Source organism: Chloroflexota bacterium, assembly GCA_016197225.1.
Classification (GTDB): Bacteria; Chloroflexota; Anaerolineae; order Anaerolineales; family VGOW01; genus VGOW01.
The window spans coordinates 1-56,765 of the sequence record JACPWC010000009.1; the positions used below are offsets into that span (position 1 = coordinate 1).

A 56,765-nucleotide genomic window follows, 5' to 3' on the forward strand; every position below is an offset into this window, starting at 1 on the left:
ACGGACTCATAGTTGGATGAATCGCTTTCGGCGCATTTTGATTCGCTGGGACAAGTCTGCTGAGAATTACATCGCTTTTCTGCATTTCGCCTGCGCGCTCGTCGCTTTCAGGGCCGCTGGGTTATTAGGATAGGCACTTAGCCCAAGCCCTTTTTGTGTCTTGACAAAGGGGGCCACTATAATCTGGAGTCGTTGGAGTCCATCTGAAAAACGATTGTTGTTTTTGTTAGCAGACAAGAGCACAGTTGTCATATTCAACACCAGCACTTATCAGTCCCGACAGTTCCTCTTACCAACACCTATAGAACCTATTAATGTTTTCTGGTCTGTAGAAGACCAAAATGTGTTTCTACAAACAGTTGAGGGGGAAATATGGTGGCTATCCGAGTTTACCGATGTTTCTCCTCATGAACCTATCACTCCTTTGGATCTTGCTGTTCGCACCGCTTTCTGGAATCCACAGCATGACACTTTAGTCATGTTAACAAAGGACAATAGCCTGTGGGCAATTCATAACATGTCCACGCCAACCATTACACAACTTACAGCATCATTACCTGATATTCACACAGTGCGCTGGTCGCCAGACGGGCATCATGTTGCATTTGTGAATGGTTCTGACATTTACATTATTTCCCCGCCATGACATTTGCAAGTGAGAAGCAAATGTTTACCTATCACCACTGACCCTGCTATATATCCAAATTCCTCACATCCTTCGCATGCGTCTGAATGAACTTCCGCCGGGGCGGCACGGCACTACCCATCAGCATGTCGAAGGTGCGGTCGGCGGCGGCGGCGTCTTCGATGTGCACTTGCAGGATGGTGCGCTTGGTGGGATCCATCGTCGTCTCCCACAACTGCTCCGGGTTCATCTCGCCCAAACCTTTGTAACGCTGAATGGCGGCCTTGTCCGCGCCCGCGCCGAGCGCCTTGAGGGCTTTGTCCTTCTCGGCGTCGGTGTAAACGTACTGCGCCTGCTTCTTGTGTTCGATGCGGTACAGCGGCGGCTGGGCGATGTAGAGATGACTATTCTCGATGATGGGAATCATGTAGCGGAAGAAGAAGGTGAGCAGGAGCGTGCGGATGTGGCTTCCATCCACGTCGGCGTCGGTCATGAGCAGGATACGGTGATAGCGCAAGCCGGTCAGGTCAAAGCCTTCGCCGATTCCCGTTCCCAGGGCCGAGATGAGAGCCTTCACTTCGTTGTTGCCCAGAATCTTGTCGAGGCGCGTGCGCTCGGTGTTCAAGATTTTGCCACGCAGAGGCAGGATGGCCTGGAAGTGGCGGTCGCGGCCCTGCTTGGCGCTGTTGTGAACAAATATACCGCTGGCCAGAGCGAAGTTGTGGTATCCGTCAACGGTTAGATCATAAACATCAGCGGTTTCAGCCACGACTCGGACGGTCACCACTTTGCAATTGGCGTTGGCCGCCACTTCAAGCATTTGTCGTTCATCTCCGGCAAAATAATCGTTGACGAGACGGTCGTAGCGCGGCGCAGTTCGAGCTGATTGAAGACGCAATGCTTCGTAAGCTTCCCGCACGTTGTTGGCATCCAAAACGCGATTGAGAAGCAACAATGCCTTGAGCCGATGGCCTTCCCGAATAAGCTCGCCTTTATCTTGCGAGGAAGTGGTTTGCCGCCAATTGGCTAACGCTGAAAGAATGCGCTCGCGTTGTTCTATATCGGCCCAGCCGCGTTGCCGGGCGGCGACAATTTTTTTGCGGTGTTCGGGGTGTTCTCGCCACCATTGACCGACTTGCTCACTATGCCGCCGGCGATAAGATTCGTCCTTCCATTGTTCGCGCGTCTTCTCTGCACGCCAGGTGCGCAATTCAGCATTTTCCCATTGCTTCAACGCCGCCTCCCGCAACTGTTCCCGCGCTTCAGGGTGCTCTTCAAAAAAGCGCGCGGTGCGTCCGGCTTGTTCGCGACGATGTTCAGGGCTTGACCAGTAGGCCGCCTGCATTTCCCGCATTCGCGCGCAGTAAGCCTCGTAGTCTTCAGGAGACAGCGACGCAAACCACTCCTGAAAGCCCTGCAAAAGCTTCGCATTAAGCGCTTCGTCTTGCCTCTGCAATTTCACTCGTTCGCTCATATACTGGCGATAGGCCGGGTCTTGCCACTGCAAAATAGCTTGCTCGCTCAACTGCCGAATTTTGCGTTCGCGGTAGGCCGGGTCTCGCCAGAGTTTCTTTGCCATTTCCCCGGCCAGTTCGGCGTGCAGGCGTTGATGATCCCGCCAGAACATCCGCTCAATGTTGCGCGGATCGTTGTTGAGTTTATTGAAGTCTTTGTGATGGCGGGTGTTGCCCGCTTTTCTGGTGTAAACGCCGGTCAGCAAGTTATACAGATCAGCCAGATGATGGGTGTGATTCCACTCACCCTGCCCGTTCATCCACACCATCTCATAGCCGGGGCCGGGCAACTCATCTTCACTTGTCAGGCGAGTTTTGAATGGCATCAGGCTTTCGTCCGGTTGAAGTTTGCTGGCCGCTTGGTAAGACCCGTCGCGCAAACGGAAAGGATGGTCAGGAGTGCATCGGATCCGTTCGCCGTTGTCGAGAACCACTTCCACCAAAGCCGTTTGCTTTTTGGTCAGGCGCGGCTCAACCAATGGCACAATGCGAATATCGCCCTCCGCATTTGTGGCATAACCAAAATGCTGAACGCCGCGTTGCCAATCTTCGGACAGCTCTTTCATCGTTTTGGCAATGCCGGAGGCCAGAGGCACACGTGTCTCTGCCGCCAAACACCCGCCGGCGCTGTCGCCTTCCACGATGTAAAGCTCACACTTGGCCGGGTCGCGCTCCGAGCAGTCGGCCAGCTTGCCGGGCAGGGTCAGGCTTTCGAGCGCCGATTTGCGAATGACTAGGTCGCGCGCCTTGCGGGCCGCGTCGCGGGCGCGGGCCGAGGTCAGGCACTTTTCGACAATGGCCCTGGCCTCGCGCGGATTCTCTTCCAGAAAGGCTCCGAAGGCATCGCCCAGCACGCGCTGGACAATCGTGCTCACTTCCGGGTTCATCAGCTTCACTTTGGTCTGGCTCTCGAACTGCGGCTCGCGGTGCTTGACGCTCACGATGCCGGTCACACCTTCTGCCGTGTCGTTGCCGGTAAAGTTGGGATCGGACTCTTTGAGCAGGCCGGCCTTGCGGGCGTAGTCGTTGAGAGTGCGAGTGAGGGCCGTGCGCAGGCCGGTGAGGTGGGTGCCGCCGTCCACGGTGTTGATAGTGTTGGCGAACGAATAAACGGACTCGGCGTAAGCGTCGGTATATTGCACCGCCACTTCCACCCCTACCCCGTCCACTTCTTTTTCCACGTGAATGACGGGATGGATGGCCTCTTTGTTGCGATTGAGATAGCGGACGAACGACTTGATGCCGCCTTCAAAGTGGAACGTCATCTGGCGCTCACTGCGCTCGTCCAAAAATTCCAACGTCACACCTTTGGTCACAAAGGCCATCTCGCGGAAGCGCTGAACCAGCGTCTCGTATTTATATTCGTTCTCGTCTTTGAAGATGCTGGTGTCGCGCAGGAACTTGATGGTTGTGCCTGTGCCTTCCGCCTTGCCGGTGGACTTGACCGACGCTTGCGGCGCGCCGCGCTTGAACTGCTGATACCACAACTTGCCGTCGCGCTTCACCCAGGCTTCGCACACGTCGGACAGGGCGTTGACGGCACTCACGCCCACCCCGTGCAGGCCGCCGGACACTTTGTAGCCGCCGCCGCCAAACTTGCCGCCGGCGTGCAATTTGGTCATCACCACCTGCAGGGCCGACACTTTCTCGGTCGGGTGAATATCCACCGGGATGCCGCGCCCGTTGTCCTCCACGCTCACGGCGTTGTCGGCGTGGATGGTGACGCGGATGTGATCGCACGCCCCGGCCAGGGCTTCGTCAATGGAGTTGTCAACGACTTCGTAGATCAGGTGATGCAGGGCGCGGATGTCGGTGCCGCCGACGTACATGCCGGGGCGGCGGCGCACGGCCTCCAACCCTTCCAGCACTTGAATCTGACTTGCGCTATATTCAGTCTCGTTTGCCATTCAATTCGCTCCAAACCGACGACAGACGATGGACGATAGACGAAAGCACTTTTCCGTCGTCTATCGTCTATCGTCTGTCGTCATCTTTTCAATTTCGCGTTTACTACCAGCCATTGCCGCATTTCCGTCCACCAGCGATAGCGATCTTTATAGAACACGAACGTGGCCGCCACCAGCCCGGTGGACACAAAGGCATGGCCGCCGATCCCGGCCAGCGTCAGCCACGAGTCGGGGGCGGGCAATGACCACACGTAACCCAGCCCCCAGTTGAGGACGGCGATGACGGCGAACAGGCCCATCACCGGCCAGATGTTCCACTGCACCAGGCGGACGCTGTCCAGGATGGAACCGAACACGCCGCGATCTTTCAGCACCATGCCATGCATGCTGAAAGCCAGGTAAAGAAACAGCCATAACATCAACGCCCCCCAGACCGAAATGCCCAACCCGGCCAGAGCCGGGCTGATGATCTGCAGAATGCCAATGAACACCAACACCGGCAAACTGATGAAGACCATAGAGAATCCGACCACCACACAAAAGGCGGCCAGCCTGGCCCAGTTGATGAGGACTCGCCGGAGAGTCTGAATCAACGTCGGCCTATCGCCATCCTGCAACAACGACCCGATGGTGCTGAAGTAAATTGCGCCCAGCAGAAGCCCGGTGATTGAGAAGGCCAGGGCCAGGGTGAGAAAGAACAACTCGTTATCCACCAGCCAGAGGACGGGTTGGCCGCCGGGGAGGAGGATGGGCAGTTGGCTCGTCATCAGGCTGGGCACGCCGAGCGGCGCAGTGCTGAGCAGGGTGAAGATGTTCGTGCGCCGCCCCAACTCCTGAAGAATATCCACCCATATCTGGCGGCCCTGCAAACTGGCCGGGTCGGTGAACTCGATGCTTCTCAGAAAATCAATGGATCTCTGGGCAATGGGGTTGACGGAGAGATGCGGCCCCAGCCAGAGAAACAGATCCAAAATGATCGGGAGCAGAAGCAGGCTCAAGTGGGAAGCGACGGCCTCGAAGCCGGTGGTGAGCGATTCGATAATGCCGACCGGCGGTTTTGGCTCGTCGAGGACGGCGCGAGCTTGGGGTATCACGATTGGTGATTCTACCATGATAAAAGTTGGCGGGTTTGGCGTAGGTTTAACGGCGATTGACCATCGCTTCCGCTTGCAGGTAAAATCACGCCGAAATTTGGAGGTACATCTTGGAACAATTCATCATCGAAGGTGGCCGCCCGTTGAATGGCGTGGTGCGGCCCTCCGGCAACAAGAACTCGGCCCTGCCTCTGCTGGCCGCCTGCCTGCTCACCGATCAGCCCGTCACCCTGCACAACGTGCCGGACATCCGCGACGTGCAGACCATGCGCCAACTTATCGCCGATCTGGGCGCAAGCGTTGAAGAACTCGCGCCGCATACCTGGAAGATCGAAGCCGCGGACGTTCGCAAAGCCGAACTCGACCCGGCCCTGTGCAAAGCCATTCGCGCCTCAATTTTGCTGGCCGGCCCCATGCTGGGCCGCCTGGGCCACATCGAACTGCCCCCGCCCGGCGGCGACGTGATCGGGCGGCGGCGGGTGGACAGCCACCTGCTGGCGCTGGAGGCGATGGGGGCTGAAATTACCCACAATGGCCGTTTCTCTCTTCACGTTGATCAGTTGCGTGGCGCAAACATCCTGCTCGACGAGTGCAGTGTGACCGCCACCGAGAACGCAGTGATGGCCGCCACGCGGGCGAAGGGCGTGACTCAACTCCGAAACGCCGCCTCCGAGCCGCACGTGCAGGAGCTATGTCATTTCCTGAATTCGCTGGGCGCTTGCATTTCCGGCATTGGCTCGAACACGCTGACGATTGAGGGCGTAGAGAGCCTGCGCGGCGGCGAGTTCACCATCGGCCCCGACTATCTCGAAGTAGTGAGCTTCATCGGCGCGGCGGCGGTGACGGGCGGCGCGGTGCGGATCGAAAACGCCGGGCCGCAATATCTTGACATGATCTCGCTCGTGTTCCGGCGGTTGGGCGTGCGCTGGCAGACCGAGGGCGACGACATCATCGTCAACGACGATCAATCCCTCACCATCGTCCCCGACCTGGGCGGCGCCATCCCGGAGATCAAAACCAACGTCTGGCCGGCCTGGCCCACCGACTTGAACAGCATCGCCATCACCGTCGCCACCCAGGCCGCCGGGTCGGTGCTCTTTCACGACTGGATGTATCCGAGCCGGATGTACTTCATTGACAAGCTGGTGGGCATGGGGGCGCGCATCATCCTGTGCGACCCGCATCGTTGTCTGGTGCAGGGGCCGGATCGCCTGCAGGCCGAGAAGCTCGAAAGCCCCGACATCCGCGCCGGGGTGAGCCTGCTCATTGCCGCCCTGTGCGCCGACGGCACGTCCGTTATTCGCAACATCGGCCAGATCGAGCGCGGTTACGAACGCATTGACGAGAAGCTGAGGGCGCTGGGGGCGAACATCCAGCGTGAGGCGGTCTGATCTATGGATTTTGTGCGAAGCAACATTTGGGCGTTTCAAATTATCTCAGGCGTCTTGTGGACGCTGGCTTACATTCTTATCATCAAACGCGGGTTTCAGGATCGAACCTTTGGCATGCCCCTGCCGGCCCTGGCCGCCAACATCTCCTGGGAGTTTCTCTTTTCTTTTATCCGTCCGCACCCCACGCCGCAACTCTACGTCAACATCGTCTGGTTTTTGTTTGATGTCGTCATCCTGTTCCAGGCTTTTCGTTTCGGCAAGGCAGTTTTCGAGGGGGGATTGCCGAAGCGCCTGTTTTACCCCGCTCTGGCTCTCACGCTCGTGATCGGCTTTGGCCTGGTTGCCGCTATTTCTAGCGAATTTAATGATTGGGAGGGCAAGTATGCGGCCTTCGGGCAAAACCTGATGATGTCAGTGTTGTTCGTGTCAATGCTTTTCCAGCGCAACAACGTCGGCGGACAATCGTTGTACATCGCCGTTTTCAAAATGGCCGGAACCCTCGTGCCGTCCGTTCTCTTTTTTGCGTTTGTGCCGTCTTCCCCTCTCTTGAACTTTCTCTACGTTAGCATCTTCATTTTCGATCTCATCTACGTCCTCGCCTTGTACCAAAAACTCGCCGGGTCGGGCATCAATCCCTGGGCCAGATTTTAGCGGCTACACCATCAAACTCTTTCGGTAAGCTTCAGGGGTGAAGGCTAAAGACAGTTCCCACGCGGAGCCGGGTGAGGGGCGAGTCGCCTTCCACGCGCCCGCCGGTGGCAGTGGGTTGTGGCGGTCAAACAGTTTCCGGTAATGCTCCAGCACGATCTCATCCAAACCTAAATCTTTCAGCAGAACCGCAATCGGGCCGCCGTGCGTGACAAAGGCGGCCGGCCCCGTTCCAGGACTGGCCGAGGCAACCCGTTCCCACGTCGGCCACAATCTTTCACGCACGTCAATTTCTTTCTCTTCGGGCCGCCACTCGGCCAGTGAAGCGTCTTCGTGAAATGAGGCCTCGGCCTCACCTGCGGCGATTTGGGCCGTGCGCTGGCAACGCTCGAGCGGGCTGGCGAGAATGCGCCGCACACCTGCATCGCGCAGAAACGCGCCCAACTGCGTCGCCTCATCTTCGCCCTGTGGCGTGAGCGGCGGGCCGGGCGGCAGATGATAGACGAGGTCAGTCCGGCTCCAGTCGGGCGTGGCGTGGCGGATGAGGTAGAGGGTGGAAGATGAGAGAGTCAAAAACGCGGTCCGGTAAAGTTGGGCGATTTGGCAAATCGCCCTACAAAAGTCAGGCGGCACTTTAGCAGAGTTTGGAGAGGGGTCAAGGTGGATGAATGGCTAGCAAGATGTGTTCAAGTGAGCCTGTAAGCCGCTTTCTGTGCCTCTTGCGAGGCGGCGATCATCTCTCTGGGCCGGACATTACTGCCCGGCTCGTGCGGTCTACCCGAGGCTCAAACGCTGCGAGCAACAGCTCGCCTCTGCTCGATCTTGCTCCCGGCGGGGGTTGCCTGGCCGCTCGCGTTGCCGCGAGCGCCGGTGGTCTCTTACACCACCGTTTCACCCTCACCTGGATTGCTGATTTTTGATTGTTGATTTCTGATTGCCGCTTTAGGCGAACAATCATCATTCAGAAATCATCAATCAGCAATCCAGGCACTACGCTTCTCTGTGGCCCTCTTCCAGCAGGTTGCCCCGCTCCGGGCGTTACCCGGCGCCGTGCTCTGTGGAGAGCGGACTTTCCTCGACGCGCCCGAAGACGCGCCGCGATCACCCGGCTCACTTGAACGTCCCTATCATAACACGCGACTCTGCTACAATTGCCGCAAAGGAGATGAAGAGATGACACGCCAACTTCGCTCGCGCCTCAACATCGCCATAGCCGCCCTGGCTCTGGGGGTGATGGCCTGCACTTGCTCGAACATTACCAACCTCATCGCCACCCCCACTCCCGGCGAGCCGCCCACCCCCACCTCCGCCCCGACCGCCCCCGTCGAGACGGCCATCCCCATTCCCACCAAGCCGGTCACCGGCGGCGGCGGCATCGTCGCCGGAGACTTGCAAGTGGTCAACACCAACGTCGTCCAACGCAGTGACGGCGGCTGGCGGCTCCTGGGCGAAGTCTTCAACAACACCGAGGCCACCGCCGCCAACGTCAGCCTGGCCGTCGAATGGCTTGACGCCTCGGGCGCTTCGCTCGGCACAGACGTGACCTACATCCTCACCACCAACATTGCGCCCGGCGAAACCGCGCCCTTCGTTTACAACATTTATGATGCCGGCGTGCCGCTGGCCTCCTTCACTGCCGATGTCACCGACTTTACCCCCTCTCAGGAAATCGTCCGCGCGGCACTCGATCTCGAAAACCCGGCATTCACGATAGACGAGTCCGGCGACTTTCACTGCACCGGCGAACTGGTGAACAACACCAACAGCCCGGCCCTGATTGACGGTTTGGCCGCCTCGATTTTGGACAGCAACCGTGCCTTGTTCTCGGCCGACATTTTTGGGGCCGTCACCCGTTATTTGGCTCCCGGTGAACGAACGCCCTATCGCGTCTCGCCGCTCGGCGTGGAAGGCGCTTCGGTCGCCGACTACTTCTGCTATGTTTACACTGACGCCGTCGTAACCGAGCCTCTGCCCAAAACCGCCGCCGTTTTCAAAGACACCAACGAAGACGGCGATAACAGCAACGACGTGTTGTACTTCGTCGATTCGCTGGGCTACAGCCACCTGGTGGGCGAAGTGGTCAACAACGGAGAAGAAACCTTAAACGTCGGACTCACCGGCGGGTTGTACGACGAGGCCGGCAACGTCATAGACGCAGCCTTCAACTCGATCCCGGTGCCGCTCGCCCCTGGCGAGGCCCTGCCCTTCGATTTCACCTACTTTTCGGCCACCAACTACAATGCCACCCTCCAGGAAAACATCGCCAGCTTCACCGTGCAAGTTGATCTTTACTGGACTTACGCTTCGACGGCGGATTACGCGCCGCTTGAAACCCGCAACGGCTCGGCCACCGAAGACGGTAGCGTCATCACCGAAACAGTGGACGTGATGAACACTCAGAACTTCAACGTGGACTACGCTTACGTCGTCGCCAGCGTCACCGACGCCACCGGTCAGGTGGTGGGCTACAGTTACGCCACCACCGACCCCATCGCCGCCGGGGCCACCGTCAAAACCCAGATCACCATTTACATTGATCCCTCCCTCGATCCGTCCACCCTGCAAGTCAACTTGATCGCCAAAGCGCCCAAACCCTAGAACCGACCTCCGATCGGAGGGGTTTATGCTAAGCCGCTCCGGTCTTCTCTTATGCGCCGCTTCCTTCCAATTTTAGTTGTCTCGCTGTTCGCGCTCTTCACCGCCCAGCCGCTCTTCGTCCGCCAGCTCACCTGTTCCGACGACAACCCATTTGCGCTCGCCAGAGCCGTGAACCTGGAACAGCTCATCCGCGACGGGCACATTTTTAGCCGCTGGTCGCCGCACATGGCGCACGGTTACGGCTTCCCGTTCTACAACTACTACGGCGCGCTTAGTTCCTTTGCCCTAGTTGCCATACACAGTCTCGGCTTCATCTATCCAACGGCGCTACACATCCTCTTTGGCTTGTGCATCTGGGGGGCCGGTTTAGGCGCCTACGCTTTTGCCCGCGAGTGGTGGGGCGAGGCGGGCGGCGTGGTTGCCGCCGTGCTTTACCTCACCGCGCCCTACTTAGCCTTCGACATCCTCTTTCGCGGCGCGCTGGCCGAAACCCTGGCCCTCGTCTGGCTTCCCCTCATCCTCTTCACCCTCCATCGCGCCCTCAACTCACCGACGCATGCTTCACATTCGTCGTTTGGGGTTTGGAATTGGGGGTTTGGGACTTGGGGTTTTTTAGCCAGCCTGTCCTTCGCCGCATTGATGTTCACCCACAACACCTCCTCGCTCGCCGCCCTCCCGCTCGTCACCGGTTACGTGGCCCTGATGGCGTTCCTTCATCGCGACTGGCGCAAACTTTTTCAGGGCGGCCTCATCGTCGTCATCGGCCTCGCTCTCTCAGCCCGCTTCTGGCTTCCGGCCCTGGCCGAAATCAACCTGGTGCAAACGGATCGCCTTCTCGTCCCGCCCATTTTCACCTACTACACCAACTACCTCAGCCTGCGCGAACTCTTTGCCCCGCCTGCAGCCATCGATCCTCTACTCATCAATCCCTCACCGGCCAAAGCCCTCGGCCTCGTGGCAATTGTGTTGGCCCTCGTTGGCCTCGTCGCCGTCGTCTGGCAAGCAGCGCGCAATCGCCAACAAAGGACAGCCTTGTCGTTTGTCGTTTGGACTTTGCTCTGTCTCGCTGTTTATATCTTCCTCACCCTGCCCCTCTCACAACCAATTTGGGATCATGTTCCCCTCGTTCCCTTCATTCAGTTTCCCTGGCGCTTTCTTGGCCCGGCGGCGTTGTGCGCCGCCCTGCTCGCCGGCGGCGGCGGCCGCTGGCTCACCAGGCATCAATGGACTGCCGCCGCCGCCATCGCCCTCATCGCGGCGCTCGGCCACCTCTCGTGGTGGTATCCGCGCTATTGTGAGCCGTTCAAAGAGATCAGTCTGGGAAGCACGTTGCAGTACGAATACGACACGTTCACCATTGGCACGACCGCCAAAGGCGAATATCTTCCTCGAACTGTCACACTCTTGCCCGACGACGACTCAATCGCCGAAGCCCTCATGCGCGGTGAACAGCCGCAATACCTCACCGGGCTACCCGCCGCCTCGACCCTCACCCTCCTCGATCCCGACCCGCTCAACTACGAAGCAACGGTCACTGTCGCCAGGTTGACTCAAGTGACGTTCAACCAGTTCTACTTCCCCGGCTGGCGAGCCACGCTCGACGGCCAGCAGACTGACATCATCCTCACGCCCGGCACCGGCCTGATCACTGTGCTTATTCCGGCTGGCACGCACACCTTGCGCTTTCATTTCGGCACTACGCCGGTTCGCGCGGCGGGTGACACGATTTCCATCATCGCCATCGTGGCTGTTATCGCATATTTCGTATTGCGTATTCCATTGAAGCAACTTCCTCAACGCTCTCCTGCTCCTCCGCTCCTCAGCGCCCCTGCCGATTTCGGGGTTTGGATTTTGGGGCTTGGGATTTTGCTTTTGCTGATCATCCGCCCGCTCGTCATTGACCGAACTTCAAACCCGCTCCGCCGTTCGGTCTTCGACGGCCAAACACTCAGCCTCGGCCAGCCCTTGAACCTCAACCTGGCGGGCGGCCTCAACGTCCTTTCGACCGAATTTCCTTCTTCGGTTGCCTCGGGTTCGCAGTTCGACGCAATGCTTTATCTCACCACTCGCGTTCCAACGCCGCCCGACTTTCGCCCGCGTTTCGATCTCATCTCTGGCGATGGCTCGCTGATCTGGAACAGCGGCAAGGATGCCTTGCCGCCGCGCTGGCACCGCGAGCCGCCAGACACGCAATACTGGCCGGTCGGGCAATACGCGCAGTGGGCGCGGCGCGAAACGGTTCTGCCCGGCACGCCGCCCGGCGAGTATCAACTCACGGCTACCATCTTTGATCGCCAGACTCTTGCGCCCGACAGCGTGATTGATACTGACGGCAACCCCGTCTCGCCGATCATTTCGCTGGGCGTCGTTCAGGTCACGCGCCCGCCGACGCCCAGCGAAGTGAGCGACCTCAACATTCAATATCTGGCGGATTACGATTTCGGCCCGATCACGTTGCTGGGTTATAACCAGGATCGAAGTGAGGCGCGACCGGGCGAGGCCGTCCTCATCACGCTTTTCCTGCGCGCCGACGAAACGATGCCTGACCTCAAGTTCAACCTGCTCGATCCATCTTATCCAACCTCACAATGGCAGGTCGGCGATGTATGGCGCTTTCAGACGCTGGCCCGCATTCCGGCCTCTGCCGAGTCCGGGTCGTTTCAATTTTCGTTGTCTCTGCTCGACACCGCCGAGTCGATCAGTTTACAGGCCATTCAACTGACTGCGCCCGAGCGCGCCTTTGTTGCGCCGGAAGTTGCTCAACCGGCCAAAATTCAGTTTGGGGATGTCATTGAGTTTGCTGGTTACACTCTGCGGGCTTCTTCGGAAGCGACGACGATTGATTTGCTGTGGCATGCCCTGGCCACGCCCGGTTTGGATTTGATTGCTTTTGTGCATTTTGAAGATGCGGCGGGGCGCGTCCTGGCTCAGTCGGACGCGGTGCCCGTCAACTGGAGCCGCCCCACGACCGGCTGGCTCCCCGGCGAGTACCTGCTGGACGGCAGAACCCTGCCGCCCCTGCAAACCGGCGATTACACCGTGTTCATCGGCCTGGCCGATCGAGTTACCGGAGTCCGTTTAGGTGAACGAGTCAAGGTTGGGGTTTACAAAGCGCCGTGAGTCGGGTAAAATCCCGCCACCAAGAAAACTCTGACACCAAGTGTTTTCGCAAAGCGGACACTTGGTGTCTTTGTGTCAGAAGCAAGGAGAACTCTCGTGGCAAATACTGCATCCGCTCAAAAACGCATCCGTTCAAATGCTCGTAAGGCCAAACACAATCAGGTTCGCAAGTCGCGCGTTCGCACCTCGGTGCGCGCCGCTCGCGAGGGCCTGAGCGACTCTGCCGAGGCCAAGAAGGCCGTGATGGCCGCTGTGAGTGAACTGGATCGCGCCGCGGCGAAGGGCGTTATTCACAAGAACAATGCCGCCCGCCGCAAAGGCCGCTTGATGAAGAAGCTGGCGGCCCTCGAAGCAAAGAAGTAATTCCAACCGTTTCGGCCCCAAAAGCCATCGCTTGCAAAAGGCGGTGGCTTTTTTGTTTTTAGCGTTAAATTGAGCTATTGACTAGAACATAAGTTCTATGATAAATTACTCACGTCTTCCCTGCTCTTATCAACTGCCCCGGAGCGTGTGACCCGTTTTTTGTGTCCGCTCTGCTCGCGCCCGGAATCCATTTCACACCCAACGGATTTCGGCTATGGCAACCAGGCTCTCTCACGAAATGATGGAATTTCAATCTGACCGGATCGAGTCGGTGCTGGCCTCGCATCGCATTCCGGTTCGAGTGCATGGCGGCGTCATCGCCCCGCGCTGGATTCGATTTCATTTCAGCGCCGCGCCCTCGGCCCGCGTCAGCAAAATTCGCAACCTGTCGGAGGAGATCGCGCTGGCGCTGGGCGCGGCCTCGGCCCGCATCGCCCGCGACGGCGACATGCTGGCCGTCGAGATTCCCCGCCCGGACGCCGAGGCGGTGCGGCTGTTGCCGCTGCTGCGAGACTTGCTTCGCACTTCCATGCTTCCGCCCGTCTCGGCCTGCATCGGCCTGACCGACACCGGCCAACCGCTCCTGCTCCGCCTACCTTCGCCCGACGTGACTCACATTCTGGTGGCGGGCGCAACCGGCTCGGGCAAAACCGAGTTGATGCGGGCCATGATTCTAAGTTTGGTTGCCGCCAACCGGCAGGCCAAAGTTCAACTGGTGTTGATCGATCCCAAGTCGCGCGGCTTTGGGCCGCTGGGGAGATTGCCTCACCTCATTGCCCCGCCCGCCGCGAACGTTGAGGCCGCCTCGGCCCTCCTCACCCGCCTCGCCGCCGAAATGGATCGTCGGGACGCCGACAACGCCACCCTGCCCCGCATCGTCATCGTGGTGGATGAAGTGATTGATTTGCTGATGACGGGCGGCAAGCCGGTGGAGGCCGCCCTCACCCGGCTGGCCCAGCGCGGGCGCGAGGCCGGCATCCATCTCATCCTCGGCGCGCAAAAACCGTCGTCCACTTTGCTTGGCCCGCAACTCAAAGCCAACCTGCCGGTGCGGCTGGTAGGCCGCGTGGGCAGTGTCGAAGACGCCCGCGTCGCCACTGGCATCGCCGGGAGCGGCGCCGAGAAGCTCACCGGGCGCGGCGACTTCATTGCCGTGGCCTGCGGCCAGACGATGCGTTTTCAAGTTGCCTACGTCTCACCTGCCGACCTGACTCATTTTTACGCCGCGGCCCGCGACCGCAACAACTTGATTCGCTTTGAGCAAAGCTTCGTATGAACTGGCGATTTGTTTTATTCGTGGCCGTGCTGGCATTTGTCATCACCCTGGCCGTCATCATCGGTCAGCGGTTGAGCAGTGAAGCCCTGTCAATCCTGCTCGGCGTCGTCATTGGCGTGGCCGCCAGCCTGCCCAGCAGTTTAATCATTGTGTGGGCGATGAAGCGGACTCAGCCGCCGCCTGCCGAGCCGCGAATCGTCGTCGTCCCGCCGGCGGCCGCCCCTCAACCGTCTCTGCCGCCCGCCCCTGGTTCGTGGAACGCCCCGCCGCCTACGTCAGGCCCGCCGCGTCGCCAGTTCGTCGTCATCGGCGGCGACGAGCCAGCCGACGAGTGAATCAAAAAGGGCCACCAGCGCCGCCGATGACCCTTTCAATCTCCAACTCCACGCAAAGACTCTATTTCTCTTCTGCCGGCCCCACATCCAGCCGGTAGCCCTGGCCGCGCAGCGTTTTCAAATAGCGCGGTTTGAGCGGGTTGGCTTCAATGATCGATCTCAGCCAGCTGACGTGAACGTCAAGCGTTCGCGTGTCGCCGGTGTAATCGGTTTCCCACACTTGTTTGATCAACGTCTTTCGCGACACCACTTCGCCGGAATGCCTCATCAACACTTCCAGCAGTTTGGCTTCTTTGGGCGTCAGGCGCTCTTCGCGCGAACCGCACTTCACCTTGCGTTGCGCCAGATTAAGCTTGATTGGCCCGGTTTGCAAAGTGATGCCCTCGCCCGCCGGCAGTAAACGATTGACGCCATTCAACAGCTTGCGCGGCGTGAACGGATGTTGCAAGGTCAGGTCGGCGCCGCTGTTGTCGTCGAAGGCCACCTTCTTGTCAATCACCAGCAGAATACGCGCATACTCCAGCGCCTTGCGCAAGTCGCGGCACATTCGCGCCCCGCTCATCTTGAGCGAGGCCGCGTCCACCACAATCACATCTGGAATTGTGCCATTGACTTTTGCGATCGCGTCGGAGGCCGTGTGGGCAACCATCACCGCATAGCCGCGTTTCTCAAGTGCGGGCGCAAATGAGGGCGCGCTCACCTTGCCGCTTTCGACGAGCAATATTTTCGGGTTGTTCATAGAGCCATCGTTTCCGAAAAGAAGAGGCAGACCGAAACACGCTGTTAATGTTTCGTGACTGCCTTTAAGGTAAAACGATTATACCAAGTCTCCCCCGCCTCGCAAGGGTGGACTTTAGTTCGATTGTGCTTGGGCGAATTATTCATTTCACGACTTACCCGATCAACATCAGCAAATTTCATCAGCCGCCAGAGCGCCTGGCAATCATCACAACAAATCGTCTCGCCTCATTGTTGATTCTCCCGCCTTCCGGTAAAATCTTCCGTCATGGTCAAAGCCGCACCCGAGTTCGCTGTTGTTGGAGGATTGCGCGAAGATTATTTCATCACCTCTGCCGGTGAAGCCCGCCTGCGCGAGATCGGCGGCAACGCGGTTTACGCCGCCGTCGGCGCGGCGCTGTGGCGAAAATCGGTCGGCCTCATCGCTCGCATCGGCGAGAATTACCCGATTGAATGGATCAAGCTGTTTGAGAAGCGCGGCTTTGACACGCGCGCCGTCAAAGTCGTGCCTGGCTGGCACGACACGCGCACCTTTTATGCCTACCTGAGTCTCGAAGAGCGCCTGGACACTGACCCTGCCGGGCATTTCGCCCGCATCGGCCAGCCACTGCCGGCTGAACTTAAAGACTACGCCTCCTCAACCGAGGGCCAGGAAGAACGACAGAAGTTTGGAGTGCTGGCCGCCCGTCCCGCCGACGTGCCATCCATCTTCAACGAGGCGCGCGGCCTGCACATCGCTCCGTGTGACTACCTCACGCACCGCACCATGCCCGAAGCCATGCGCGCCGCCGGAATCAAAACCGTCACCTGTGATCCTTCAATCCGCTACATGCAACCCGGCCAAAGGAATGAAATCGCCGGTGTGGTGCGCGGCCTCGACGCATTTTTGCCCAGCGAGATGGAAGTGCAGGCCTATTATCGCAGTGACGCCATTGACTACTGGGAAGCCGCCGCCGAGTTCGGCGCGATGGGCTGTCGCATCGTCGTCGTCAAGCGCGGCGCAAATGGCGCGTTTGTCTATCACCCCGAAACGAACAGCAAGTGGCACGTCCCGGCTTACCCAATCACTATTCGCGATGTGACAGGCGCAGGCGACGCATTTTGTGGCGGCTTCGTCGTCGGCCTGGCCGACACCGGCGACCCGGTGGAAGCCGCCTTGCGCGGGGCCGTGTCGGCTTCCATCACCCTTGAAGGCACAGGCGCGCTCAGCGGCCTCGACGCCCACCCCAACCTGCCCGAAGCGCGACTCAACTATCTCCGCGAGTCGGTTCGCAAGCTATGAGCCACTTTGCCGACTCTGCCCTCCAACGCGCCTTCGCCGCCGTTAACGCGGGGCAGACTCTCGACCGCGCCATCGCCATTCAACAGATTCCGGCGCCCACTTTTGCCGAAGCCAGACGCGCTGAGTATGTCGCTTGCGAATTCAAAGCACTGGGGTTGAGCGATGTTGAAGTGGACGACCTGGGGAATGTGTTTGCCCGCCGCCCAGGACGGGGAGGCCGCCACCCCGTCCTCGTCACCGCTCACACCGACACCGTCTTTCCAGCCGACACCGATCTCACGATTCAACGTCAATCGGATCGAATCGTCGGGCCGGGCCTGGGCGACAACTCGCTGGGCGTGGCCGGGCTGTTTGGGCTGATCGAAACATTGAACGCGGCGGCGGTCGAAACGCCCGCCGATGTGTGGCTGGCGGCCAACGTGGGCGAAGAGGGGCTGGGCGATTTGCGCGGCATGCGGCGGGTGATGGAACGCTTTGGGCCAAGCGTCGCCGCCACGATCATCATCGAAGGCATGGCCTTCGGCCATATTTATCACGAAGCGATTGGCGTCCACCGGTTTCGAATCACGGCCAGAGCCGAAGGCGGCCACTCGTACACGCACTTTGGCCGGCCCAGCGCCGTGCATGGCCTGGTGCGCCTGGCCTCGCGCCTGGCTGATCTTCCGCTGCCGGCCCAACCCAAGACCACGCTCAACATCGGACAGATCAGCGGCGGCACTTCGGTCAACACCATCGCCCGCCAGGCTTCGCTTGAGCTTGATCTGCGATCGGAAGATCCTAAAATGTTGGCCGGGCTGGTGAGCCAGGTTGAAAAATTGATTCAGGCCGCGAACGCTCCCGGTCTTATTTTAGAGACGGTCATCACCAGCCAACGTCCGGCCGGCGCTATTCCGCGCTCGCATCCGCTGGTGCAACTGGCCGTGAAGGCGCTTCGAGCCGTTGAAACCGAGCCGACGTTTGAAAAGGGAAGCACCGACACCAACGTTCCGCTCAGCCTGGGACTGCCGGCGGTGTGCATCGGCCTGAGCCGGGGCGGCAACGCCCACCGCCCGGATGAATACGTTGAACCGGCGATGTTGGCGAACGGGCTGAAGCAGTTGCTGTTTTTGGTGTTGGGCGCGTTTGAGTTGTAGAGGGTCAGTTCAGCGGAAGCGCAAACGACACTCTCGTTCCTTTGCCCGGCGCGCCGTCGCTCTCGGCCCAGATTTTTCCGCCGTGCAATTCCACCAACTGTTTGGCAATTGAGAGACCCAGGCCGGTGCCGCCGCCGGCGCGCGAGCGCGAGCTGTCGGCGCGATAGAAGCGCTCGAAGATGTGCGGCAAGGCTTCGGCAGAAATGCCCGAACCTGTGTCTGAAACGGCGAACGTTACTTGTCTAGCCTCACTCGTCACCCGGCACTCGATCCGCCCATCTTCTGGCGTGTGGCGAATGGCGTTGCTCAACAAGTTGCCCAGCACTTGAGCGATGCGTTGAGAGTCGAGGGCAAGTTGAGGCAGGTTTGGCGCGATGTTTGTTTGAAGCGACAGAGTCTTGGCTTCGGCCTGCCGGGTGAACTGAGCGACGACCGAACGAACGACCTCAGCCGGATCGGTCAGGGCGCGGTTGAGGCTGAGTTGCCCGGCCTCGGCCAGGGCCAGCGTCCGCAAATCGTCCACCAGGCGGGCCAACAGTTGTGATTGATCCAGCAGCGGTTGCAGGTTTTCGGCGCTCGGCGGCAGGACGCCGTCAATCACTGCTTCAAGGTTGGCTTGCAAGACGGCGATGGGGTTGCGAAGTTCGTGGGCGATGTCGGCCATCATACTCCGGCGCAGGCCTTCGGCCTTTTCGAGATCGGCAGACATGGCGTTGAATGAGGTTGCCAGTTCGCCGATCTCGTCGTTTGATGAAACCGGGACTCGATGCGAAAGGTCGCCGCGCGCCACAGCGCCGGTGGCCGAGGTGAGTTGGCGGATCGGGCGGACGAGGCCATAAGCCAGCAGTCCGCCAATGACCAAAGCCAGGCCGCCCGCCACGGCGGCGGCCAAAAAGATGGCTCGGTTGACCCGGAATAAAAGTTCATCTTCTGAGGCCTGCCCCGGCGATCCGAATCCGCCCATCATCATTCCCGGCCCGCTTCCTGCCGCCAGCAACGTTCCCACCTGAGCGCCGTCCACTTCGATTGGGAGACCTGAGGCAAGCTCATCGTTGCTCAAGCGTTGGCCGGTGAAGCGCCCGTCAGAGTCGGCCACGATTTGACCCTGCGCGTCGGCGATGATCAGCCGTTGCGACATCATGCCGCCCATCATGTGATCGGCGCTGATCAAGGTTTGCGCGCCCTCCCACGATCCACGTCCGCGATAGTAACCGGCTAGTTCCTGAGCCATGCCAGACTCGGTCGTCATGCCGCCCTGAAACATGAAGCCGCGCACTTCACGCGCCGCAACCTGGTTGGCCAGAAACGACACGACGGCTACGCCTACCAGAACGACGGCCATGAAGGAGAGAAGGAGCTTGGGGAAGAGACTCATAGTGGAGATTAGAGAATTGGAGATTAGAGATTGGAGGTCGGAGGTGGCTTTCGATCTCTAATCTCGAAATTTGTAGCCGATGCCGAAGACGGTTTGGATGTAGTCGGGTTTCTTTGGGTCGCGTTCGAGTTTGGCGCGCAGGTTTTTGATGTGCGCGTCGAGCGTGCGTTCGTAGCCTTCAAAGGCGTCACCTTGCGCCGCTTCGAGCAGTTGCAGGCGGGTGAAGGCGCGGCCCGGCTCACGGGCCATGACCGCCAACAGGCCAAATTCGGTGGGCGTGAGGTTGATGGCCTGGCCGCCGCGAGTGACGGTGTGGCGGGTGAGGTCAACGGTGATGTCGGCGGCGCGGACGATGTCCGGCGAAACCGGCGCGGCCTCGGCCCGGCGCAGAACGGCGCGAACGCGGGCCACCACTTCGCGGGCGCTGAAGGGCTTGGTCACGTAGTCATCTGCGCCTAACTCAAGGCCGATCAATCGGTCGGTTTCATCCACCCGCGCTGTGACCATGATGATCGGCACGTTGTCGGCGGCGCGCAGGCGGCGGGCGACTTCGATGCCGTCCATGCCCGGCAAGTTAAGATCGAGCAAGACCAAATCGGGCTTCTCGTGTTTGTATTGAGTCAGGGCCATCGGGCCGTCACCCGCCGTGACCACGCGAAAGCCGGCCTGTTCCAGATAGCCGCGCAGGACTTTGACCAGTTGGGGTTCGTCGTCTACGACAAGAATTGTGTGCGGCATTGCCTCTGTTTTACCGCAAAGACACAAAGAACGCAAAGGTTGTTTTTGTTTTCCCCGCGCTCTCTGTGTCTCTGTGGTAAGTTGATCAGACTTTCTCGCCGCAATACGGGCAGGCCTTCCAGCCCGGTTGAAGCGGCTTGCCGCAGTGAGCACAACCCGTTGTCACCCCCGGCGGCTGAGGCGCGTTGGAGGCGGCCACGCTTTTCACCAGCCACACTACGCCCAGCGCCACCAGGCCGACGAACAACAAAGGCACAACCAACATGCCGAAGCCAAAGAACGGCATTCCAAACCCGCCCATCATGCCTCTACCTCCAAACATGTGCCCCGGCCCCATCATGCCGTAGCCGTTCCATGCCGATTGCGGCGCGAAGAACGGGTACACAGTCGAAAAGACAAAAGCGAGCACGATCAGCACTACGCTGATCCCGATTATCCATTGAAGTCCTTTACTCATTTTAGCCTCCATCAGGTTAATAAGTCGCAGAGCGAGTTGCCAACTCGCTCCACAACACTTGAAAACTCATCCGCGCGCTTCTTTACGGATTGGTTTGCGCCGGTGCCATCGGGCAGTTGCCGCCGAAACCGCGTCCGGCCATCCGGCTCATGCGGCTCGCCATCCAATCGGCTTGGGCCTGGGTGAGAGCGCCGTCGGCCACAGCCTGAGCCAGCGCCACCGCGCGAGCATCGGCCATGATCTTGACGAAATCTTCGCGGCTGAGGCCTTGCGCCAGCGCGATCTGGGCCGGGGTTTCGCCGGTGGCGATGCGGGCGTCCAACTCTTCACGAGACAGGTCGAGGGCTTTCGCCAGTTCGTCGAGCATGGCATCATGCATGAGGCCGTTACCCGTGCTTTGGTACATCATGCGCCCGTGTTGACCGTAGCCGCCCATCATGCCGCTACCAGAGCCAGGGCCGTAGCCTGGCGTGGGCGGGGTTGCGCCTTGGGCGTAAGCAGGGCCGGCCAGTACAAATGAGGCGAGCGCCAGAGCCAGCACGGCAATTCCGGTGATGACGATCAGTTTTTTGTTCATATAGTCTCCATTTCGTATTTCAGTCACGTCTGTGACCATGTTTTCCTGGCCCTGACAATAGTGGAGAGGTGTGAAGAAGTTATGAAAACGGGCTGAAAAGGTGGTGGAGTGTGGCCGCCTCTGTTTTTGAGGCGTTTTGGGAGGCCGTCCCCTTCTTAAACACGGCGGATTCCCCTGAGTAATGGACACCTGTCAGAATTCGGAGTGATATTAGTCACTTTTCGGATGTGTCCAACTACCGTAGAGTTAATCAAGAGTTGCCCTACCACGTTGGGCAGATTTACGGAGGATGTTATGCAGATAACACGACAGGCCGATTATGCAGTGCGAGCAATGGTTCATCTGGCCCGGCTGAAGTCGGGTCAGCGGGCGTCAACCAGCCAGATTTCAGAAGAGCAACGCATCCCTTTGACTTTTCTGGCAAAGATTGTCTCCCAGCTTTCGGTGGCCGGGCTGTTACACACCACGCGCGGGGCGCGGGGTGGCGTGGCGCTGGCCCGTCCTGCCGACGAGATTAGCTTGCTGGAAGTGGTGGAGGCGATTGACGGGCCAATGGCGCTTAACGAATGCACTTCGGATACTGAGGCTTGCCTGCTGGGCGAAGAGTGCGTCGTGCGCGACGTGTGGTGTGAAGCCCGCGCCGATTTGGTGAAGCGGTTGGCGAAAACAAAATTCAGCCAGTTTGTGAACGGCAAAAGCAACGCGGTTCCCGTCGCGCCTGCCTGAAACTTCAGGCCAGCTTCCAATTCCGCTTGATTTATAATCCGGCACGCAAAACGCAAACGCGGCGCGTTTACGTTTTGCGTGTCACGCCTTTTGCAAGCCACGCAGCCAGGAGCTATTCACCATGAATATTGGTGTCCCGCGAGAACGCCGGCCCGACGAGAATCGAGTCGGCCTCACGCCCGCCGGAGTCGAATTATTGGCCGCCGACGGGCATCATTTTTATATTGAGAAAGGCGCAGGGCTGGGGGCCGGGTTCAGCGACGACGACTTCGCCCGCGCCGGCGCGCAGATTGTGTATTCCGGCGAAGAAGCTTATGGCCGGGCCGACCTGGTGGTGAAGGTGGCCCGGCCCACTGCCGAAGAACTGGTCTGGCTTAGAGCCGGGCAAACGGTGATGGCTTTCTGGCATCTGGCCTCGGCCTCGGCGGACAACATCGAAACCCTGCTCCGCCAGAAGATTACGGCCCTGGCCTACGAAACCATTCAGGCCGAGGACGGCACTCTGCCAGTGCTCATGCCTATGAGCCAGATTGCCGGGCGCATGGCGGCTAACATTGCTGCCGCCCTGTTACGCAACGATCGCGGCGGCAAAGGCATTCTGCTGGGCGGCGTGCCCGGCGTGCCCCCGGCGCAGGTTGTTATTTTGGGCGCAGGCGTGGTGGGCACCAACGCCGCCCGCGCCTTCTCCGGGCTGGGAGCCGCTGTTTACGTTTTAGATCACGATCTTGCCAAGCTGGAACGGCTCTCCGAGCTGGACAGCCACATCGTCACTATGGTTTCGCACGCCTTCAACGTTCGCAAGGCTGTGCGCTTCGCCGACGTGCTGGTGGGCGCGGTGCTGGTGCCAGGCTCGCGCGCGCCGGTCATCGTTTCGCGCGAGATGGTGCGCGAGATGAAGCCACGTTCGATTATTATTGACGTTGCCATTGATCAGGGCGGGTGTGTGGAAACCAGCCGCCCTACCAATCACCGCGCGTCCACCTTCATCACCGAAAACATGATTCATTACTGCGTGCCCAACATGCCGGGCGTGCTAGGCCGAACGGCCACCCACGCCCTGGGCAACGCCATGTGGCCCTTCCTGCAATTGATCGCCGGCAAGGGGGTTGATGCCGCCATCTCCCAAAACACGGCGCTCGCTCGTGGGGTCGTCACCCATGCCGGAAAAGTCATCGCGCCCACTCTGGCTGGAGAAGCGGCCCGATGAACTGGCAGAATCTCTACAAAGATCGACTCCAGACCGCCGAGCAGGCCGTCCTGCGCATCCACTCGAACATGCGCATCTTTCTCACTGGCAACTGCTCGGTTCCGCAAAAAGTGCTGGAGGCCCTCACCGCCCGCGCCCCGCAGTTAACGAACGTCGAAATCGCGCAAGTGCTCACTATCGGCTCGGCGGACTATGTTGCCCCAGAGATGGACGGCCACCTGCGCGTCAACACCCTCTTCATCAGCGAGAATGTGCGCGCCGCCGTGAACGATGGCCGGGCCGACTTCTCCCCCTGCTTCCTCTCCGAAATCCCCGACCTCTTCCGGTCTGGCCGCCTCCCGCTGGACGTGGCCTTGATCCAGGTCTCACCGCCCGACGATCACGGCTTCTGCTCCTTCGGCGTCGAAGTCGGCGTCACCAAACCGGCGGCGCAATCGGCCAAACTCGTCATCGCCGAGATCAACCCGCGCATGCCGCGCACGCTCGGTGACTCGTTCATCCACATCTCCAAGCTCAACGTCATCGTGCCGGTAGACTACGCCCTGCCCGAAGTGCACATGGCCTCCAGCGACGAAGTCACCGAGCGCATCGCCGATTACGCCGCCAGCCTGATCCCCGACGGCGCAACTCTGCAAACCGGCATCGGCGCTATCCCCGATGCTGTGCTCAAGCGGCTGGTGGATCGCAAAGACCTTGGCATCCACACCGAACTGTTTTCGGACGGGGTGATTGATCTGGTAAACCGGGGCGTGATCAACGGCGAGAAAAAGACTCTGCACCCCGGCAAGATGGTGGCCGGGTTTCTGCTGGGCACGCAAGGGCTGTACGACTTCGTCAACGACAACCCCATCGTCGAACTGCACCCCAGCGACTACGTCAACGACCCGTTCATCATCGCCCAGAACGCCAACATGGTTGCCATCAACTCGGCTATCGAGGTAGACCTGACCGGCCAGGTATGCGCCGACAGCATCGGCCCGCGTTTCTACAGCGGCGTGGGCGGCCAGGTGGATTTTATTTACGGCGCGTCGCGTTCCAAAGGCGGCATCCCCATCATCGCCCTGCCCGCCAAGTTGACCAAGAAGGACGGCTCCGGCCTGAGCAAGATTGTCGCCATGCTCAAACAAGGGGCAGGCGTCACCACCTCACGCAACCACGTTCATTACGTCGTCACCGAGCACGGCGTGGCCGACCTCTACGGCAAAACCATCGCCGGGCGGGCCGAGGCGCTTATTGCCATTGCCGCGCCGGAGTTTCGAGATGAGTTAACGCAAATGGCAAAAGAACTGAAATATTTGTAGGTCTGCATTCCTAGTTCTTTGGGATTAAGTGGGGTAAAGCCCGTCTTACCACAGAGCGCACAGAGAACACGGAGATCTTTTACTCTTCTCCACTATAATCAGCGGCGGGAGGTCGCCATGCGTCACTCAAAACCCGTCCACTTCACCCTCAGCCTGATTCTCCTCGTCACAACACTCGCCGCCGCGCCTGTCCAAACTCCAATTGAAGCAGGCTCTCAACGCGAAACCACCGCCCAAATCCTGGCGCGGCTCGGCGGGCAACCTTGCCCGAATAGCGATTTCACCTGTGTCACCCTCACCGTGCCGCTCGATCATTTCAATCCTGCTGACCCGCGCACGACAGATGTGGTCTTTGCCGTCCTGCCTGCCACCGGCAAGCGCAAAGGCATGTTCGTCACGGCCACCGGCGGGCCGGGCACTTCGGGTCTGTCCGCCGCCGACTCCTACACTGCCGCCTTCGATCCCAGCATCCCCAAACGTTTCGACATCGTCTTCTTCGATCAGCGGGGCGTTGCGGCCTCGGGCGAGCTGACCTGCCCGGATGCCGCCGCTGCGTTTTACCAAACCGACAGCCGGGCCGAGACGCCTCAACAGGAGGCCGCCCTCAAAGCTGCTGCGCAGACTCTTGCCAATGACTGCGTAAGCGAAATGGGCACGCCGAGCACCCTGCCCTATCTCGGCACGGCGCAAGCCGTGGAAGATTTGGAAACGTTCCGCCAATTATTGGGTGACCAGAAATTCTGGCTATACGGCGAGAGCTATGGCACGCAATACGCGCAAACCTACGCCGCCGCCCACCCCGAGCATCTGGCCGGGTTGATGCTGGATGGCACGGTTGATCTCACTCTGACCGGCGTCGAATTCCTCACTCAGCAAGCGCAGGCTTTCAACGATGTGCTGGTGCTGACTCAGCAGGCCTGTAATGACGATCCGGCCTGCGCCGCCGACTCTGGCGGGGATGCGTTGGCCGCCTACGACCAATTGGCCAAGCGTCTCAAACGCTCACCCCGCACGTTCCGCTTCCCCCTGCCCAACGGCGGCTACGCCAAACGCACCTTCAGTTTCGGTGATTTGGAAACCACTGCCGCCGGTCAGCTTTATAGCGAAGGCGACCGCATGTTGTTCCAGCGCGCCCTGGCCGCCACCACGCGCGGCGATATCGTCCCTCTTGCGCGTTTGCTCTACCTCTCGCTCGGCCTCGACCCGCAAACGCTCGACGCCGTTCCCGATCCAACTTTTTCGGACGGCATGTACTACGGTGTGGAGTGTCAGGATTATTCTTACTTCACCGGCTCGCCCGATCAACGCGCTGAAAAATACGTCCGCGCCGGCGACGCTATTGACTTCAACATCCCTCGACTCGCCTCAATCTTCTACGGCGACTTGCCCTGCACTTACTGGCCGGATGCCACTCAGAATGAGACGCGGCCTGCGCCCTTGATCGCCGACGGCATCCCCACCCTGGTGCTGGGGGCTACCGCCGACCCGGCCACCCCGGTGGGCAACGGGATCAGCGTCCATCAACATTTGGCGAACGGTTACCTCATCACCCAACAAGGCGGCCCGCACGTGATCTTCGGTCGGGGTAATGCCTGCCCGGATGATCTCGTCACTGCGTTTCTGGTGAAGGGTAAAGTTCCGGCTCAACGTAAAACCGAGTGCGAGGGAGTGGTGGCCGACGACTATGTGGCGTTTGCCCCGGTGAGCGCCGCCGCCTTCGCCTCACCGCTCGAAGCATTCGAGTCCGCCGAGAGTGAGATCAACTACCTGCCGGAATACTATTACTGGGACGGTGCGACTCAAACAAACGTCGGCTGCCCCTTCGGCGACGGCACGATGTCGTTTGAACCGGACGGGAACAATTACAAATTCACGTTCAGCAACTGCGCCTTCTCGCGCGGCTGGACGATGACGGGTGGGGGCAGTTTCAACCCGAATAAAGACCGCTTCGTTCTGGAAGTAATCGTCCGAGGCGTAGCGTATAAATACGTGCGCGACGGCGACAAGACGAAGGTGACGACAAAATAAGGCCACAGGCGCGCCGGAGCAACAGCCGGCATGAGCATTGGATGAGAGTGAACCCTGCGAGACGCGCAGAGAAAATATTTGCGCTCTCACAGTTTTCTAATTGCGCCCGCTCTTCATCACAAACATAATTCCCATTCGCCACCTGATCAAAAGCAACGATAATAAACTTTAAATGAACGACACGGCTTACATCACCATCCCGTCCAACCAGGCGCTTAAAAAAGAAAGCGGCTGGAAACGCATTGGGGCTTCCAACGAGTCGCACTATGCTGTTCGATGCCATTTTGTGATTCGTGAGCGCCAGTTGAGCGAGCCGGTGAAGATGGGCGAGATCGTTGACGCTTACACGTCGGTCAAAGGTCTGGAGCAGAAGAAGACGCGAACCATCAAGGTTGAACACACCACCGTCAACCTCACGGAAGCCCTCCGGCAGTCTTTGCTCGAAGAAGAAGCGCTGGCCGAGTTTACGTCGGCGCTCTCGCTGGGGCTTGGCTCGGAGGCGCTGGGGAAAATTGCCGGCGAGGTGGCCGCCAAAGCCCAGGGCCGCCTGAGCGAAACGTTCAGCCGGAGCTTCAAGGTTCAACGCTCGCAGACCGCGCGGCAGGAAGATACAATTGAGTGGGAATTTACGGTGGATCCAAAAGAATTTCCTGAAGGGGCCAGGATCGTTCTAGCCAGAGGTTACAAGAAGCACGCTTACGACTTCTACCTGGCTCTGGTGGACTATCTTCAGGTTGAGTACGTCAAACGTTCCCTGTTCTCAAAGCTGGAACGAGTCAAATCACCGCCGCCGACTCACCTCAGACCTTCCAACATCATCCGGTGCAACTTGCCGCTGGCCTCCATTCAGTTCTGGAAGCCGCTGAGGAACACTTTTTTGCCGATCCCGGAGACGGTTTACCAGAACGAGGTGGAAGACCCGCTCGAAATCAAAGTCCTGCCGCTAACCGGGGCGCGCCCCTTCCACGCCACAGCGCCCATCCGGCCTTCCCTCTACAAATTATCGAATTTCGCCTTTCCGGCGAAGCGATAACTTTAGCGCCTGTCTTGGAATTCAAAAATGTAGGGCGATTTGGCAAATCGCTCTACAGAAACCGCATCAGGAATTTGCTCTAGCCCCGCCAAAACGGCCTCGTCAAGCATGTCGGCCCGCCCGCGCCTTTGATGGAAATGTCGCTTCCGTCGTAAGTCCACACTTCAACTCCCTCGGCCTCCAGCCGCGCCCGGGTAATCGGGTTGCCGGCGATCATGATCGCCTTGCGCGGGGCGACGGCCAGCACGTTGCAGGCCATCGAGTCGTATTCTTCATCCGGCACTTCCACCAATTTAACGCCACGCTTGATCAGCCATTGGCGAAACGGAACCGGAAGGAGCCGGGAATACACGACGGCCAAATCGTGATCAATCGGGCTGATGTTCGACATCAAATGCAAACAATCAGCCGGCCCTGTCCAGTGCGGCAGTGGCACGGCAATCACCTCATCCACCAGATCGCCCAGCAGAGTCCGCAGTTGCCGAATGCCTTCGGCGTTGGTGCGGTAGCCCTCGCCCACCGCCACCGTCCGCTCGTCAACCCAGATGACATCGCCGCCCTCCAGCAAACCCTCGCCGGTGACGCGGCCCAAAATCGGCACGCCGATCTGCTCAAAGAATTTGCCCGCCGCCTCCGGCTCGTTTCGACGCGCAACCTTGCCCATGTTGCACAAGACTGCGCCCCGGTTGGAGACGATGACCGGATCGTGAACGTACACCGAATCTAAGGTGACGCCGTCGTTTGTTGGCAGATACGTGATCTCGGCCCCGACCCGGCTCAACAATGTCACCAACTGCTCGTGCTGGGCGGCGGCCACGTGAAAGTCTGGCTCGCCAAAATAATTCAGTTCGCGCCACTGGGCCGAGACACTCGCCTGACTGATATAAGCCTCCTGCGGGCGCTTGAGCAGGACGCCTTTGATTTCGCCGACGTTGGACTGGCAACCGTATGATGTCATCTGAAAGTTCCTCCGGGCCACATTATAAATTAGACCTTATCGGAAATAAGCTCATAGCCCGCGTCCTCGCGGGCCCCTTCGGGCAACCGCGTTCCACAAAGAAAAAAGGCTCTACCAGATTTAACGTGAAAAAAAGTTTTGGGACGCAGACGCTCTGCGCGCTGATTTTCGCTGATAAAAACAAAATCTGCGTTCATCTGCGTGAATCTGCGTCCTAAAACCTTTTGGTTGCGGCTTGAAGCCGCGCTATGTTATTCCCGATAAGGTTTATTGAACAAAGCGATCCCTCTTCACCGGCGTCTTTTCGTTGAGAGGGTCAGGCTGGGGTCTAAGCTTTGCGCCCCCGCCACGATTCAAGCAAATAGCATCATCTCCCAAATTGGCTTACAATCTGAAGCTGTGAACTGGCAGTACAACCCCTACGCCATTCCCTCATTTGTGTCGGCCCTTGTCGCCGCCGGCCTCATTGTCGTTGCCTGGCGGCGACGGGCGGCAAGCGCCGCCAAACCCTTCGCCTTCTTCATGGCCGCCATTCTGGTCTGGGCCGGTTTCAACGGCCTCTTGCTGATCACACCCGACATTCCGACTCAGCTACTTTTGATCAAGGCCCTCTACTTCGGCGTGGTCACGGTTCCTGTAGGCTGGTTGGCGTTCGCCATCCACTACACCGACCGCGAAACCTGGCTCAGCCGCCGCAATCTGGCCCTGCTTTTCATCCACCCCGTTCTCACCTGGATCATCATTTGGACGAACGATGCTCACCATCTCATGTGGAGTTTCAAAGGCGTTGACCTGGCCCGCCCTTTCGTCCCGTCTGTTGACCTCGACAACGGCCTCTGGTTTTGGAGCGTGGTCGCTTACAACTACGCCCTCGTCCTCGTCGGCACCACGCTGTTCATCGTGGACATCATTCGCTCGCCGCAGGTTTACCGGCAGCGGGCCGTCCTTCTCATCAGTGGCGCGTTCGTGCCCTGGGTGGCCAGCGTCATGTACGTTTTCAAGCTGGGGCCGGTCCCCTTTCTCGATCTCACTCCCATCGCCTTCACCCTCAGCGGTGTGGCTTTTGCCTTCGCCATCTTTCGCTACCGCATGTTGGACATCGTGCCTATCGCTCGCGAGGCTGTCCTCCAGAGCATGGCCGATGCCGTGTTTGTGCTGGACGCGCGGAACCGGGTGGTGGACTTGAACCCGGCGGCCCAACACCTCCTCAACCGCCCGACCGGAGACGTCATTGGCCGGCAAGCGGCAAACATCCTTACCAGCCGTTCTGATCTGATGGAAAATTATCGGGACGTCATGGAAGGCCAGAGCGAGATTACGCTAGGAAGCGGCGAGGCGCAACGCACCTACGAAATGCGTATCTCCCTGGTCGCCGGTCGCGGCAGTCACATGGGCCGCCTGGTCGTCCTGCACGACATCACCGCTCACAAATTGAGCGAGCGCGAGATCCTCAAACGCAGCAAAGAACTGGCCGCCCTCAACCGCATCGTGGCCCAAATCACTTCAGTCTTTGACGTCGAATCGCGTTTGCAAACCACCGCCCGCGAAATGGTCGAACTCTTCAAAGCCACCAACTGCGGCATCGCCCTGCTCGACGATCATCAAACTCAACTGATGGTGATCGCCTCTCACTCGGCAACGCCCGACTTCCCCAGCACAGTCGGCGTCAACATTCCCGTCGTCGGCAATCCCTCTGCCGAGCAGGCCATCAACACCGGCAAAACCTTTGTGGTGGCCGACGCCCAACACAACCCGAAGACGGCTCCGATCCACGACACCATGCGAACCCTCAACATCCACTCGCTCATGGTCGTGCCGCTTGTCACCGGCGGCCTGGTGATGGGCACCGCCGGCATTGTTACCACCGACCCCAACCGCAAGTTCACGCCTGATGAAGTAACGCTGGCCGAAACCATTGCCGGGCAAATTGCCAGCGCCATTGCCAACGCCCGCCTGCTGGAGCAAACGCAGGCCGCACTTGTCGAACGCCAGCGCGCCCAGGCCGAACTGCTCAAAGCCAAAGAAGCCGCCGAGGACGCCAACCGGGCCAAGTCGGCGTTTTTGGCCAACATGAGCCACGAGCTTCGCACGCCCCTCAACGCCATCATCGGCTACAGCGAAATGCTCGCCGAGGAAGCGCCAGAGATGGAGGCCGAGCAACTCATTGCCGACCTGCAAAAGATTCGCAACTCCGGCAAACATTTGCTGGGTCTGATCAACGACGTCCTCGACATCTCCAAGATCGAAGCCGGGCGGATGGATTTGTATCTGGAAGAATTTGAAGTGGCGCACCTGATCGAAGACGTAGTGGCCACGGTTGAGCCGTTGGCCCAAAAGAGCAACGTGGTTCTAAGCGTACGCCAGCCCGACGATCTCGGCCTGATGTTTGCCGACATCACCAAAGTGCGGCAGTCGCTGATCAACATCCTCACCAACGCCGCCAAATTCGCCGCCGGAGCCGCGGTTGATTTTTCGATTGAGCGGCGCGACGACTGGTTCACCTTCATCATCGCCGATTCCGGCATTGGGATCACGCCGGAACAGTTAGGCCGGCTCTTTCAGCCTTTCACCCAGGCCGACACTTCCACCACCCGCCGCTACGGGGGCACCGGCCTGGGCCTGGCCATCAGCCAGCGCTTCTGCAAAATGATGGGCGGAGAAATTGTGGTAGAGAGCGCGCTGGGGGCCGGGTCTACCTTCACCGTCCGCCTCCCGGCCCGAGTTGAGGACACCTGAAGCCGCTCTCGCCAAAAACGGCGGGGGTTTCGGGCAAAAGCGGGTGAAGATTTTCCAGACAAGCGACATCTAATAGAGTAGAGTGGCTCAATTGGATACACTTCAACTGTTGCAGGATTATCAGGCCGGCGATGCGCTTGCGGTCGAGATGTTTGTGCGCGCCCATCAACAGGCGGTGTACCGGCTTGCCCTTTCCGTTTTAGACGACCCGGCGGAAGCCGACGAGGCCTCTCAGGACTCGCTGGTGGCGGCCATCAACGCCCTCGACAGTTATCGTGGCGAGTCGGCGTTCACCACCTGGCTTTACGCCATTACGTTGAACGTGTGCCGGGCGCGACTGCGCAAGCGCGGAAGCCGCGAGCGGTTGATCCAGGCGCTTCACGCCATCTTCCGCCTCAAGGGTGAGACGGCGGCCCACCCGGAAGAAACCGCCATCAAGAACGAAGCCGACGCGGCCGTTCTGCAAGCCGTCAACAGGCTGGACGAGAAGCACCGCCTGCCCATCGTCCTGAGGTATTACAACGATTTTTCAATTGCCGAGATTGCCCAGTTGTTGGGCATCAATGAGGGAACGGTTCATTCGCGGTTGTATACAGCTCGCGAGAGATTACGGATGATGTTGAAGCGGAGCATTGATTTTGAGTTGCAGGAGGCGGAGTAAGATGACTGAGTTGTCTCACGATCAGGCTCACCATCTTTTGCAGACTGCCACCGATGGCGGGCTGAACGCCGAAGGCCGGGCCGCGCTCCGGGCGCACATGGACGCTTGCCCGAAATGCCGCAACTATGCCGCCGAGTTCAACTGGGTGCACCGGGCGCTCTACCGGGCCTGGCGGGCGCGCTGGCACACCCGCCGTTCGCTGGCCGACATGTCGAGCCGGGTGCTGGCGGCGGCCCGGCGAGAGTTTCAGCGCAAACTGTTCTTTAGCTTTGCCCATGCTTTTGCCCGCGTGGGAACGTTGGTAGTGGTGGGCGTGTTTGTGGTCGGCCTGCTTCAAAGCCAGATGTTTAGCCTGAACAACACCACCGGCAATACCGCCAACATCAACAGCGCCGCCAATTCTCGCTACGAAAGTAGCTTGCCGACGTTTGAGATGGAGTCGGACGGTTCACAGCTAATCCCAAGTAACATGAGTTCTGAAGAAGAGTGGCCCGGGCCTGGTTTTATTGACCGCACCACGAACGCGCCAATTCTTCAGTAGCCTGTTGCGCCTCGCCCGCTGACGCTTGCGTGGCACCCCCAGCGGGCAGGCCTGGCTAAAACAAGACCAGAGCTACTACAACCTCAGGCTCGCATCTGACGACGGGCAGGAGAAGAATGTCTCGCCTTCCAGTTCATCACGCCTTGCGCCTGACGCGAGCTACAGGCGGGACATTACACACCCCGCTTCAAGATTGATCGCGACCGCGAGTCTGGGGCCACCTCCTTCATCACCTGCGATCAGATTCAGAACATCGAATTTGCCGACAACGGCCACACCCAGCCGCAGCCAAAACAACCCGGCGCAACTTCCCGAAGGTCTGCGAAGCATCTTCGGGGAGTTGCCGGCCTGGCGCCCTGTCCGGGGAACTTTCTTTAGCGGAGTGTAGGCATGACTCAAAAACTCATCGGCATTCTGGCCGGCATGGGGCCGCGTTCCACGGCCCCATTTGTGGATAGCGTCATCACCCAGTGTCAGACCCAGTACGGGGCAAAGCACGACGACGACTTCCCGCCCATGATGATCTACTCCCTGCCGACTCCGTTCTACGTGGATCGGCCCATTGATCACAACGCCCTCAAACGAGCCATCATCGCCGGGTTGCTCAAGCTGGAGTCCACCGGGGTTGAATTCATTGCCATGCCCTGCAACACGGCGCATATTTATTTTGACGAACTGGCCGCCAGCCTCCGCGCGCCGCTTCTCAATATGGTTGACCTGGCGCTTCGCGCCGTGCCGCCGTCGGCCCGGAAGGTAGCCTTGTTCGCCACCCGGCCCACCGCCAACGCCAACGTTTATCAGAACGGCCTTGAGCGCGCCGGGCTGAGGCCGGTGACGAACGAAAGCTGGCAGGTTCAAATGGATACGCTGATCGGGGGCATCAAATCGTCGCTGGCGCTGGAGAGGCTTCAGCAGGCCTGGCGCGGCTTGCTATCAGAAGTCGAAGCGTCGGGCGTGGATACTATTCTGCTGGCCTGCACCGACCTGAACATCGTCAGCAAGGACATTCCAACCGGCCTGACTCTGGTTGATGCAACCGAGCGTCTGGCGCAAGCCACTGTTGAAAAGTGGAGAGAGCCGTGATCAATTACCTCCTTGAACATGGCCGGCTTCATCGTCGGGGAAGCCGCCTTGTCGTTCCTGGGCTTTGGCATTCAAGACCCGATCCCCACCTGGGGCAGCATGCTGGCCGGGACTCAGCAGTTCATGTTCGACCGGCCCTGGTTGCCGCTCGTGCCTGACACGCCCATCCTGCTTTGCTCGCTGGCCTTCAACTTCATCGGCGACAGCTTGCGCGATGCGCTCGATCCGAGATTGAAAACGCCGTGAGAATGATTAGAGCTTCATGAAAGGTTCTGGCTCGTCAACCAGAAAAAAGTTTTAGGACACGGACGCTTTGCGCGCTGATTTTCGCTGATAAAAAACAAAATCTGCGCGCCAAGCGTCCGTGTCCCATTTCCCGTTAAAGTCGGGAGACCAATTTTTTCTAAAGTAAAATGGTGGACGAACAGAATCAAATCGCTCCCTTGAACAATCACGAAACTTTCGCATTCCCCCTTTGTCAAACCAAAAGCCATGCCAGATTCTTTATCGTTGCTCAATTCCCACCCGCTCACAAACTGGGCGTATGTGTTGTTGCTGGTGCTTGTCGCCATCGAAGGGCCGATTGCAACGTTGGTCGCCGCCGTGGCCGCCTCGGCGGGCTACCTTAACCCTCTATTGGTCTTCGTCTTCGCCGCCACCGGCAATGCAATGGCCGACCTGATGTGGTACTTGCTGGGCTATTTGGGCAAAACGGAGTGGGTCATTCATCACGGGCGCTGGCTGGGCATCCGGCCCGAACAGGTGAAGCGTTGGGAGCGCGACATGCACACTCACGTCAGCCGAATCTTGTTTACCGCTAAACTCACCCTGGGCTTCATGGTGCCCATGCTCATTGCTGCCGGGCTGGCGCGTGTGCCGTGGCGGCGCTGGCTCGGCGTTCTTCTCGTCGCCGAAACCATTTGGACGGGCGGTCTGGTGCTGGCCGGATTCTATTTCGGCGCGCAACTTCGACAACTTGAACAGGGGTTGCAATGGCTGGCGCTGGGCGGCGGCTTGCTGTTTATCATTCTCGCCGGTTGGTATCTTGCGCGCCAGCGAACCCGGACTGAAGAAACAATATCATAAAAGGGTTTCGTTTATAATTCGATCAGGCCGGGTCTGGCTCGCCCGCATCTTTAGTTTGATTGGCGATTGAAGGAGAAGGACATGGATTGCTGCGCACATACCAGAGGCTTGAACACCATCTTCGACGAGCAGAACGCCCGCAACGAGGTCAAGGAATATTGGAAGAAAGGAATTGACAAACACGCCCGGGTGGTGGTGGACGCCGTCGGCGCGCGGGGAGTGGCCGGGGCCACCTTGCTCGAAGTGGGCGGCGGCATCGGCGGCCTGCACGCCGAACTGCTCAAGCGCGGCGCAGAGCGCGCCACCAACGTGGACATTTCATCAGCTTACATCTCCGCCGCCCAGTCGGTGGCTGAAAAATTGGGGTTGCAGGATCGGGTGGAACACCGGCTGGCCGACTTTGCCCGTGAGGCCGACTCCGTTCCCGCCGCCGACGTGGTAATCCTGCACCGGGTCGTCTGTTGCTACCCCGACATGCCCCGCCTGGTGACTACCGCTTCGCAACACGCCAACCGCCTGCTGGCCCTCACCTTCCCGTGCGACGCGTGGTACATGCGCCTCTTTGAAAAACTGGGCAACGTCGGCCTATGGCTTACCCGCTCCAACTTTCGCTTCTTCGTGCATTCACCCGAAGCAATTTTGAGCGTGGCCGCCGAGTCCGGCCTCAAGCCGGTTCAACAAAAATTCTCGAGGCCCTGGCAGATTGTCATTTTTGAACGTGCCACGTAAATGCCGTCAGCACTGGCGAATGATCCGACCCGCCCTGATCTCGAATCTCGCAAGCCAGGATCACTGTGCCGTCCAGCCGCTCCACCTCTTCAACTAACAACTGCGCCTGACGCTCCTGCTCAAACACCCTCAAGTTGATGATGTCTGGCATCTCGGCCAGGGACCCCCACCTCAAACCGTAGGCCAGCAAGTGCGCCGCGATGAACGTGACTTCTTCGCCGGCCACGCTAACTTTTACCGCCGCCGCCGGGCGATCCGCCTTCAGGTCAAGCACATACGAGTCAAGCAAAGGATAGCGGCTGAAGACGGCTGTAGTTCCATAAGGATGCTCGCCGCCCATCAATGAATACGGATAGGTTTCACCCAACCGCTCGACCAACGCGCCCATCATCTCCGGCTGGATTTCCTGCAAAGCAACCAGGTCAGGCCGATGGGTCAAAATCACGGTCGCAACAGCCTCATAATCCGTGTTGCTAAAGAGCACGTTGTAAGTCATCACTCGCAAAGAAGGGGTTTGATCAGGCTGGGCCAGGTGTGGGCCGAAATAAGGCCAGTACAGCGCGCCAAACACCAACGGTGGAATCAGTGAGGCGGCAATGGCCCGGTGTCGGCGGCTGAACAAGGCCAACGGCAGAATGACAAGAATCGGCGCGAAGAGATGGGGAACGAAGCGGTTGATGACGGTCAGCCACCACCAGCCATCACGAACAGTGAGCCACAGCCCAAACCAAATTACGATGAGGGCGTTGTAAACATACGACACTGTAGGGGCGAAGCACTCGGAAAAGGCGCTCGCAGTTCGCCAAAATCTCTGCTCCGAGTGCTTGGCCCTTACCTGATCACGCCGGCCACCCATTCTTCAACCGCCTTGTTCTTTTCTCCCTGCACCCACCGCGCCAGAAACTCCACGTTGCCCGCCGGACCGAGCAGTGGCGAACGAATCAGGCCCGCAGTGTTCAGCCCGAGTGACTCGGCAAATATCAATGTGGCTAGTAACACTTCGCGATGAACTTCAGGATCGCGCACCACGCCGCCTTTGCCTACACGACTTCGACCCGCCTCAAACTGCGGTTTGATCAGCGCCACAATTTCACCCTCAGGCCCAAGCCATTTTTGCGCGACCGGCAATAAAATTTTCAGCGAGATGAACGACGCATCAATCGTCACCAGCCGGATCGGCTCAGGCAATTGCTCCACGTAGCGGGCGTTCGTCTCTTCCATGACGATCACGCGCGGGTCGTTGCGCAAGCGCCAGTCGAGGATGCCTGCGCCAACGTCAATGGCATAAACTCTGGCCGCCCCGTTTTGCAAAAGGCAATCGGTGAAGCCGCCGGTGGACGCCCCCACGTCGGCGCAAACCCAGCCACTCACCCTCAACCCAAACGACTCCAGCGCCGCCGCCAGCTTCTCGCCCCCGCGACTCACGAATCGGGGCGGAGTCTTGATTTCCACTACAGAGTCGGTTGCCACCAGGGAACCAGGCTTGTCGGCCAACTGGCCGTTCACCGTCACCTCACCGGCCATGATCAAGCGGCGGCCTTTTTCCCGCGAGTCCACCAAACCGCGCTCAACCAACAATGCATCCAGCCTGGTTTTTTTATTAGCCACGGGGCGATTATAATACGCCGCATGACTCTTCCGCCTTTGCTGAAAACCATGCGTCCGCGCCAGTGGGCCAAGAACGCCGTAGTGTTTGCGGCGTTGGTGTTTGATGTCAAACTCTTCAACCCGTTTTATTTCACTCGCGCGCTGATTGCCTTCGGCCTGCTCTGTTTGATCGCCAGCGCAGTGTACATCATCAACGACCTGGGCGACATCGAAAAAGACCGGCTGCATCCCAGGAAGAAGCACCGCCCGCTGGCAGCCGGCACGCTCTCCAAAAGGACCGCTATCATCGCCGCCGCTGTTTTTTTAGCCTTTGCCCTCGGCGGCTCATTCGGCCTCAACATTGAATTTGGCGGGCTGGTGCTTCTCTACCTCGTCATCAATCTTCTTTACACCTTCTGGCTCAAGAACATCGTCATCCTCGACGTGCTGTTGGTGGCCGCCGGCTTCGTCATCCGCGTCGGCGCGGGCGTTATCTTGGTGGACGTGGTGCGCTTCTCGCCCTGGCTCTACATTTGCATGTCTCTGCTGGCGCTGTTCATGGTGCTGGGCAAGCGCCGCCGCGAGATCACCCTGCTCGAAGCGCAAGCCAACGAGCACCGCGCCGTGCTGGCTAACTACAACCTTGAATTTATTGATCAACTGATCAGCGCCGTCTCTACCAGCACTATCGTGGCCTACTCGTTCTACACCTTCTCAGCCGAGAACCTGCCCCGGAACCACGCCATGATGCTCACCATTCCGTTTGTGCTGTATGGCATCTTTCGCTATCTCTACCTCATCCACGTCCGGCACGAAGGCGGCGCGCCTGACGAACTGGTCTTCAAAGACCGCCCGCTGATGCTGACGTTCGTGCTGTGGGGCTTGTTCGCGGTTGGGGTGCTGTATCTCGGGCAATGATCACCGCCACCGCGCCCGGCAAAATCATCCTCTTCGGCGAGCACGCCGTCGTCTATGGCCGCCCGGCCATCGCCGCGCCCGTCACCCAGGTTTCGGCGCAAGCGACCATCACCGAAAGCGGCGGCGACTTTGTCATTGAAGCTCGCGATCAAAATCGGACGGCCCGACTCAGCGAACTGCCCGACGACGATCCAATCGCCGCGATCATTCGCAAGACCCTGACTGTCTTCGGTGAAACCGCCACCGCCGGGGCGACTTTGATCATCCAATCCACCATCCCCATCGCCGGAGGCCTCGGCAGTGGCGCGGCGGTATCCACCGCCATCGCCCGCGCCCTGGCCGCCTTCTACAAGCGCGACCTCGACGCGGCCACAATTTCGTCGCTCGTCTACGAAGTCGAGAAGCTTCATCACGGCACGCCGTCTGGCATTGACAACACGGTGATTGCGTTTGGTAAGCCGGTGTACTTTGTACGTAGTCAGCCCATCGAAACCTTCAACGTCCCCGTTCCCTTCCGCCTCGCCATCGCCGACACCGGCATCCACAGCCCAACCAGGATCGCGGTGGGCGACGTGCGCGCCGCCTGGCAGGCCGACCCGGCCAAATACGAATCGCTCTTCGACCGTTGCGGCGAGATTGCCCGCCAGGCGCGAACGCTCATCGAAAGCGGCCAGCCGGATGGACTTGGCTCGCTGATGATGGACAACCACGCCCTCTTGCGTGAGATGGGCGTCTCCTGCCCCGAACTTGATTCGCTCGTAGAGGCCGCCATGCGCGGGGGCGCGTTAGGCGCAAAACTCTCCGGCGGCGGGCGCGGCGGCAACATGATTGCGCTCGTCTCCGAGACTGCTGAAGCGCGAGTACGCGACGCCTTGCTTTCTGCCGGAGCCAGGCGAGTCATTACGACTCAAGTAGAATGAACCGCAAAGACGCAAAGAACACAAAGAAGAATAAAGAAAAGTTTTTCTTCGCGCCCTTCGCGCCTTCGCGGTGAAAAAATGTTGAACCAGCTTTACTTCCTCAAACTCGGCGGCTCGCTCATCACCGACAAAAGCCGCGAACAAACCGTGCTACCCAAGGTGCTGGCCCGGCTGGCCGACGAGATCGCAACCGCCCTCGCAACCCGCCCCGACTTGCGACTCGTCATCGGCCACGGCTCCGGCTCGTTCGGCCACGCTGAGGCCAAAAAGCACGGCACACGGCAGGGCGTGCGAACGCCTGAGCAGTGGCGCGCCTTCGCCAACGTGGCCCACGTGGCCGCCAAGCTCAACCGGCACGTGCTGGATGCTCTGCGCGCGGCGGGCATCCCGGCCATCAACGCTCAACCCTCAGCCTCGGTCGTTTGCCGTGATGGAGCTATCGTCGAAATGGCGGCCGCCCCGATCCAACGTGCTTTGGATGGCGGCCTTGTTCCAGTGGTTTACGGCGACGTGGCGGTGGACGAAGCTCGCGGCGGCACCATCATCTCCACCGAAGACGAGTTTCGCTTTCTGGCGACACGCCTGCGCCCTGCCCCTTCGGAAATCTTGCTGGCCGGAATCGAGCGCGGCGTGCTGACAAGCTGGCCCGACGGCGAAGTGATCCCGCTCATCACGCCGCAAAACATCGAGAGCCTGCGCCCCGCCCTGCGCGGCTCACACGCCGCCGACGTGACCGGCGGCATGGAGAGCAAAGTGCTGGAGATGCTGGCCCAGGCGCAAGCGATGCCAGGGCTGAGCATTTGCATTTTTTCGGGCGTGGAGGCGGGGGTGGTGAAGAAGGCGTTGTTAGGAGAGGGAGGGGTTGGAACGATTATCAAGGCTTAACTATTATTTCAGATCGGATATCATCGAGTCTTGAAGACAATTCCATTCTTTTGAAGAATTCGTCAGCAAACCTAAAGCTTGAGGCTACCGCCCACTTTGCACATCCATATGATAAACACTTATCTGGAAAGTACGGGGCTTTTTTAGCCGCCAAAGGATTGTGTTGGAATTTCTTTGCTTTTAGTTTCTTCTCCATTTTATGTGCTGGCGGATTTTGCTCTGGTGTCAAGCGACCTGGCTCAGCCCAAACCCACTCAGGCTTATAGTGAATCAATGCATTACGCAACCCAATAAGATCTTTGACATCTTGGTATAAACGCATCCCTTTATCAAAGTGTGTCTTTCTTGCCAAGAGCAGGACTATTTGGAATTTATCCAAGGTATTAAACTGCTCGGAGAATTGCCACATGTTAGCCAAGAGTGTTGATGTATCAGGATCCATTTCCTTTACGAGCTTTATGCCATTAGTTTGGTCGTCGAGCGTATCTGAGAACAATTCATTGATGGTAGCTTCAAGAAATGAGACTGCTGCAAAGATAGAGCCAGTTACATACGCTCTATGTTCTACATACAACTTTTGAAAGGCCTGGCCATCATAAGATTGCTCAATTTCGGCGGCCAATCTCGCAAATAGTTGGGCTGACTGAATATGTTGCTTTGAAAAATAAGTGCGCACCCTTACGGAGATATATTCAGTGATATCTACTGGCTCATGAGTCATTTCCGAACTCCCTTCTCCCACTTCCTCAACACCTCTTCCTCCCTCTCCCTCTTCATTCCCGCCCGCGGCGCGCGGTCTGAGGGCCTCGCCGCCTCCCAGGCCAGCGTGTCGCGAATGGTGTCGGCCAGCGGGCGGAATGCCAGGCCGGCGGCGATGGCCTTGCTCACGCTCACCGTCATGTCGCCGCCGCCCAGCCACAGCGGTAGTTCGCTCCAGGGCTGAACACCGGCCTCCAGTAAAAACTTGCCACCCACCCACACAAATCGCGCGTCACTGCCGCTTACCGCTTTGCACTCGTCCAGCACCTTACCAAACGTCAACGGGTAGTCCGGCCCGGTGGCGTTGAATACACCCGTCATTTTGGCTTCAACCATGCGGATCGTCCACTCCGCCAAATCGCGCGCGTCAATCACTTGTGTGTGCCAGTCTGGGCCGTCGGGGGCCAGCACATCGCCGCCACGTGCAATGCGAACCGGCCAGTAGGTGAAGCGGTCGCTTGGGTCGTGCGGCCCCACGATCAGGCCAGGGCGAATGTTGAGTGCCCGGCCCGGCAAGGCCGCTTCAGCCGCCTGTTCGCACAGCGCCTTGAGCGGCCCATAAGTTTCGCCGGTGATCTCTTCAACTGTCTCATCTTCCAGCTTGCCTACCGGCGAGTCTTCGTCCAGCCCTGGCGCTTTATCCAACTCGCGGTAAACCGAGATGCTGGAGATGAAGACGTAACGCTCGACCGCCTGGGCCAACAGTTCCGCCGACGCACGAACGGTGCGCGGCACGTAGCCACAGGTGTCCACGACGGCATCCCATTTGCGCCCACGCAAGGCTGACAAGTCGCCGTTGCGATCCCCGCGCAACTTTTCAACATCAGGGAACAACTCAGGGCTATGCTGGCCGCGATTGAACAGCGTCACTTCGTGCCCGCGCGCCAGCGCCGCTTCGGCGGTGTGACGGCCTAGAAAGACCGTGCCGCCGAGGATGAGGAGTTTCATAGCTGTCACTCACCTCAATCGTGGTTAGTGAACAGTGGACAGTGAATAGTAACGACTATTCACTGTCCACTGCTAACTGTTCACTGCATTACTGCCCCGTGCTAAACGCCTCCAGCAGAGGCAGGATCACATCCATCTTCGGCCTCAACACCTGCGCGCCGGAGTCGGTGGTGAAGGCTTCGACCATTGACAAATCCATCACCAACCGCGTGATCGACTCGCCCGGAATCTGCGGCCCGGCACAACCCAGCAAGCCCACCTCGTCCAGCGTCAAATCCGTCCGCACCGAGTTGTACACCAGCTGCGCCAGCGCCGGCAGGGCCACAATCGTCTCCGGCGTCAGCAGTTTATCGCGGATCGCCATCAGCGCCTGTTGCTGGCGGCGCATCCGGCCAAAGTCGCTATCCTGGTGGCGGGTGCGGGCGTACATCAACGCCGTGCGGCCATCCATGTGAACCAGCCCGGCGGGAATCTCCAGAACCAAAGTTCCCCCGAAATCGTCGGGGTATTTCTCGTCACGGATCGCTCGCGACACTTCAATATCAACCCCGCCAATCGCATCCACGGCCTGCTCGAACGTCGAAAAGTTCAAAACCACCGTGCGATCAATCCGCAGGCCAAAGTTTTGCGAGAGGGCCAACGCCTGAAAGGCCGGGCCGCCGCCAGGGTAACTGTATTGCTGGCCGAGGGCGTAGGCGGTGTTGATTCGATTCTCGTGCAAGGCGTTGCCGTTGTATTCGGGAATCTGCACCCACAGGTCGCGCGGGATCGAAAGAATTTGCGCCGTGCGGTCGCCAAAGTTTACGCCGACGACGGCCAGGGCATCAGCCCGCGCGGCCCGGTCGTAATTGGCCGAACGGCCATCCATGCCGATCACCAAAATATTCATCCGCCCCGGCCCGTCGCACGCCTCGGGAAATGGCGCGGCTTCAGGCAAAACGGGAGTCGGGATCGGGGTCGGGTTGGCGGGCGCGGCGTAGTAACCGGTCGGGCGCAGAACCGGGGTCGGGGTGTTGGTCGGCGGGCGCGGGTCGGTCAGGATCGGAGTCACGCTGACCGGGACGACGGTGAGAACGTCGCCCACCGAGAGCGGCGTGACGGTGGCCGTGGGTGGGGCCGCCGTGTAAGTGGAAATTGATGCGGTGAGGACGGGCGTGTTCGCCCGCGCCGAGCGCGTGACCCAGAGCAGGCCCAGGGTGACGCAGAAAATGCCGGCGCCGATCAACAAGGTGACAGCCAGAACGGCGAACGGGCCAATCGTTCGCGGTTTGACTCGCTTCGAGAACTTCATAAATATTTTTCGACCGCCCAGCCGCCGTTACGCATCACCTCAAGCGGAATCGAATCGCCGGGCTTGAAGACCAGCGTGTTGTGGCCGGTGAAAGCGTCAATCACGTCGCCCATCAAGTCGGCCAGAAAGACGGGCCGGTTCAGGGCGCGGGCGATGTCGAGCGGCGACACGTCATCGAGGCTGATGCCCTGCGGATGATCGAACATGACTCGCGGCAGGACGACAAACTCGCCGAGATCGCGATCGCTGAGTTGGTTGATGACATCCTTGCCCATCAACAGCCCGGCTACGGTGATCGTCTCGCCCAGCCGGTCATTGATCACCGGGGACACCGCCAACGTCGTTCCCGCAATTTGGTCGAACTCCCTGGCCGACTTCGTCAGCACCGGCGCAAACAATGCGCCGCTTACCAGCGTCGCCCTCATCCCATTTTGGATTTTGGGATTTGGGATTTGGGATTTCAACTCTCTTTTCTCCCGCCGCCACGCATTCAAAAACCCCCTCACCTGCCCCAGCCCGTTCTCTTCGAGCGCCAGCCCGTCGAGATTTTTAATTGGCGGCAGTGGGCGGCCAGTGACCAGATACCACTCGTCGGTGGCGTGAACGAAATGCGCGCCAAACTTTTTGAGAAAGCGCGCCTGCCATTTTTCAACAGCGTCCAGCACATCGTTACACTCAGCAACAGTGTTCGGTCGGTGGCCGTACTTGTGATGTTTGGTGAGGCCGACCGGCGCTACGCTGACAGATTGAACCGTTGGATAAAGTTTGCCTAACTCACGAAGCGACTGCTCGAGGATCGAGCCGTCGTTGAGGCCGGGCGTGACCACGAGCTGGGTGTGACAGACGATGCCACGCTCACCCAGCCAGCGCAGTTGTGCCATCACGTCGGGCGCGGTTTTGTTGGCCAGGCAGGCTCGGCGAACTTCCAGGTTGGTGGCGTGTACCGAGACGTACAGCGGCGAGAGGCGTTGCTCTTCGAGTCGCGCCCAGTCGTGCTCACTCAGGTTGGTGAGGGTGACGAAGTGGCCGTAGAGAAACGAGTAGCGGTAGTCGTCGTCTTTGATGTAAAGGGTGCGCCTCATGCGCGGCGCGGTTTGCAGGACGAAGCAGAACGGGCACAGGTTGTTGCACCGGCGGATGTCTATGTCGAAGGTGGGGTGGGTGAATTCAATTCCAAGTGGCTGTTCTATTTTTCGCGTGTTGCGTATTGCGTATTGCGTATCATCCCGCCGGTAGACGATTTCGACTTGGTCTTCGGCGGCGTAGAACTGCACGTCAATCACGTCTTCGACGGGGTGGCCGTTGACGGCCAGTACTTCGTCGCCGGGGCGCAGGCCGAGGTCGGCGGCGAGGGAGGCGGGTTCGACTTTCTGAATGAGGCCGGAGTATTTGTAATTAGTTATTGGTAATTGGTTAGTGGCCGTCACTCGATGTACTCACTTGTAGCCTTCGACAGATCGCTATAAATCCCGCGCCGGTGATCAGGCAACATGGCGGCCAGGCGATACATGGCCTCGTCGGTCATCTGGCGCAACGCTTCGCGGGGCAGGCGACCCGTGATCGGTTTGAAGCGGAAAGGCTTCCCCAGAGTCACGACGCCGCCGGGTTCAGACCAACGCTTCTTGCTGATCGTCGGAAACCCTTTCGTGCCCTCAATCGCCACCGGAATGATCGGCGCGCCGGACTTGTGGGCAAGGTAGGCAATGCCTTCTTTGGCCTGGCTGAGGGCGGGCTGGCGCGTGCCTTGCGGAGCCACCAAAATGATCTCGCCCGCCTTCAATACTGTCAGAGCCTGCATCAAGGCTTCGCGGTCGGCCTCGCCGCGCCGCACCGGGATCACTGCCCACAAACGCGGGAAGATGCCCCAGACCGGGTAATTGTAGACTTCGATTTTCGCCATCGGCACAATGTTGCGTGGCAGGTTGCCCAGCACCACAATCGGGTCAATGAAAGCGATGTGGTTGATCATGAGAATGGCCGGGCCGGCCGGCGGCAAGTTCTCCAGCCCTTCGATCCGGTCAAGCTTCGCCAGCCAGCGAAAGCCGATGTTGGTGATCAGCCAGCGCAGAACGCGACGCACCGGCTCGTGTTTCGCGTGGACATATTCTCGATTTTTGATTTTAGATTTTTGATTTTGGATTGCGACGTTCTCGGTCATTGCTCTAACTCCACACTCTGACTTCCATACACCCCCCGATACTCCGGCGGCAGCAACTCGGAGATGCGACGCATGATCAGATCGGCGGCGTCCTGGCGACGAATGTTTGGCGGCAGGGTGAAAGGCTGGCCGAAGGTTAGTGTAACACAGGGCCGCTTCAGCCGCATCCACGCTGAATAAACTTTTCTATTTTCAGTGCCGGTGATGGCGATGGGAACGATGGGAACGCGGCTGTGAAGCGCCAGAAATGCGGCCCCGCCCTTAGCCGTCTCTAACGTGTGTGACCGACTCTCGCGCCCTTCCGGCGCGATTAGCAGAGCTTTGCCCGACTTGAGAACGTCGAGGGCCATGTTCAACGTCTCGCGGTCGGGCTGGCCGCGCCGCACCGGAATCATGCCGTAGTCACGAGCGAGGGAGCCGAAGATCGGCCAGCGCAGAATTTCGGCCTTGCCGATCACTTCCACCTCGCGCGGCGCAAAGCCGATGACCAGGATCGGGTCGGCGTCGCCGAGGTGATTCATCGCCAGCAGGAGGCCGCCCTCGTGCGGCACATTTTCCAGGCCGCGAACAGCCAGGCGAAGCAAGCTGCTGGAGGCCAGGCGGGCTAGCCTGCGAAGGACGTCGCGAGTCACTTGTAAACACCGCGATATTCCGGCGGCAACAATTCGGCGATGCGGCGCATGATCAGCGTAGTGTATTCAGCCAGGCGCTGGTGGCGATTCTCCCGCGTCAGCGGCCCGGCTGGCAGACGAAACGGCTGGCCGATGATCATGCTCAGGGCCGGGCGGCGAAATGCTTTCCAATTTGGGATCAAATTTTCAGTGCCGGTGATGCCAACCGGCACGATAGGAACATCCGCTTTGAGCGCCAGATAAGCAATGCCGGGTTTGGCCTCGCGCATCCCGGCCTGGCGGGTGCGCCCGCCCTCGGGCGCAATCACAAACGGGCGGCCCGACCTGAGAACGTCGAGCGCCTTTTCCAGCACCGCTCGATCATACTCACCACGATGCACCGGGATCGAGCCGTAGGCGCGCATGATGTGGCCGGCGAAGAAAGTCTCCATCATGTTGGCCGCGCCCAGCGCCTCGGGCGGGTGAGGCCAGAAGGCCATCAACAACGGCGGATCGTAACTCGCCAGATGATTCATGGCAATGATGTAAGCGCCGGGCGGCGGCACGTTTTCGAAACCGGTCAGGGTGAGGCGGCAACCCAGGCGGTAAATCGCCTGGGCCAGTGGCCGGGCCAGGGCGCGAAAGAGGCGGACGGAGGCAGGCTGGGAGAAAGGCATGAACAACAAACGACAAATAACAAACGACAAACGTCATACTTTGTCGTTTGACGGTTGACGGTTGACGGACTTCACAAGAGCCAGCAGTGCAGAGACAACCTGCCCCACGCTCAACCCCGTCGTGTCCACAATGTTGGCGTCGGGCGCGGCTTTGAGGGGCGCATGTTCACGGCTGGAGTCAAATCGGTCACGCTCACGGATGGCGGCCAGAATTTCATCGTATGGCTTTTCGACGCCGCGCGCTTCATTCTCGGCGTGGCGGCGGCGGGCGCGCTCTTCCGGCGAAGCGTCGAGGTAGATTTTGAGATCAGCGTCAGACAGGACGACTGTGCCAATGTCGCGACCGACCATGACCACCCGGCCTCGTTTGGCGATTGACCGCATCTCGGCGGTGAGAATTTCCCGCACCTTCGGGTAGGCCGACACCTGCGACACATTGGCGTCCACTTCGGAGGCGCGGATGGGCCAGGTGACGTCGTCACCATCGGCCAACACCGTGCACTGGCGGCCATCGTTGAACAGGGGTGGCAGAACGTCAATCTTGAGCGAGGCGGCCAAACTGTTTACGACGGCTTCGTCGGAGATCGAAATATGGCGCTCAAGGGCAGCCAGAGTCACCGCCCGGTACATCACGCCGCTGTCGAAGAAGAGGTAGTTGAGACGCCCGGCCAGCAGTGAGCCGACTGTGGATTTGCCGGATGAGGCCGGGCCGTCGAGGGCGATGATAGAGGCGGGCATGAGGGAGTTGGGAGTTGGGGGTTGGAGATTAGAGGATTAGAGATTAGCGAAGCTGGCGTTTTGCGCCGGTGGCGGTAAAGAGCAGGCGGACTTCGGAGGCGGTGAGGTGCCGCCACTGGCCGGGCCGGAGTGTGCCGAGGCGCAACGTGCCGAGGCGAATGCGAACGATGCGGGCCACGCGCAGGCCCAACGTCTCGCCCACGCGCCGGATTTGATGCTTCTTGCCCTCGCGCATGATCACCCGCAACCAGGTTCCGTCGCCTTCGGCTGAGTCAACGTCCACTTTGGCCGGGCCGGTGCGTTCCGAGTTGCCTTCCTCGTCCTGGATGACCACGCCGCGCCGCCAGACTTGCAGGGCCTGTTGATCGAGACGGCCGATGACAAGCACCCGGTATTCTTTTTCGTGGCCGTAGCGCGGGTGAGTGAGGCGGTTGGTCAGGTCGCCGTCGTTGGTGAGCAGAACCAGGCCTTCGCTCATCGCGTCGAGGCGGCCCACCGGATACAACCGCCCCGGAACCGGAACCAGGTCGCGCACGGTGTCGCGGTCGCCCTGAGCGCGGAGCGAGGAAACGGCCCCGCGCGGTTTGTTGACGACAATGTAGGTGAGCGTTTCGGCGGCAACCGGGTCGCCGTCGAGTGTGACTTTGTCTACGGTCAGGTCGGCCTTGTCGCCGACCACGGCCCGTTTACCGTTGACGCGCACCCGCCCGGCGGCGATGATGTCTTCGCAGGCGCGGCGCGAGCCGAAGCCGGCGGCGGCGAGAATTTTTTGCAGGCGTTCAGTTGGCATGTGGAAATTAAAGATGATCGTGAGGGTCTTCTACAACAAGCCCTTCAGCGCGGGCGGCGGCAAGCAGTTGCCGGTCAGATGAAACAAAAGCTAGCTGGACTGCCTGAGATTGGCACACCTTGTTCACAGCCAGCCCGATGGCGAGTTGTATAGCATCATAAGCCTTGAGCGGGTATTGCTGAGTGAGATTTGCGGCATGCATCTGCCAGGCTCCGCAAAATAATATTTAACGAGGACGCTGGCATCAAAGAAATACTCAGCCATTGGTCAGCGACGATTCTCGATAATGATTTCAGAAACGGGCTTGTCCAGCTTAATTGCGCGCAATGCGGCGCGTATTCTTTGTTGCTCTTTCTTTGACCATTTTTCCCAGCGTTCAGCAGCCTGCAATTCTAATTGGGTTGGCTCGCGCACTAGGCCAGCCGCAACCATAGCGGCTCTAATTCGTGCCCGCTCTGAAGTGAATGTGCCCGGTTTAATCTGATCTGATTTGATAAAACGATTAGGCGAGAATAGCCAACGGAGTTTCTGAACTTCTTTCTGAGTCTGGCGAACCTGTTTGGCTAACTTGTTGACTTTTAGTTCAATCTCTGTCATATCGCACCTCTGGCGAAGATTATAGCACTTGCCCGTCATCGCCCGTCGCGGTTAAGTTGACAACTGGCTGGGGTGAAGGCTCGGCTTCAGACACGGGGACGGCTTCCCCGGAGTCGGCGGGGGCGGGTTCGAGCGTCGTATCCACGTTCAGCGGCGGCAGTTGGTTGAGCGACGACAGTCCAAAATGTTGCAGGAAGGTCGAGGTCGTGCCGTAAAGAATCGGGCGGCCCGGCCCCTCGGTGCGGCCCACTTCTTCAATCAGCCCCTTGCTCAGCAGAGACTTGATGACGCCGTCGCAATTCACGCCGCGAATCGATTCGAGTTGCGGGCGGGTGACAGGCTGCTGATAAGCCACGATGGCGAGCGTCTCCAAAGAAGGCTTGCTCAAATGTTGCGCCGACTCCAAACCGAGAAAGCGCTCGACTTCAGCCGCCACCGTCGGGGCGGTCGTCAACTGCACCCGATCCTTTGCGCGTTGCAGGCTGAGGCCGCGCGAGGCATAGGAGGATTCAAGTTCGGCCAGGGCGTCCTCGATCTGGCGCGGTTGAACTTCAAGTGCGGCGGCCAGTTGAGAAATCTGCGTTGGGCCGTCGGCGACAAAGAGCAGACTCTCCACCAGGGCCGGGAGCGGCAAAGTGGGCATGTTATAATTTTCACTCAAAGGATGTTGTGCTCAATGAAAAACAAGAGATTAGTAATTTCAGTAGTGCTGATCGTGATCTTAAGTGCGGCCCTGGCCTGCGGCGGCCCGCTGGCCGTTGGCGGCCCCACCCCGGAATATCCCACCGTGGCCGTTTCCACCGAATCGGCGCAATCCCTGACCGATAAATTTGAGTCGCTCAAGGCCTCTACCGGCGAAGTGACGGTGTCCATCACCGAGAGCGAGCTGACGTCATTCATTGCCGAGAAGCTCGCCGCCCAGCCCGACTCGGCGCTGTCGAACCCGCAAGTTTATCTTCGCGACGGCAAGATCAAGTTGTATGCCACCGTGACCACCAGCAGTTTCACGGCCAATGCGCTCATTGTCGTAAACGTCACCCTCGTTGACGGCCAGATGGCGGCCACGATTGAAAAAGCCGACTTCGGCCCGGTTCCGGTGCCGAGCGATCTGCTGTCGTCGCTCACGTCCACCATCAACGACAACCTGCTGGCGCTGGCCGACAAACTGCCGTCGGACGTGCGCTTGAAGAGCATTGCCATTGCCGACGGCAACTTGACGTTGACGGCAGATGTGAAATGAGTCGGCGGCGCGAATTATAACAGACGCCTCCGACTTTTTCATTCACATGAACACTTACATTGCTGTTGATCTGGGCGGCACGAATATCCGCGCGGCGCGTTATACGCCGAGTGGCGTTCTGTTGGCTCGCGCCAAACGGCCCACCCATGCGCCGGACTCAGACGAGACTTTGCTGGATCGCGTCGTCGCCACCATCACCGAAGTGCTGCCGGGCGAGGCCGATCAAGCCAATGGCGTGGTCGTGAAAGCCATCAGCATCGGCGCGCCCGGCCCGCTCAACCCGCACACCGGCCTTGTTTTGCGCGCCCCCAACCTGCCCGGCTGGGTGGATTTTCCGCTCCGTCAGGAAATCGAATCCCACTTTCACCTCCCGACGGAAATTGGCAACGACGCCAACCTGGCGGCGATGGCTGAGTGGAAGTTTGGCGCGGGCCGGGGCTACAACGATATTTTGTATCTCACCATCAGCACCGGCATCGGCGGCGGGGTGATTTCGGGCGGGCGGCTGATCACGGGCGTCAACGGCCTGGCGACAGAACTCGGCCACGTGGTCGTGGCTCCCGACGGCCCGGTATGTGGCTGTGGTCAACGGGGACACCTGGAAGCGCTGGCCGCCGGGCCGGCCATTGCCCTGACCGCCCGCACTCGTTTGCGAAATGGCGAAGTGAAGACCCGGCTTCTGGATTATGTGGACGGCGATGTCGAAACGGTGACGGCCCAACACATCGGCGAAGCGGCTCTCAGCGGCGACGCATTTGCCATTAGCCTGCTTACCGAGGCTGGCACTTATGTCGGGCGGGCCATCGCCGATTACTTGCACGTCTTCAACCCGTCCATCGTCATTTTGGGCGGCGGCGTGGCCAGCAACGTGGGCAACCTGCTGGTGGAACCCGCCTGGAAGGCCGTTTGCGAACGGGCCATGAGCGACATTTACTACAAAGAGTGCAACATTGTTCTGGCGATGCTGGCCGACGATGTGGGCTTGCTCGGCGCGCTGGCGCTGGCGGTTGAAACTCACCCGGAATAATTGACAAGATGAAGGGATGACAGGATGAGCTTTACCGAAAGATCACCTTGTCACCCTGTCATCTTGTCACCTTGTCAGGAGACAGAATGACGGTCAACAAACTTAACGTACCCGGCCCTAAGGCTCAGGAACTTCTCAAGCGCGATGCCGCTACCATTTCACCTTCCTATCCTCGTGATTATCCCTTCGTCATGTCGCACGGCAAAGGAACCCAGGTTTGGGACGTGGACGGCAACCGCTACCTCGACTTTGCCGCCGGCATTGCCGTGTGCTCCACCGGCCATAGCCACCCGGACGTGGTGAAAGCGATTCAGGAGCAGGCTGAAAAATTCATCCATATCTCGTCGGACTTTTATCACGAAAAATGGGTGGAGCTTGGCGAGAAGCTGGACGAGATCGCCCCGTTCAAAGAAGACTCGCTGTGCTTCATGACCAACTCCGGGGCCGAGTCGGTGGAAGCGGCCATCAAGCTGGCCCGTTTCCACACGGGCCGCCCCCGGTTCATCGGCTTTCACGGCGGCTTCCACGGGCGCACTTATGGCGCGCTGGCCTTCACCGCCTCCAAAGCCACTCAACGGCGCGGCTTCAACCTGGCGATGCCGGGTGTGACTCACGTGCCGTTTCCCAACACTTACCGGCCTCGTTTGCAGTTTGATCCCAACAAGGGCGATTACGGCGACGCTGTGATCGAGTATCTGGAAAATGTGATCTTCATCTACGAATGCCCGCCGGAAGATATAGCCGCCATTTTGGTAGAGCCGATTCAGGGCGAGGGCGGCTACGTCATCCCGCCCAACTCGTTCTTCCCTCGCCTGCGAGCCTTGTGCGACAAATACGGCATCCTGCTCATCGTAGACGAAGTGCAGAGCGGGATGGGCCGCACCGGCAAGTGGTGGGCCATTCAACACTGGGGCGTGGAGCCAGACATGGTGTGCTCGGCCAAAGGCATCGCCAGCGGCATGCCGCTGGGGGCGATGATCGCCCGCAAGAGTGTGATGAACTGGCCGCCCGGCGCGCACGGCAACACCTACGGCGGCAACCCGCTCTCGTGCGCCGCCGCCCTCGAAACTATCCGCCTGCTGGAGAACGGCTTCATCGCCAACGCCGCCGAAGTGGGTGAATACACCATCGAAGCTCTCGAAGAGATTGCGGCCCGCCACCCCAGCATTGGCGAAGTGCGGGGCAAAGGGTTGATGATCGGCGTGGAGTTTGTGAAGGACAGGGCCACCAAAGACCGCGCCCCGGATGTTCGCGACATGATGATTCACTCGGCGTTTGAGCATGGCCTGCTGTTGTTAGGCTGTGGCCGCAACACCGTGCGCGTCACCCCGCCGCTCAACGTGAGCAAGGCCGAGATTGACGAGGGGCTGGAGATTTTTGAGGCGGCGCTGACGGAGGCGGAGAAGAAAATTTTGTAAACTTTACGCGCCAAAGCAATTACGAATCAAAAACGCTCGCGATGGATAACTTTCATCGCGAGCGTTTTTTCGTCAACCCTCAATGCTTAATACACCCCCAAATACCGATCCAACTCCCACTGGCTGACGCTGATCCGGTACTCATCCCACTCCTGCACCCGGCCTTCGATGTAACGCTCGAAGAGATGGTCGCCCAGCGCCGCCTTCACCAACTCGCTCTTCCTGAGTTCCTCAATCGCTTCGCCCAGCGAGCCGGGCATGGCCGTCAACTTCGCCAGCGCCATCTCATCCAAATGATACAGGTCTTCCTCGTTCGGCGGCGGAACCGGCAGGTCGTTCTTGATGCCGTCGAGTCCGGCCATCAGCATCACGGCGGCGGTGAGGTAGGGATTGGCGCTCGGGTCGGGGCAACGTAGTTCGAGACGGCTGGCCGTCGCCACCCGCCCCGGGCTGACCTTCGGCACGCGAATGAGAGCCGAGCGGTTGGTGCGCGCCCAACTCAAATACACCGGCGCTTCGTAGCCGGGCACGAGGCGCTTGTAGCTATTCACCAGCGGGGCGATGATGGCCGACAGGCTCCGGGCATGTTTTAATTGCCCGGCAATAAATTTCTTGGCTGTCAGGCTCAGGCCATATTCGTCGTTCGGGTCGGCAAACACATTCTTGCCATCCTTCCACAAGCTTTGGTGGGTGTGCATACCATTGCCGTTGATGCCGGCGATGGGCTTGGGCATGAAGGTGGCGTAGAGGCCGTTGCGCTGGGCGATTGCCTTCAGAGTGATTCGCAACGTCACCGCGCTGTCGGCGGTTTGCAGAGCGTGGCCGTACTTGAAGTCAATCTCGTGCTGGCCGATGGCGACTTCGTGGTGCAGGGCTTCCACGTTGATGCCGAAGGCGGCCAGGGCCGTCACCATCTGCCGCCGCACCGAGTGCGCCAGGTCGGTGCTCATGTCGAAGTACCCGGCCTGATCGTGCGGCTCAAGTGGAAAGAGCGAGCCGTCGGCATGGCGCTTGAACAAAAAGAATTCCAGTTCCGGGCCGGTGAAGTATTGAAAGCCCATCTTGGCGGCTTCGGCCAAGGCCCGCTTGAGCACGTTGCGCGGGTCGCCGGAGAATGGCTCGCCGGTGGGCATGTGAACGTCGCAGATCACCCGCGCCGTCGGCACGTCGGTGTCCCACGGAATGACGGCGAAGGTGTCGAGGTCGGGGTGGAGAAGCATGTCGCTCTCGGCGATGCGGGCAAACCCTTGCACCGACGAGCCGTCGAACCACATCCCGTGATCCAGCACGTCCTCCCACATCGCCGCCGGCAGGCCAACCGTCTTCACCATGCCCATAATGTCGGTGAACTGCAGGTTCATGAACTGAACGCCGCGCGATTTGATTTGCTCTTCGACTTTTTGAATTTTGCTTGTATCGTGTGCCATGAAAGTGTCTCCTTGAAGAAAATCTTGATTTGCCGAGTATAACAGAAGTTAACGGTCTTCCAACTTCGAGCGTGTTACAATTTCGCCAATGCTCCCCGATTTTCAAGTCCGCCAGCGCGATTATTTGCTGGACATTATTCGCGCTCTCAGCCAACAACTCGATCTGGACACCGCGCTGGCCCGCATCCTCGAAGCCGCCTCCGACATCCTCGGCGGCCAGGCCGGGCTGATCGCCATCCGCGATGACGCCGGCGGCAGTTTCCGCGTCCGCGCCCAACACCGGGTCACGCCCGAATTCATCCGCCACTTCGACGCCATTCTGCGCGAAGCCGCCGACCGGGGCGACCCGGCCCGCTTTGTCATCAGCGAGATCGAACGGCGGCTGGTGGCCGTTGGCCGCCAATTTGATCTTTCCGGCACGGTGGGCCTGCCCCTGCAACTCGGCGACGAACTGCTGGGCATCCTCCTCATCTTCCGCGCTGTTGCCGCCCCGTTCGGGGCCAACGAGCGCAAACTGCTCCAGGCCTTCACCGACCAGGCCGCGATTGCCGTCAACAACGCCCGGCTCTATCAGAACAGTGTGAATGAACGACGGCGGCTGGACGCGGTGCTGGATGGATCGGCGGACGGCATTTTGATCATGGACTCGGGCCACCGGATTCAACGGTGGAACCGTGCCCTGGCCCGGCTGACCGGGATTGGGGCCGCCAACTCGGTGGGCCGCGGCCACGACGAAGTGATCCGTTGGGCCAAACGCGAGCCGGGCCTTGACCTCAACGACGCCGAAGCCGGTGGCTGGCCGTTCTCGTCCGGCTCGCCGCTTTACGTGGAAGGGGACTTGCGCAAGTCCAACGGTTCCACCGTCGCCGTCGGCATCACTTACGCCCCGATCTTCGACAAAGAGAATCGCCTGGTCAACATTGTCGCCAACGTCCGCGACATCACCCGCTTCCGCGAAGCCGAGCAACTCAAGAGCACCTTCGTCTCGGTGGTCAGCCACGAATTAAAAACGCCGGTCTCGCTCATCAAAGGCTACGCCGGGACGTTGCGACGCGACGATGCAAAATGGGACTCGCGCACGGTGCAGGAAAGTTTGGCCGTCATCGAAGAAGAGGCCGACCGGTTGGCCGCCCTGATTGAGAATCTGCTCGACGCTTCGCGCCTGCAGGCCGGGGCTTTGAAGCTCAACATGGGCGAAGTAGATCTCAATGCCCTGGCTTCGGAGCTTGTCGTCAAGTTCCGCACCCAGACCGACAGGCACGCCTTCGTGGTAGAATTCCCGCCTACGCTCCCAATCGTTCACGGCGACGAAGAACGCCTGCGCCAGGTGCTCATCAATTTGCTGTCCAACGCCATCAAGTATTCGCCGGACGGCGGCGCGATTCGAGTCATGGGCCGGGCCGAGCCGGAGCAGGTCGTGGTCACGGTGAGCGACGAAGGCATGGGCCTGCCCGACGACGAGCTTGATAAAGTGTTCGATCGTTTTTACCGCGCCGACACGCCGGCCACCCGCCGCGCTCAGGGCGCCGGCCTCGGCCTCTACCTGGCGAAAGCCGTGGTGGAAGCGCACGGCGGCCAGATCTGGGCCAGCTCGGAAGCCGGGCGCGGCGCGGCTTTTAGTTTTAGTCTGCCAAGAGAATAGACAACCACTTCGTCACGCGAAGCGGCCATTCGTCATTCAGGAGTTTCATGTACCCTTCCACCACTGTCACCTGCCCTAACTGCAAAACGCCATTTGTTGCGCAGATCGAGCAAGTCTTCGACGTAGGGCTGGACCCGTCGGCCAAAGCCCGGTTCCTGCGCGGCCACTTCAACGTCATCACCTGCCCGCGTTGCCGTTATCAATCCATGATCGCCACGCCCATCGTCTACCACGACCCGGCCAAAGAATTGTTGCTGACGTTTGTGCCGATGGAACTTGGCCTGCCGCAGGCCGAGCAGGAACGCATGCTGGGCAATCTCACCAAAGCCATTGTCAACAGTTTGCCGCCCGAACAACGCAAAGGCTACTTGCTCCGCCCGACTCCGGCGCTGACTCTGCAGGGCATGATTGACCGGGTGCTGGAATCTGACGGCGTCACCAAAGAGATGATGGACGCCCAGCGGGCCAAAGTGTCGCTGATCGAGCAGTTCCTGACGACTACGAGTGAGGAGGCGCTGGCGGCGCTGGCGAAGGAGCACGACGCCGAACTCGATTATGGCTTCTTTGATCTGTTCACGGCTGCCATTCAGGCCGCCGCCGAAAGCGGCGACCGGGCTGGGGCCGAGCAGATGCTGGCCCTTCGCAACAAGGTGGTGGAACTGTCGTCGTTGGGCAAACAGTCGGCCCAGCAGGCGCATTTGTTTGAGGCAACCGCCGAGGAACTCAACAAGCTGGATGACAAGCTCACGCCAGAGTTATTCTTCGACATGGTGGTGAAAGCCGACAGTGAAGACCGGGCTTCGGCCCTGGTGTCGCTGGCCCGGCCCCTGGTGGATTACGACTTCTTCATGAAGCTCACCAAGCTGATCAATCAATCGCCCGACAAGGAACGCGAGCGCCTGCAAAAGTTGCGTGACCTGATTCTGAACGTGGTGGGCCAGGTGGATCAGGCGGCGCAGGCCCAGGGTCAGCAGGCGGCCAACCTGCTTCGCAAACTGCTGGAAGCGCCCGACCTCAAGCAGGCAGTGATGGAGAACCTGCCGCTGATTGACAACACCTTCATGGCTATTCTCAACCAGAACTTTGACGCGGCCAGGAAAGCCGGGCGCAACGATGTGGCCGAGAAGCTCCAGCAAATTGGCGACGCCATCCTGAGTCTCATCCGCGATTCGGCTCCGCCGGAGATCAAACTCATCAATGAACTGCTGGGGTTCGAGACTGAAGAAGAGTCGCTCGAGGCCGTCCAGCGGCGCTCGGCAGAGATCACGCCGCCGGTGATCGAGGCCATGAAACAGGTGGAGCAGGAGTTGAACGGCTCCGACCGCAAGGACGTGGCCGAGCGGCTGGGCAAGATTCGGGCCGCCGCCGAGCGCCAGGCCATGCTGGCCAAATGGAAGGCCTGAGCCGGTCACTACTCAACAACATTTTTCCTGCAGAGACGCGCCGCTGGCGCGTCTTTGGTTTTCATCCAACCCTGATGCCGTTGTAATTCCAGTGTAAGGATTGCGGCCTACACTGGCCCTCAAAAGGAGAGTAGGATGAACAAACTCTGGCTTTTCGGATTGAGCCTCGTGGCCGTCTTGCTCATCGCGCTGGGTTCGTTTGCCATTGGCAAGCAACCGGGCACGCCGGCAACGGCCTCAGACACAACCACTGAGATCAACTTGAAGAACTACGGCCCCGCGCCCGAACTGAACAACAAAGTGTGGCTGAACACCGACGCGCCTCTGCGCTTGAAAGATTTGCGCGGCAAGGTGGTGCTGATTGACTTCTGGACGTTTGGCTGAATTAATTGCCGGAATGTGATTCCCTCGGTGAGGGAATGGCACAACACTTACGGCCCTCAAGGGCTGGTCGTCATCGGCAACCACT

The 56,765-nt window shown here is 59.6% G+C and carries 57 protein-coding genes and 1 other RNA gene (1 of these 58 running past the window's edge); 33 read left to right on the plus strand and 25 right to left on the minus strand.

The window, feature by feature from the left end; genetic code table 11:
* Both HYZ49_01465 and HYZ49_01470 read left to right on the plus strand, forming a co-directional pair.
* Positions 1-133 (plus strand): IS5/IS1182 family transposase (locus HYZ49_01465; protein ID MBI3240946.1); only part of this gene is annotated, 133 nt, incomplete at its 5' end.
* An 81-nt stretch (positions 134-214) separates the two neighbouring features.
* The gene (locus tag HYZ49_01470; GenBank protein MBI3240947.1) at positions 215-646 is read left to right on the plus strand and encodes a DPP IV N-terminal domain-containing protein; all 432 of its coding nucleotides are present in this window, start codon (positions 215-217) and stop codon (positions 644-646) included.
* Positions 647-692: 46 nt separating this feature from the next.
* Here the strand turns inward: HYZ49_01470 and gyrB are convergent, their stop codons facing one another.
* Together gyrB and HYZ49_01480 are read right to left on the minus strand one after the other, a co-directional pair.
* Positions 693-4,046, minus strand: coding sequence for a DNA topoisomerase (ATP-hydrolyzing) subunit B (gene gyrB / locus HYZ49_01475; GenBank protein ID MBI3240948.1), 3,354 nt, complete (start codon positions 4,044-4,046; stop codon positions 693-695).
* Positions 4,047-4,126: 80 nt separating this feature from the next.
* Complete coding sequence (locus HYZ49_01480; GenBank protein ID MBI3240949.1) at positions 4,127-5,140, minus strand: hypothetical protein; 1,014 nt, start codon at positions 5,138-5,140, stop codon at positions 4,127-4,129.
* A 110-nt stretch (positions 5,141-5,250) separates the two neighbouring features.
* Between HYZ49_01480 and murA the strand changes: the two genes are divergently transcribed.
* Both murA and HYZ49_01490 read left to right on the plus strand, forming a co-directional pair.
* On the plus strand, positions 5,251-6,531 hold the full coding sequence (gene murA / locus HYZ49_01485; GenBank protein ID MBI3240950.1) for a UDP-N-acetylglucosamine 1-carboxyvinyltransferase: 1,281 nt from the start codon (positions 5,251-5,253) through the stop codon (positions 6,529-6,531).
* A gap of 3 nt (positions 6,532-6,534) precedes the next feature.
* On the plus strand, positions 6,535-7,182 hold the full coding sequence (locus HYZ49_01490) for a hypothetical protein (GenBank protein ID MBI3240951.1): 648 nt from the start codon (positions 6,535-6,537) through the stop codon (positions 7,180-7,182).
* A 3-nt stretch (positions 7,183-7,185) separates the two neighbouring features.
* On the opposite strand, the gene HYZ49_01495 is transcribed toward HYZ49_01490, so the two are convergent.
* The gene (locus tag HYZ49_01495) at positions 7,186-7,752 is read right to left on the minus strand and encodes a histidine phosphatase family protein (protein MBI3240952.1); all 567 of its coding nucleotides are present in this window, start codon (positions 7,750-7,752) and stop codon (positions 7,186-7,188) included.
* A gap of 110 nt (positions 7,753-7,862) precedes the next feature.
* An RNA gene (rnpB, locus tag HYZ49_01500) (RNase P RNA component class A) lies at positions 7,863-8,296 on the minus strand.
* 56 nt (positions 8,297-8,352) lie between these two features.
* On the opposite strand from rnpB, the gene HYZ49_01505 reads away from it, so the two are divergent.
* The 5 genes from HYZ49_01505 to HYZ49_01525 all read left to right on the plus strand — a co-directional run bounded on the left by HYZ49_01505 (position 8,353) and on the right by HYZ49_01525 (position 14,871).
* The gene (locus HYZ49_01505; GenBank protein ID MBI3240953.1) at positions 8,353-9,777 is read left to right on the plus strand and encodes a hypothetical protein; all 1,425 of its coding nucleotides are present in this window, start codon (positions 8,353-8,355) and stop codon (positions 9,775-9,777) included.
* A gap of 51 nt (positions 9,778-9,828) precedes the next feature.
* Positions 9,829-12,897, plus strand: a complete 3,069-nt coding sequence (locus HYZ49_01510; GenBank protein ID MBI3240954.1) for a hypothetical protein — start codon at positions 9,829-9,831, stop codon at positions 12,895-12,897.
* Positions 12,898-12,993: 96 nt separating this feature from the next.
* A complete protein-coding gene (rpsT, locus tag HYZ49_01515; protein ID MBI3240955.1) occupies positions 12,994-13,260 on the plus strand; it encodes a 30S ribosomal protein S20 in 267 nt (88 codons plus the stop codon).
* Positions 13,261-13,474: 214 nt separating this feature from the next.
* On the plus strand, positions 13,475-14,536 hold the full coding sequence (locus HYZ49_01520; GenBank protein MBI3240956.1) for a DNA translocase FtsK: 1,062 nt from the start codon (positions 13,475-13,477) through the stop codon (positions 14,534-14,536).
* Positions 14,533-14,871, plus strand: coding sequence for a hypothetical protein (locus HYZ49_01525; protein ID MBI3240957.1), 339 nt, complete (start codon positions 14,533-14,535; stop codon positions 14,869-14,871). Before HYZ49_01520 ends, HYZ49_01525 begins: the two co-directional genes overlap by 4 nt.
* Positions 14,872-14,932: 61 nt before the next feature.
* Here the strand turns inward: HYZ49_01525 and HYZ49_01530 are convergent, their stop codons facing one another.
* A complete protein-coding gene (locus HYZ49_01530; protein MBI3240958.1) occupies positions 14,933-15,610 on the minus strand; it encodes a response regulator transcription factor in 678 nt (225 codons plus the stop codon).
* 267 nt (positions 15,611-15,877) lie between these two features.
* Here HYZ49_01530 and HYZ49_01535 point away from each other — a divergent pair, with 267 nt between their 5' ends.
* Together HYZ49_01535 and HYZ49_01540 are read left to right on the plus strand one after the other, a co-directional pair.
* Positions 15,878-16,891, plus strand: coding sequence for a carbohydrate kinase family protein (locus HYZ49_01535; GenBank protein ID MBI3240959.1), 1,014 nt, complete (start codon positions 15,878-15,880; stop codon positions 16,889-16,891).
* Positions 16,888-18,024, plus strand: coding sequence for a M20/M25/M40 family metallo-hydrolase (locus HYZ49_01540; protein ID MBI3240960.1), 1,137 nt, complete (start codon positions 16,888-16,890; stop codon positions 18,022-18,024). The genes HYZ49_01535 and HYZ49_01540 overlap by 4 nt, the downstream gene beginning before the upstream one ends.
* Before the next feature lie 4 nt (positions 18,025-18,028).
* Here HYZ49_01540 and HYZ49_01545 read toward each other — a convergent pair whose 3' ends face one another.
* From HYZ49_01545 to HYZ49_01560, 4 genes are all read right to left on the minus strand, one after another.
* A complete protein-coding gene (locus HYZ49_01545; protein MBI3240961.1) occupies positions 18,029-19,399 on the minus strand; it encodes a HAMP domain-containing protein in 1,371 nt (456 codons plus the stop codon).
* A gap of 57 nt (positions 19,400-19,456) precedes the next feature.
* Positions 19,457-20,137, minus strand: a complete 681-nt coding sequence (locus HYZ49_01550; protein ID MBI3240962.1) for a response regulator transcription factor — start codon at positions 20,135-20,137, stop codon at positions 19,457-19,459.
* An 85-nt stretch (positions 20,138-20,222) separates the two neighbouring features.
* Positions 20,223-20,594, minus strand: a complete 372-nt coding sequence (locus HYZ49_01555; protein ID MBI3240963.1) for a zinc ribbon domain-containing protein — start codon at positions 20,592-20,594, stop codon at positions 20,223-20,225.
* A gap of 82 nt (positions 20,595-20,676) precedes the next feature.
* The gene (locus tag HYZ49_01560; GenBank protein ID MBI3240964.1) at positions 20,677-21,171 is read right to left on the minus strand and encodes a hypothetical protein; all 495 of its coding nucleotides are present in this window, start codon (positions 21,169-21,171) and stop codon (positions 20,677-20,679) included.
* A gap of 294 nt (positions 21,172-21,465) precedes the next feature.
* On the opposite strand from HYZ49_01560, the gene HYZ49_01565 reads away from it, so the two are divergent.
* The 5 genes from HYZ49_01565 (at position 21,466) to HYZ49_01585 (ending at position 27,466) form a co-directional block, all read left to right on the plus strand.
* Positions 21,466-21,897: an Rrf2 family transcriptional regulator gene (locus tag HYZ49_01565; protein MBI3240965.1), complete on the plus strand. Its 432-nt coding sequence runs from the start codon at positions 21,466-21,468 to the stop codon at positions 21,895-21,897.
* 121 nt (positions 21,898-22,018) lie between these two features.
* Positions 22,019-23,104, plus strand: a complete 1,086-nt coding sequence (gene ald, locus HYZ49_01570; protein MBI3240966.1) for an alanine dehydrogenase — start codon at positions 22,019-22,021, stop codon at positions 23,102-23,104.
* Positions 23,101-24,405, plus strand: coding sequence for an acetyl-CoA hydrolase/transferase family protein (locus tag HYZ49_01575; GenBank protein ID MBI3240967.1), 1,305 nt, complete (start codon positions 23,101-23,103; stop codon positions 24,403-24,405). The genes ald and HYZ49_01575 overlap by 4 nt, the downstream gene beginning before the upstream one ends.
* A gap of 117 nt (positions 24,406-24,522) precedes the next feature.
* Positions 24,523-26,433, plus strand: coding sequence for an alpha/beta fold hydrolase (locus HYZ49_01580; GenBank protein MBI3240968.1), 1,911 nt, complete (start codon positions 24,523-24,525; stop codon positions 26,431-26,433).
* 172 nt (positions 26,434-26,605) lie between these two features.
* The gene (locus tag HYZ49_01585; GenBank protein MBI3240969.1) at positions 26,606-27,466 is read left to right on the plus strand and encodes a hypothetical protein; all 861 of its coding nucleotides are present in this window, start codon (positions 26,606-26,608) and stop codon (positions 27,464-27,466) included.
* A 79-nt stretch (positions 27,467-27,545) separates the two neighbouring features.
* Here the strand turns inward: HYZ49_01585 and HYZ49_01590 are convergent, their stop codons facing one another.
* Complete coding sequence (locus tag HYZ49_01590; GenBank protein ID MBI3240970.1) at positions 27,546-28,424, minus strand: amidinotransferase; 879 nt, start codon at positions 28,422-28,424, stop codon at positions 27,546-27,548.
* Between the two features lie 399 nt (positions 28,425-28,823).
* Between HYZ49_01590 and HYZ49_01595 the strand changes: the two genes are divergently transcribed.
* From HYZ49_01595 to HYZ49_01625, 7 genes are all read left to right on the plus strand, one after another.
* Positions 28,824-31,160: a GAF domain-containing protein gene (locus tag HYZ49_01595; protein ID MBI3240971.1), complete on the plus strand. Its 2,337-nt coding sequence runs from the start codon at positions 28,824-28,826 to the stop codon at positions 31,158-31,160.
* A gap of 91 nt (positions 31,161-31,251) precedes the next feature.
* On the plus strand, positions 31,252-31,821 hold the full coding sequence (locus HYZ49_01600; protein MBI3240972.1) for an RNA polymerase sigma factor: 570 nt from the start codon (positions 31,252-31,254) through the stop codon (positions 31,819-31,821).
* A gap of 1 nt (position 31,822) precedes the next feature.
* Positions 31,823-32,362 carry a zf-HC2 domain-containing protein gene (locus HYZ49_01605; GenBank protein MBI3240973.1) on the plus strand — a complete coding sequence of 180 codons (540 nt, stop codon included), beginning with the start codon at positions 31,823-31,825 and terminating at the stop codon, positions 32,360-32,362.
* A 390-nt stretch (positions 32,363-32,752) separates the two neighbouring features.
* Positions 32,753-33,445, plus strand: a complete 693-nt coding sequence (locus HYZ49_01610) for an amino acid racemase (protein MBI3240974.1) — start codon at positions 32,753-32,755, stop codon at positions 33,443-33,445.
* Between the two features lie 18 nt (positions 33,446-33,463).
* Entirely contained in the window at positions 33,464-33,691 is a 228-nt protein-coding gene (locus HYZ49_01615) for an ABC transporter permease subunit (protein MBI3240975.1), read from the plus strand.
* 246 nt (positions 33,692-33,937) lie between these two features.
* On the plus strand, positions 33,938-34,531 hold the full coding sequence (locus tag HYZ49_01620) for a VTT domain-containing protein (protein MBI3240976.1): 594 nt from the start codon (positions 33,938-33,940) through the stop codon (positions 34,529-34,531).
* 81 nt (positions 34,532-34,612) lie between these two features.
* Entirely contained in the window at positions 34,613-35,260 is a 648-nt protein-coding gene (locus tag HYZ49_01625; protein ID MBI3240977.1) for a methyltransferase domain-containing protein, read from the plus strand.
* Here HYZ49_01625 and HYZ49_01630 read toward each other — a convergent pair.
* On the minus strand, positions 35,238-36,116 hold the full coding sequence (locus HYZ49_01630; protein ID MBI3240978.1) for an endonuclease/exonuclease/phosphatase family protein: 879 nt from the start codon (positions 36,114-36,116) through the stop codon (positions 35,238-35,240). The two genes, HYZ49_01625 and HYZ49_01630, sit on opposite strands and share 23 nt — an antisense overlap.
* A complete protein-coding gene (locus HYZ49_01635; GenBank protein ID MBI3240979.1) occupies positions 36,092-36,868 on the minus strand; it encodes a TlyA family RNA methyltransferase in 777 nt (258 codons plus the stop codon). Before HYZ49_01635 ends, HYZ49_01630 begins: the two co-directional genes overlap by 25 nt.
* A 21-nt stretch (positions 36,869-36,889) precedes the next feature.
* Here HYZ49_01635 and HYZ49_01640 point away from each other — a divergent pair, with 21 nt between their 5' ends.
* The 3 genes from HYZ49_01640 to HYZ49_01650 all read left to right on the plus strand — a co-directional run bounded on the left by HYZ49_01640 (position 36,890) and on the right by HYZ49_01650 (position 39,570).
* Positions 36,890-37,765, plus strand: a complete 876-nt coding sequence (locus HYZ49_01640; GenBank protein MBI3240980.1) for a decaprenyl-phosphate phosphoribosyltransferase — start codon at positions 36,890-36,892, stop codon at positions 37,763-37,765.
* Positions 37,765-38,685 (plus strand): mevalonate kinase, encoded by a 921-nt coding sequence (gene mvk, locus HYZ49_01645; protein ID MBI3240981.1) that lies wholly within the window; start codon positions 37,765-37,767, stop codon positions 38,683-38,685. Before HYZ49_01640 ends, mvk begins: the two co-directional genes overlap by 1 nt.
* A gap of 78 nt (positions 38,686-38,763) precedes the next feature.
* Complete coding sequence (locus tag HYZ49_01650; GenBank protein ID MBI3240982.1) at positions 38,764-39,570, plus strand: isopentenyl phosphate kinase family protein; 807 nt, start codon at positions 38,764-38,766, stop codon at positions 39,568-39,570.
* Here the strand turns inward: HYZ49_01650 and HYZ49_01655 are convergent.
* The 12 genes from HYZ49_01655 to scpB form a co-directional block, all read right to left on the minus strand.
* The gene (locus tag HYZ49_01655; GenBank protein ID MBI3240983.1) at positions 39,560-40,291 is read right to left on the minus strand and encodes a hypothetical protein; all 732 of its coding nucleotides are present in this window, start codon (positions 40,289-40,291) and stop codon (positions 39,560-39,562) included. The genes HYZ49_01650 and HYZ49_01655 overlap by 11 nt on opposite strands.
* On the minus strand, positions 40,288-41,277 hold the full coding sequence (locus tag HYZ49_01660; GenBank protein ID MBI3240984.1) for an epimerase: 990 nt from the start codon (positions 41,275-41,277) through the stop codon (positions 40,288-40,290). The genes HYZ49_01655 and HYZ49_01660 overlap by 4 nt, the downstream gene beginning before the upstream one ends.
* An 88-nt stretch (positions 41,278-41,365) precedes the next feature.
* Positions 41,366-42,568: an LCP family protein gene (locus HYZ49_01665; GenBank protein ID MBI3240985.1), complete on the minus strand. Its 1,203-nt coding sequence runs from the start codon at positions 42,566-42,568 to the stop codon at positions 41,366-41,368.
* Positions 42,565-43,995 carry a DUF512 domain-containing protein gene (locus HYZ49_01670; protein MBI3240986.1) on the minus strand — a complete coding sequence of 477 codons (1,431 nt, stop codon included), beginning with the start codon at positions 43,993-43,995 and terminating at the stop codon, positions 42,565-42,567. Before HYZ49_01670 ends, HYZ49_01665 begins: the two co-directional genes overlap by 4 nt.
* Positions 43,992-44,726, minus strand: a complete 735-nt coding sequence (locus HYZ49_01675; GenBank protein ID MBI3240987.1) for a 1-acyl-sn-glycerol-3-phosphate acyltransferase — start codon at positions 44,724-44,726, stop codon at positions 43,992-43,994. Before HYZ49_01675 ends, HYZ49_01670 begins: the two co-directional genes overlap by 4 nt.
* Complete coding sequence (locus tag HYZ49_01680; protein MBI3240988.1) at positions 44,723-45,358, minus strand: 1-acyl-sn-glycerol-3-phosphate acyltransferase; 636 nt, start codon at positions 45,356-45,358, stop codon at positions 44,723-44,725. Before HYZ49_01680 ends, HYZ49_01675 begins: the two co-directional genes overlap by 4 nt.
* Positions 45,355-46,014: a 1-acyl-sn-glycerol-3-phosphate acyltransferase gene (locus HYZ49_01685; GenBank protein ID MBI3240989.1), complete on the minus strand. Its 660-nt coding sequence runs from the start codon at positions 46,012-46,014 to the stop codon at positions 45,355-45,357. The genes HYZ49_01680 and HYZ49_01685 overlap by 4 nt, the downstream gene beginning before the upstream one ends.
* Before the next feature lie 33 nt (positions 46,015-46,047).
* Positions 46,048-46,752 (minus strand): (d)CMP kinase, encoded by a 705-nt coding sequence (locus HYZ49_01690; GenBank protein ID MBI3240990.1) that lies wholly within the window; start codon positions 46,750-46,752, stop codon positions 46,048-46,050.
* Between the two features lie 43 nt (positions 46,753-46,795).
* A complete protein-coding gene (locus HYZ49_01695; protein MBI3240991.1) occupies positions 46,796-47,542 on the minus strand; it encodes an rRNA pseudouridine synthase in 747 nt (248 codons plus the stop codon).
* A gap of 7 nt (positions 47,543-47,549) precedes the next feature.
* Entirely contained in the window at positions 47,550-47,744 is a 195-nt protein-coding gene (locus HYZ49_01700; protein ID MBI3240992.1) for a hypothetical protein, read from the minus strand.
* A 65-nt stretch (positions 47,745-47,809) separates the two neighbouring features.
* Positions 47,810-48,139: a hypothetical protein gene (locus HYZ49_01705; protein MBI3240993.1), complete on the minus strand. Its 330-nt coding sequence runs from the start codon at positions 48,137-48,139 to the stop codon at positions 47,810-47,812.
* A 19-nt stretch (positions 48,140-48,158) separates the two neighbouring features.
* Positions 48,159-48,782 (minus strand): SMC-Scp complex subunit ScpB, encoded by a 624-nt coding sequence (scpB, locus tag HYZ49_01710; GenBank protein MBI3240994.1) that lies wholly within the window; start codon positions 48,780-48,782, stop codon positions 48,159-48,161.
* Positions 48,783-48,815: 33 nt separating this feature from the next.
* Here scpB and HYZ49_01715 point away from each other — a divergent pair, with 33 nt between their 5' ends.
* The 3 genes from HYZ49_01715 (at position 48,816) to HYZ49_01725 (ending at position 51,824) form a co-directional block, all read left to right on the plus strand.
* On the plus strand, positions 48,816-49,379 hold the full coding sequence (locus HYZ49_01715; protein MBI3240995.1) for an LmeA family phospholipid-binding protein: 564 nt from the start codon (positions 48,816-48,818) through the stop codon (positions 49,377-49,379).
* Positions 49,380-49,425: 46 nt separating this feature from the next.
* On the plus strand, positions 49,426-50,406 hold the full coding sequence (locus tag HYZ49_01720) for an ROK family protein (GenBank protein MBI3240996.1): 981 nt from the start codon (positions 49,426-49,428) through the stop codon (positions 50,404-50,406).
* A gap of 86 nt (positions 50,407-50,492) precedes the next feature.
* Positions 50,493-51,824: an acetyl ornithine aminotransferase family protein gene (locus HYZ49_01725; GenBank protein MBI3240997.1), complete on the plus strand. Its 1,332-nt coding sequence runs from the start codon at positions 50,493-50,495 to the stop codon at positions 51,822-51,824.
* A gap of 86 nt (positions 51,825-51,910) precedes the next feature.
* Here the strand turns inward: HYZ49_01725 and glnA are convergent, their stop codons facing one another.
* Positions 51,911-53,251, minus strand: coding sequence for a type I glutamate--ammonia ligase (glnA, locus tag HYZ49_01730; protein MBI3240998.1), 1,341 nt, complete (start codon positions 53,249-53,251; stop codon positions 51,911-51,913).
* An 88-nt stretch (positions 53,252-53,339) separates the two neighbouring features.
* Here glnA and HYZ49_01735 point away from each other — a divergent pair, with 88 nt between their 5' ends.
* The 4 genes from HYZ49_01735 to HYZ49_01750 all read left to right on the plus strand — a co-directional run.
* Positions 53,340-54,893 carry a PAS domain S-box protein gene (locus HYZ49_01735; protein ID MBI3240999.1) on the plus strand — a complete coding sequence of 518 codons (1,554 nt, stop codon included), beginning with the start codon at positions 53,340-53,342 and terminating at the stop codon, positions 54,891-54,893.
* 47 nt (positions 54,894-54,940) lie between these two features.
* The gene (locus HYZ49_01740) at positions 54,941-56,296 is read left to right on the plus strand and encodes a CpXC domain-containing protein (protein MBI3241000.1); all 1,356 of its coding nucleotides are present in this window, start codon (positions 54,941-54,943) and stop codon (positions 56,294-56,296) included.
* Between the two features lie 135 nt (positions 56,297-56,431).
* Positions 56,432-56,680, plus strand: a complete 249-nt coding sequence (locus tag HYZ49_01745) for a hypothetical protein (protein ID MBI3241001.1) — start codon at positions 56,432-56,434, stop codon at positions 56,678-56,680.
* A gap of 27 nt (positions 56,681-56,707) precedes the next feature.
* Positions 56,708-56,765: the 5' end (the start) of a hypothetical protein gene (locus HYZ49_01750; protein ID MBI3241002.1), read on the plus strand. 245 nt of this gene lie beyond the right edge of the window; only the first 58 of its 303 coding nucleotides appear in the window; the start codon lies at positions 56,708-56,710; the stop codon falls past the right edge of the window.

Coding starts and splice junctions, on each gene's coding strand:
- HYZ49_01655 (MBI3240983.1), bottom strand. CDS start 40,291: ATGACTCATGAGCCAGTAGATATCACTGAATATATCTCCGTAAGGGTG.
- HYZ49_01610 (MBI3240974.1), top strand. CDS start 32,753: ATGACTCAAAAACTCATCGGCATTCTGGCCGGCATGGGGCCGCGTTCC.
- HYZ49_01585 (MBI3240969.1), top strand. CDS start 26,606: ATGAACGACACGGCTTACATCACCATCCCGTCCAACCAGGCGCTTAAA.
- HYZ49_01650 (MBI3240982.1), top strand. CDS start 38,764: ATGTTGAACCAGCTTTACTTCCTCAAACTCGGCGGCTCGCTCATCACC.
- HYZ49_01565 (MBI3240965.1), top strand. CDS start 21,466: ATGCAGATAACACGACAGGCCGATTATGCAGTGCGAGCAATGGTTCAT.
- HYZ49_01505 (MBI3240953.1), top strand. CDS start 8,353: ATGACACGCCAACTTCGCTCGCGCCTCAACATCGCCATAGCCGCCCTG.
- HYZ49_01665 (MBI3240985.1), bottom strand. CDS start 42,568: ATGAAGTTCTCGAAGCGAGTCAAACCGCGAACGATTGGCCCGTTCGCC.
- HYZ49_01605 (MBI3240973.1), top strand. CDS start 31,823: ATGACTGAGTTGTCTCACGATCAGGCTCACCATCTTTTGCAGACTGCC.
- HYZ49_01705 (MBI3240993.1), bottom strand. CDS start 48,139: ATGACAGAGATTGAACTAAAAGTCAACAAGTTAGCCAAACAGGTTCGC.
- HYZ49_01690 (MBI3240990.1), bottom strand. CDS start 46,752: ATGCCCGCCTCTATCATCGCCCTCGACGGCCCGGCCTCATCCGGCAAA.
- HYZ49_01695 (MBI3240991.1), bottom strand. CDS start 47,542: ATGCCAACTGAACGCCTGCAAAAAATTCTCGCCGCCGCCGGCTTCGGC.
- HYZ49_01590 (MBI3240970.1), bottom strand. CDS start 28,424: ATGACATCATACGGTTGCCAGTCCAACGTCGGCGAAATCAAAGGCGTC.
- HYZ49_01725 (MBI3240997.1), top strand. CDS start 50,493: ATGACGGTCAACAAACTTAACGTACCCGGCCCTAAGGCTCAGGAACTT.
- ald (MBI3240966.1), top strand. CDS start 22,019: ATGAATATTGGTGTCCCGCGAGAACGCCGGCCCGACGAGAATCGAGTC.
- HYZ49_01525 (MBI3240957.1), top strand. CDS start 14,533: ATGAACTGGCGATTTGTTTTATTCGTGGCCGTGCTGGCATTTGTCATC.
- scpB (MBI3240994.1), bottom strand. CDS start 48,782: ATGCCCACTTTGCCGCTCCCGGCCCTGGTGGAGAGTCTGCTCTTTGTC.
- HYZ49_01580 (MBI3240968.1), top strand. CDS start 24,523: ATGCGTCACTCAAAACCCGTCCACTTCACCCTCAGCCTGATTCTCCTC.
- HYZ49_01560 (MBI3240964.1), bottom strand. CDS start 21,171: ATGAACAAAAAACTGATCGTCATCACCGGAATTGCCGTGCTGGCTCTG.
- HYZ49_01675 (MBI3240987.1), bottom strand. CDS start 44,726: ATGACCGAGAACGTCGCAATCCAAAATCAAAAATCTAAAATCAAAAAT.
- HYZ49_01620 (MBI3240976.1), top strand. CDS start 33,938: ATGCCAGATTCTTTATCGTTGCTCAATTCCCACCCGCTCACAAACTGG.
- HYZ49_01615 (MBI3240975.1), top strand. CDS start 33,464: ATGGCCGGCTTCATCGTCGGGGAAGCCGCCTTGTCGTTCCTGGGCTTT.
- HYZ49_01510 (MBI3240954.1), top strand. CDS start 9,829: ATGCGCCGCTTCCTTCCAATTTTAGTTGTCTCGCTGTTCGCGCTCTTC.
- HYZ49_01535 (MBI3240959.1), top strand. CDS start 15,878: ATGGTCAAAGCCGCACCCGAGTTCGCTGTTGTTGGAGGATTGCGCGAA.
- HYZ49_01715 (MBI3240995.1), top strand. CDS start 48,816: ATGAAAAACAAGAGATTAGTAATTTCAGTAGTGCTGATCGTGATCTTA.
- HYZ49_01745 (MBI3241001.1), top strand. CDS start 56,432: ATGAACAAACTCTGGCTTTTCGGATTGAGCCTCGTGGCCGTCTTGCTC.
- HYZ49_01520 (MBI3240956.1), top strand. CDS start 13,475: ATGGCAACCAGGCTCTCTCACGAAATGATGGAATTTCAATCTGACCGG.
- HYZ49_01490 (MBI3240951.1), top strand. CDS start 6,535: ATGGATTTTGTGCGAAGCAACATTTGGGCGTTTCAAATTATCTCAGGC.
- HYZ49_01640 (MBI3240980.1), top strand. CDS start 36,890: ATGACTCTTCCGCCTTTGCTGAAAACCATGCGTCCGCGCCAGTGGGCC.
- glnA (MBI3240998.1), bottom strand. CDS start 53,251: ATGGCACACGATACAAGCAAAATTCAAAAAGTCGAAGAGCAAATCAAA.
- HYZ49_01740 (MBI3241000.1), top strand. CDS start 54,941: ATGTACCCTTCCACCACTGTCACCTGCCCTAACTGCAAAACGCCATTT.
- HYZ49_01545 (MBI3240961.1), bottom strand. CDS start 19,399: ATGAGTCTCTTCCCCAAGCTCCTTCTCTCCTTCATGGCCGTCGTTCTG.
- HYZ49_01625 (MBI3240977.1), top strand. CDS start 34,613: ATGGATTGCTGCGCACATACCAGAGGCTTGAACACCATCTTCGACGAG.
- HYZ49_01660 (MBI3240984.1), bottom strand. CDS start 41,277: ATGAAACTCCTCATCCTCGGCGGCACGGTCTTTCTAGGCCGTCACACC.
- HYZ49_01550 (MBI3240962.1), bottom strand. CDS start 20,137: ATGCCGCACACAATTCTTGTCGTAGACGACGAACCCCAACTGGTCAAA.
- HYZ49_01540 (MBI3240960.1), top strand. CDS start 16,888: ATGAGCCACTTTGCCGACTCTGCCCTCCAACGCGCCTTCGCCGCCGTT.
- gyrB (MBI3240948.1), bottom strand. CDS start 4,046: ATGGCAAACGAGACTGAATATAGCGCAAGTCAGATTCAAGTGCTGGAA.
- HYZ49_01700 (MBI3240992.1), bottom strand. CDS start 47,744: ATGCATGCCGCAAATCTCACTCAGCAATACCCGCTCAAGGCTTATGAT.
- HYZ49_01555 (MBI3240963.1), bottom strand. CDS start 20,594: ATGAGTAAAGGACTTCAATGGATAATCGGGATCAGCGTAGTGCTGATC.
- HYZ49_01530 (MBI3240958.1), bottom strand. CDS start 15,610: ATGAACAACCCGAAAATATTGCTCGTCGAAAGCGGCAAGGTGAGCGCG.
- HYZ49_01575 (MBI3240967.1), top strand. CDS start 23,101: ATGAACTGGCAGAATCTCTACAAAGATCGACTCCAGACCGCCGAGCAG.
- HYZ49_01720 (MBI3240996.1), top strand. CDS start 49,426: ATGAACACTTACATTGCTGTTGATCTGGGCGGCACGAATATCCGCGCG.
- HYZ49_01630 (MBI3240978.1), bottom strand. CDS start 36,116: ATGGGTGGCCGGCGTGATCAGGTAAGGGCCAAGCACTCGGAGCAGAGA.
- HYZ49_01735 (MBI3240999.1), top strand. CDS start 53,340: ATGCTCCCCGATTTTCAAGTCCGCCAGCGCGATTATTTGCTGGACATT.
- HYZ49_01685 (MBI3240989.1), bottom strand. CDS start 46,014: ATGCCTTTCTCCCAGCCTGCCTCCGTCCGCCTCTTTCGCGCCCTGGCC.